The organism is Agrococcus carbonis (assembly GCF_900104705.1).
Classification (GTDB): domain Bacteria; phylum Actinomycetota; class Actinomycetes; order Actinomycetales; family Microbacteriaceae; genus Agrococcus; species Agrococcus carbonis.
This window is the reverse complement of sequence record NZ_LT629734.1, coordinates 1,174,182-1,230,129: the sequence shown is the minus strand read 5'-3', so window position 1 is coordinate 1,230,129 and position 55,948 is coordinate 1,174,182. Positions and strand designations below refer to the sequence as shown.

Annotated in this window: 53 protein-coding genes (2 of these 53 only partly in view); 24 read left to right on the top strand and 29 right to left on the bottom strand. The window is 73.7% G+C overall.

Features of this window, described 5'->3' with window-relative positions; genetic code table 11:
- From BLT67_RS05930 to BLT67_RS05920, 3 genes are all read left to right on the top strand, one after another.
- Positions 1–1,326, top strand: the 3' portion of a protein-coding gene (locus BLT67_RS05930) for a SpaH/EbpB family LPXTG-anchored major pilin (RefSeq protein WP_092666158.1). The gene continues 132 nt to the left of window position 1, outside the view; the window shows 1,326 of its 1,458 coding nt (coding positions 133–1,458); its start codon lies off the left edge, out of view; the stop codon is at positions 1,324–1,326.
- Positions 1,327–1,433: 107 nt separating this feature from the next.
- Positions 1,434–2,399, top strand: a complete 966-nt coding sequence (locus tag BLT67_RS05925; RefSeq protein WP_092666157.1) for a class C sortase — start codon at positions 1,434–1,436, stop codon at positions 2,397–2,399.
- A 9-nt stretch (positions 2,400–2,408) separates the two neighbouring features.
- Positions 2,409–3,026, top strand: coding sequence for a TrmH family RNA methyltransferase (locus BLT67_RS05920; protein WP_092666156.1), 618 nt, complete (start codon positions 2,409–2,411; stop codon positions 3,024–3,026).
- 65 nt (positions 3,027–3,091) lie between these two features.
- Here BLT67_RS05920 and BLT67_RS05915 read toward each other — a convergent pair whose 3' ends face one another.
- Both BLT67_RS05915 and BLT67_RS05910 read right to left on the bottom strand, forming a co-directional pair.
- Complete coding sequence (locus BLT67_RS05915; protein WP_092666155.1) at positions 3,092–5,101, bottom strand: YhgE/Pip domain-containing protein; 2,010 nt, start codon at positions 5,099–5,101, stop codon at positions 3,092–3,094.
- The gene (locus BLT67_RS05910; RefSeq protein WP_092666154.1) at positions 5,098–5,703 is read right to left on the bottom strand and encodes a hypothetical protein; all 606 of its coding nucleotides are present in this window, start codon (positions 5,701–5,703) and stop codon (positions 5,098–5,100) included. Before BLT67_RS05910 ends, BLT67_RS05915 begins: the two co-directional genes overlap by 4 nt.
- A 131-nt stretch (positions 5,704–5,834) precedes the next feature.
- On the opposite strand from BLT67_RS05910, the gene BLT67_RS05905 reads away from it, so the two are divergent.
- Entirely contained in the window at positions 5,835–6,377 is a 543-nt protein-coding gene (locus tag BLT67_RS05905; protein WP_157674210.1) for a TetR/AcrR family transcriptional regulator, read from the top strand.
- A gap of 34 nt (positions 6,378–6,411) precedes the next feature.
- Here the strand turns inward: BLT67_RS05905 and BLT67_RS05900 are convergent, their stop codons facing one another.
- Both BLT67_RS05900 and BLT67_RS05895 read right to left on the bottom strand, forming a co-directional pair.
- Complete coding sequence (locus tag BLT67_RS05900; protein WP_092666152.1) at positions 6,412–7,224, bottom strand: DNA-formamidopyrimidine glycosylase family protein; 813 nt, start codon at positions 7,222–7,224, stop codon at positions 6,412–6,414.
- 70 nt (positions 7,225–7,294) lie between these two features.
- The gene (locus BLT67_RS05895) at positions 7,295–12,010 is read right to left on the bottom strand and encodes a DEAD/DEAH box helicase (RefSeq protein WP_092666151.1); all 4,716 of its coding nucleotides are present in this window, start codon (positions 12,008–12,010) and stop codon (positions 7,295–7,297) included.
- A gap of 51 nt (positions 12,011–12,061) precedes the next feature.
- On the opposite strand from BLT67_RS05895, the gene BLT67_RS05890 reads away from it, so the two are divergent.
- The 3 genes from BLT67_RS05890 to BLT67_RS05880 are packed head-to-tail and all read left to right on the top strand — an operon-like array spanning position 12,062 to position 15,086.
- Positions 12,062–13,090, top strand: coding sequence for an acyl-CoA/acyl-ACP dehydrogenase (locus BLT67_RS05890; RefSeq protein ID WP_092666150.1), 1,029 nt, complete (start codon positions 12,062–12,064; stop codon positions 13,088–13,090).
- Positions 13,087–14,385, top strand: coding sequence for a bifunctional PIG-L family deacetylase/class I SAM-dependent methyltransferase (locus BLT67_RS05885; protein ID WP_172801987.1), 1,299 nt, complete (start codon positions 13,087–13,089; stop codon positions 14,383–14,385). The genes BLT67_RS05890 and BLT67_RS05885 overlap by 4 nt, the downstream gene beginning before the upstream one ends.
- Entirely contained in the window at positions 14,382–15,086 is a 705-nt protein-coding gene (locus BLT67_RS05880) for a glycosyltransferase (protein WP_092666148.1), read from the top strand. The genes BLT67_RS05885 and BLT67_RS05880 overlap by 4 nt, the downstream gene beginning before the upstream one ends.
- Here the strand turns inward: BLT67_RS05880 and argG are convergent.
- Positions 15,083–16,504, bottom strand: coding sequence for an argininosuccinate synthase (argG, locus tag BLT67_RS05875; protein ID WP_092666147.1), 1,422 nt, complete (start codon positions 16,502–16,504; stop codon positions 15,083–15,085). The genes BLT67_RS05880 and argG overlap by 4 nt on opposite strands.
- A 190-nt stretch (positions 16,505–16,694) precedes the next feature.
- On the opposite strand from argG, the gene BLT67_RS05870 reads away from it, so the two are divergent.
- The 4 genes from BLT67_RS05870 to BLT67_RS05855 all read left to right on the top strand — a co-directional run bounded on the left by BLT67_RS05870 (position 16,695) and on the right by BLT67_RS05855 (position 20,494).
- Positions 16,695–17,123 carry an SRPBCC family protein gene (locus tag BLT67_RS05870; protein ID WP_092666146.1) on the top strand — a complete coding sequence of 143 codons (429 nt, stop codon included), beginning with the start codon at positions 16,695–16,697 and terminating at the stop codon, positions 17,121–17,123.
- 67 nt (positions 17,124–17,190) lie between these two features.
- Complete coding sequence (locus BLT67_RS05865) at positions 17,191–17,673, top strand: SRPBCC family protein (protein WP_092666145.1); 483 nt, start codon at positions 17,191–17,193, stop codon at positions 17,671–17,673.
- A gap of 62 nt (positions 17,674–17,735) precedes the next feature.
- Entirely contained in the window at positions 17,736–19,091 is a 1,356-nt protein-coding gene (locus BLT67_RS05860; protein WP_092666144.1) for a TIGR01777 family oxidoreductase, read from the top strand.
- A gap of 116 nt (positions 19,092–19,207) precedes the next feature.
- Entirely contained in the window at positions 19,208–20,494 is a 1,287-nt protein-coding gene (locus BLT67_RS05855) for an adenylosuccinate synthase (RefSeq protein WP_092666143.1), read from the top strand.
- 21 nt (positions 20,495–20,515) lie between these two features.
- Here BLT67_RS05855 and BLT67_RS05850 read toward each other — a convergent pair whose 3' ends face one another.
- The 4 genes from BLT67_RS05850 to BLT67_RS13380 form a co-directional block, all read right to left on the bottom strand.
- Positions 20,516–20,920, bottom strand: a complete 405-nt coding sequence (locus BLT67_RS05850) for a VOC family protein (RefSeq protein WP_092666142.1) — start codon at positions 20,918–20,920, stop codon at positions 20,516–20,518.
- Positions 20,921–20,950: 30 nt separating this feature from the next.
- Positions 20,951–21,679 (bottom strand): DUF899 family protein, encoded by a 729-nt coding sequence (locus BLT67_RS05845; protein WP_092666141.1) that lies wholly within the window; start codon positions 21,677–21,679, stop codon positions 20,951–20,953.
- Between the two features lie 203 nt (positions 21,680–21,882).
- Positions 21,883–23,235, bottom strand: a complete 1,353-nt coding sequence (gdhA, locus tag BLT67_RS05840) for an NADP-specific glutamate dehydrogenase (RefSeq protein ID WP_197674438.1) — start codon at positions 23,233–23,235, stop codon at positions 21,883–21,885.
- A gap of 68 nt (positions 23,236–23,303) precedes the next feature.
- Complete coding sequence (locus tag BLT67_RS13380; RefSeq protein ID WP_157674208.1) at positions 23,304–23,930, bottom strand: maleylpyruvate isomerase N-terminal domain-containing protein; 627 nt, start codon at positions 23,928–23,930, stop codon at positions 23,304–23,306.
- A gap of 70 nt (positions 23,931–24,000) precedes the next feature.
- Here BLT67_RS13380 and BLT67_RS05830 point away from each other — a divergent pair, with 70 nt between their 5' ends.
- The gene (locus BLT67_RS05830) at positions 24,001–24,606 is read left to right on the top strand and encodes a GNAT family N-acetyltransferase (protein WP_231945605.1); all 606 of its coding nucleotides are present in this window, start codon (positions 24,001–24,003) and stop codon (positions 24,604–24,606) included.
- A 9-nt stretch (positions 24,607–24,615) separates the two neighbouring features.
- A complete protein-coding gene (locus BLT67_RS05825; protein ID WP_092666139.1) occupies positions 24,616–24,912 on the top strand; it encodes a chorismate mutase in 297 nt (98 codons plus the stop codon).
- A 38-nt stretch (positions 24,913–24,950) separates the two neighbouring features.
- Here the strand turns inward: BLT67_RS05825 and BLT67_RS05820 are convergent, their stop codons facing one another.
- The 8 genes from BLT67_RS05820 to purS all read right to left on the bottom strand — a co-directional run bounded on the left by BLT67_RS05820 (position 24,951) and on the right by purS (position 31,865).
- The gene (locus tag BLT67_RS05820) at positions 24,951–25,517 is read right to left on the bottom strand and encodes an NINE protein (protein WP_092666138.1); all 567 of its coding nucleotides are present in this window, start codon (positions 25,515–25,517) and stop codon (positions 24,951–24,953) included.
- A gap of 9 nt (positions 25,518–25,526) precedes the next feature.
- A complete protein-coding gene (locus tag BLT67_RS05815; RefSeq protein WP_092666137.1) occupies positions 25,527–25,997 on the bottom strand; it encodes an SRPBCC family protein in 471 nt (156 codons plus the stop codon).
- Positions 25,994–26,431, bottom strand: a complete 438-nt coding sequence (locus BLT67_RS05810; RefSeq protein ID WP_092666136.1) for a DUF1761 domain-containing protein — start codon at positions 26,429–26,431, stop codon at positions 25,994–25,996. Before BLT67_RS05810 ends, BLT67_RS05815 begins: the two co-directional genes overlap by 4 nt.
- 176 nt (positions 26,432–26,607) lie before the next feature.
- Complete coding sequence (gene purL, locus BLT67_RS05805; protein WP_092666135.1) at positions 26,608–28,893, bottom strand: phosphoribosylformylglycinamidine synthase subunit PurL; 2,286 nt, start codon at positions 28,891–28,893, stop codon at positions 26,608–26,610.
- 7 nt (positions 28,894–28,900) lie between these two features.
- Positions 28,901–30,361, bottom strand: a complete 1,461-nt coding sequence (locus BLT67_RS05800; RefSeq protein ID WP_092666134.1) for a serine hydrolase domain-containing protein — start codon at positions 30,359–30,361, stop codon at positions 28,901–28,903.
- A 43-nt stretch (positions 30,362–30,404) separates the two neighbouring features.
- The gene (locus tag BLT67_RS05795; protein WP_092666133.1) at positions 30,405–30,902 is read right to left on the bottom strand and encodes a DUF3817 domain-containing protein; all 498 of its coding nucleotides are present in this window, start codon (positions 30,900–30,902) and stop codon (positions 30,405–30,407) included.
- A gap of 16 nt (positions 30,903–30,918) precedes the next feature.
- A complete protein-coding gene (gene purQ, locus BLT67_RS05790; protein ID WP_092666132.1) occupies positions 30,919–31,608 on the bottom strand; it encodes a phosphoribosylformylglycinamidine synthase subunit PurQ in 690 nt (229 codons plus the stop codon).
- Positions 31,605–31,865 carry a phosphoribosylformylglycinamidine synthase subunit PurS gene (gene purS / locus BLT67_RS05785; protein ID WP_092666131.1) on the bottom strand — a complete coding sequence of 87 codons (261 nt, stop codon included), beginning with the start codon at positions 31,863–31,865 and terminating at the stop codon, positions 31,605–31,607. The genes purQ and purS overlap by 4 nt, the downstream gene beginning before the upstream one ends.
- A 135-nt stretch (positions 31,866–32,000) precedes the next feature.
- On the opposite strand from purS, the gene ypfJ reads away from it, so the two are divergent.
- Positions 32,001–32,900, top strand: a complete 900-nt coding sequence (gene ypfJ, locus BLT67_RS05780) for a KPN_02809 family neutral zinc metallopeptidase (RefSeq protein ID WP_092666130.1) — start codon at positions 32,001–32,003, stop codon at positions 32,898–32,900.
- A 316-nt stretch (positions 32,901–33,216) separates the two neighbouring features.
- Here the strand turns inward: ypfJ and BLT67_RS05775 are convergent, their stop codons facing one another.
- Together BLT67_RS05775 and purD are read right to left on the bottom strand one after the other, a co-directional pair.
- Positions 33,217–34,095 carry a phosphoribosylaminoimidazolesuccinocarboxamide synthase gene (locus BLT67_RS05775; protein ID WP_092666129.1) on the bottom strand — a complete coding sequence of 293 codons (879 nt, stop codon included), beginning with the start codon at positions 34,093–34,095 and terminating at the stop codon, positions 33,217–33,219.
- A complete protein-coding gene (gene purD, locus BLT67_RS05770; RefSeq protein ID WP_092666128.1) occupies positions 34,092–35,351 on the bottom strand; it encodes a phosphoribosylamine--glycine ligase in 1,260 nt (419 codons plus the stop codon). Before purD ends, BLT67_RS05775 begins: the two co-directional genes overlap by 4 nt.
- Positions 35,352–35,479: 128 nt before the next feature.
- On the opposite strand from purD, the gene BLT67_RS05765 reads away from it, so the two are divergent.
- Both BLT67_RS05765 and BLT67_RS05760 read left to right on the top strand, forming a co-directional pair.
- Complete coding sequence (locus tag BLT67_RS05765; protein ID WP_092666127.1) at positions 35,480–35,836, top strand: sterol carrier family protein; 357 nt, start codon at positions 35,480–35,482, stop codon at positions 35,834–35,836.
- A 258-nt stretch (positions 35,837–36,094) separates the two neighbouring features.
- Complete coding sequence (locus BLT67_RS05760) at positions 36,095–37,063, top strand: hypothetical protein (RefSeq protein WP_092666126.1); 969 nt, start codon at positions 36,095–36,097, stop codon at positions 37,061–37,063.
- 98 nt (positions 37,064–37,161) lie between these two features.
- Here BLT67_RS05760 and BLT67_RS05755 read toward each other — a convergent pair whose 3' ends face one another.
- A complete protein-coding gene (locus BLT67_RS05755) occupies positions 37,162–38,541 on the bottom strand; it encodes a short-chain fatty acid transporter (RefSeq protein WP_231945604.1) in 1,380 nt (459 codons plus the stop codon).
- 134 nt (positions 38,542–38,675) lie between these two features.
- On the opposite strand from BLT67_RS05755, the gene BLT67_RS05750 reads away from it, so the two are divergent.
- Positions 38,676–39,185 carry a YtxH domain-containing protein gene (locus BLT67_RS05750; RefSeq protein ID WP_092666125.1) on the top strand — a complete coding sequence of 170 codons (510 nt, stop codon included), beginning with the start codon at positions 38,676–38,678 and terminating at the stop codon, positions 39,183–39,185.
- Position 39,186: 1 nt separating this feature from the next.
- Entirely contained in the window at positions 39,187–40,416 is a 1,230-nt protein-coding gene (locus BLT67_RS05745; RefSeq protein WP_092666124.1) for a hypothetical protein, read from the top strand.
- 51 nt (positions 40,417–40,467) lie between these two features.
- Here the strand turns inward: BLT67_RS05745 and purF are convergent, their stop codons facing one another.
- Both purF and BLT67_RS05735 read right to left on the bottom strand, forming a co-directional pair.
- Positions 40,468–41,925 carry an amidophosphoribosyltransferase gene (gene purF / locus BLT67_RS05740; RefSeq protein WP_092666123.1) on the bottom strand — a complete coding sequence of 486 codons (1,458 nt, stop codon included), beginning with the start codon at positions 41,923–41,925 and terminating at the stop codon, positions 40,468–40,470.
- Between the two features lie 99 nt (positions 41,926–42,024).
- On the bottom strand, positions 42,025–42,774 hold the full coding sequence (locus BLT67_RS05735) for a hypothetical protein (protein WP_092666122.1): 750 nt from the start codon (positions 42,772–42,774) through the stop codon (positions 42,025–42,027).
- A 130-nt stretch (positions 42,775–42,904) separates the two neighbouring features.
- Between BLT67_RS05735 and BLT67_RS05730 the strand changes: the two genes are divergently transcribed.
- The gene (locus tag BLT67_RS05730; RefSeq protein WP_092666121.1) at positions 42,905–43,765 is read left to right on the top strand and encodes an SDR family oxidoreductase; all 861 of its coding nucleotides are present in this window, start codon (positions 42,905–42,907) and stop codon (positions 43,763–43,765) included.
- 298 nt (positions 43,766–44,063) lie between these two features.
- On the opposite strand, the gene BLT67_RS05725 is transcribed toward BLT67_RS05730, so the two are convergent.
- A complete protein-coding gene (locus BLT67_RS05725; RefSeq protein WP_092666120.1) occupies positions 44,064–45,242 on the bottom strand; it encodes a glycine C-acetyltransferase in 1,179 nt (392 codons plus the stop codon).
- Position 45,243: 1 nt separating this feature from the next.
- The gene (gene tdh / locus BLT67_RS05720; protein ID WP_092666119.1) at positions 45,244–46,293 is read right to left on the bottom strand and encodes an L-threonine 3-dehydrogenase; all 1,050 of its coding nucleotides are present in this window, start codon (positions 46,291–46,293) and stop codon (positions 45,244–45,246) included.
- Positions 46,294–46,442: 149 nt separating this feature from the next.
- On the opposite strand from tdh, the gene purM reads away from it, so the two are divergent.
- The 3 genes from purM (at position 46,443) to BLT67_RS05705 (ending at position 48,774) form a co-directional block, all read left to right on the top strand.
- Positions 46,443–47,531, top strand: coding sequence for a phosphoribosylformylglycinamidine cyclo-ligase (gene purM / locus BLT67_RS05715; protein WP_092666118.1), 1,089 nt, complete (start codon positions 46,443–46,445; stop codon positions 47,529–47,531).
- Positions 47,532–47,696: 165 nt separating this feature from the next.
- The gene (locus BLT67_RS05710) at positions 47,697–48,284 is read left to right on the top strand and encodes a DUF4190 domain-containing protein (protein WP_092666117.1); all 588 of its coding nucleotides are present in this window, start codon (positions 47,697–47,699) and stop codon (positions 48,282–48,284) included.
- 94 nt (positions 48,285–48,378) lie between these two features.
- Complete coding sequence (locus BLT67_RS05705; protein ID WP_092666116.1) at positions 48,379–48,774, top strand: hypothetical protein; 396 nt, start codon at positions 48,379–48,381, stop codon at positions 48,772–48,774.
- Positions 48,775–48,835: 61 nt separating this feature from the next.
- Here the strand turns inward: BLT67_RS05705 and BLT67_RS05700 are convergent, their stop codons facing one another.
- The 5 genes from BLT67_RS05700 to BLT67_RS05680 form a co-directional block, all read right to left on the bottom strand.
- Positions 48,836–50,230: an L-serine ammonia-lyase gene (locus BLT67_RS05700; RefSeq protein ID WP_269456982.1), complete on the bottom strand. Its 1,395-nt coding sequence runs from the start codon at positions 50,228–50,230 to the stop codon at positions 48,836–48,838.
- A gap of 162 nt (positions 50,231–50,392) precedes the next feature.
- Positions 50,393–50,599 (bottom strand): DUF3073 domain-containing protein, encoded by a 207-nt coding sequence (locus BLT67_RS05695; protein ID WP_092666115.1) that lies wholly within the window; start codon positions 50,597–50,599, stop codon positions 50,393–50,395.
- A gap of 145 nt (positions 50,600–50,744) precedes the next feature.
- A complete protein-coding gene (locus BLT67_RS05690; RefSeq protein WP_092666114.1) occupies positions 50,745–51,119 on the bottom strand; it encodes a fluoride efflux transporter FluC in 375 nt (124 codons plus the stop codon).
- A complete protein-coding gene (locus BLT67_RS05685; RefSeq protein ID WP_092666113.1) occupies positions 51,116–51,511 on the bottom strand; it encodes a CrcB family protein in 396 nt (131 codons plus the stop codon). Before BLT67_RS05685 ends, BLT67_RS05690 begins: the two co-directional genes overlap by 4 nt.
- A 9-nt stretch (positions 51,512–51,520) precedes the next feature.
- Positions 51,521–53,527 (bottom strand): APC family permease, encoded by a 2,007-nt coding sequence (locus tag BLT67_RS05680; protein ID WP_231945603.1) that lies wholly within the window; start codon positions 53,525–53,527, stop codon positions 51,521–51,523.
- A gap of 69 nt (positions 53,528–53,596) precedes the next feature.
- On the opposite strand from BLT67_RS05680, the gene BLT67_RS05675 reads away from it, so the two are divergent.
- A complete protein-coding gene (locus BLT67_RS05675; RefSeq protein ID WP_092666112.1) occupies positions 53,597–54,343 on the top strand; it encodes a MerR family transcriptional regulator in 747 nt (248 codons plus the stop codon).
- Positions 54,344–54,523: 180 nt separating this feature from the next.
- Positions 54,524–55,948: the 5' end (the start) of an efflux RND transporter permease subunit gene (locus BLT67_RS05670; RefSeq protein ID WP_092666111.1), read on the top strand. 1,866 nt of this gene lie beyond the right edge of the window; 1,425 of the gene's 3,291 nt are visible here — the first part of the coding sequence; the start codon lies at positions 54,524–54,526; its stop codon lies beyond the right edge, outside the window.

Below are 55,948 nucleotides of genomic sequence, written 5' to 3'. Positions count from 1 at the left end.
GGGTCGATCATCATCCACAAGTTCGAGCAGCCCGTCGAGCGCGGCGATGTGGGCACGGGCCTCGAGCTCGGCGAGGACGCGCTCGCGGGTCTCGAGCCCGTCGCCGGGGTCGAGTTCACCGTCACGCGGGTGACGAGCCTCGACGTGCTCGACAACGACACGTGGGCCAAGCTCGGCGTTGGCCTCACCGGCGCGGATGTCGTGAACGGCGTCGGCGGCCCGTACGAGTTCGGCACGCCGGTCGTGGGCTCCACCGACGGCGACGGCCTGCTCGAGGTCGACGGGCTCCCGGTGGGCGTCTACCTCGTGCAGGAGTCGGCCGTCCCGGCGCCGAGTGTCGGCGGCCCCAACGTCGTCATCCAGCCGGCGCCGTTCCTCGTCGTGCTGCCGCAGGTCGACGAGAGCACGGGCGACTGGTTCTACGACGTGCACGTCTACCCCAAGAACACGACGGCGCTCGCGAGCAAGTCGGTCTCCGCGCCCGACCACCAGGTGCTCGGCACCACGATCGAGTGGGCGATCACCTCGCACGCGCCGGTGCCCTCGCAGGGCACCGCGCTCACGAGCTACGTCGTGCGCGACGACCTCGCCGCGCAGCTCGACTACGTCGAGGGCTCGATCGTCGTCACCGTCGCGGGCACCGCGCTCGAGCTCGGCGACGACTACACGCTGAGCGCGCCGGGCGGCGCGGGCGGCACCCTGTCGGTGACGTTCACGGGAGCCGGCCGTCAGGCGCTCCTCGACAACCCCGGCGCTGAGGTCTCCGTCACGTTCGACACCGCCGTCGTCGCGGTCAGCGCGACCGGCGCGATCGCCAACACGGGCGCCGTCGTGATCAACGGCACCACGGTGCCGACGAACACGGTCACCGACCACTGGGGCGCGGTCGAGCTCTTCAAGCACGACGCGAGCGAGCGCGGCCTCTCGGGCGCGGTCTTCGAGCTGCGCGACAGCTCGGGCGTCGCGCTCCTCGACGGCTCGGGCGACCCGATCCGCTACACGAGCGGCGCGAACGGCGTCATCGCGATCGACGGCCTCCGCACGGCCAGCCCCACGGGCCTGGCGTACCAGCTCGTCGAGATCACGGCGCCCTCGGGCTACGTGCTGCCGGCGAACCCGGCCGACCGCGTCCACAGCTTCACGGTCGCCCCGGGCACCCCGGCCGGCTACGAGGTGACGGTCGAGAACGAGCAGGTCCCGCCGTACCAGCTGCCGGTCACCGGTGGCACCGGGCAGGTCGCCTTCATGATCGGCGGCTTCGGCCTCGTGGCGCTCGCGCTGGGCTTCGCCCTCGCGCGTCGCCGCAAGGAGCAGGCGCAGGCCTGATGCCGTCCCGGGTCGGCCGGAGCTCCGGCCGGCCCGGGCGAACCGGCCCCGCGGCGCGACCCCCAGTCGCCGCCGCGGGGCCGACCCCCATCCCTCGAGGAGGCAGCATGAGCGCCGTCATCGCCGACCAGCCCGCAACGACGACCCGGCAGAGCGCGCGCGCGAGCCGCCGCCGGCGAGGCAGCGCGTCCACGCTCGTGATCGCCCTCCTCGCCATGGCTGGCTCCACCGTGCTCGCCTACCCATCCGCCGCCGGCTGGTTCGCGCAGCTCGAGCAGTCCGACCGGGTCGACGACTACGCGGAGGTGATGACCGCGCTCGGTCCCGAGGGCCGCGAGCAGGAGCTGGCCGAGGCGCGCGACTACAACGCCACGCTCGCCGGCGGCGCCCTCATCGACCCCTACGGCGGCACGCCGCTCAGCGACCAGCGCGCAATCGTCGCCGCGTACGAGCGGCAGCTCGACCTCGGCCCCGCCGACGTCATGGCCCGCATCCGCATCCCCTCGATCGCGGTCGACCTGCCGATCTACCACGGCACCGACGAGGCCACCCTGCGCCGCGGCATCGGGCACCTGCTCGGATCCTCCCTCCCCGTCGGCGGCGACGGCACCCACAGCGTGCTCACCGGCCACCGCGGCCTGCCCGAGGCGGTGCTCTTCAGCGACCTCGACGAGGTGGAGCCCGGCGACCTCTTCGAGGTCGACGTCTACGGCGAGGTGCTCACCTATCAGGTGCGCGACGTCGAGGTCATCGACCCCGGCAACACCGACGTGCTGCTCCCCGAGTCCGGTCGCGACCTCGTGAGCCTCGTCACGTGCACGCCGCTCGGCGTCAACAGCCACCGCATCATCGTCACCGGCGAGCGCATCGCGAACCCCGCATCCGACGACCCCGCCACCGCGATGCCCGAGATCCCCGGCCCCGCGTGGTGGGCCGTGGCGCTCGCGGGCGGGTGGGCGCTCGCGGCCGGCTACCGAAGCCTCACGGCCCGCCCGCGCGAGCCGGGCGCCGAGCCGCCGCTCGAGCCCGAGCGCGCGGTCGAGCCCGACATCATCGCGCGGCGCCGCCCGTAGCCTGGAGGCGTGCACGACGAGGAACCCCGGCTCGAGGTCGGCGTCGGCCCGTGGCGCGGACCCCTGCCCGACGACGAGCGCTACGACCCCGAGCTGCTCGCCCACGGCGACCGCCGCAACGTCGTCGACCGCTACCGCTACTGGCGCCTCGAGGCGATCGTGGCCGACCTCGACACCCGCCGCCACCCGTTCCACGTCGCGATCGAGAACTGGCAGCACGACCTCAACATCGGCTCGATCGTGCGCACCGCGAACGCCTTCGCCGCCGCCGAGGTGCACATCATCGGCAAGCGCCGGTGGAACCGCCGCGGCGCCATGGTCACCGACCGCTACCAGCGCATCCGCCACCACGAGACGACGGATGCGTTCACCGCGTGGGCGCACGAGGCGGGCCTCACGATCGTGGCCGTCGACAACACCGCCGGCAGCGTGCCCGTCGACGCGGCGCCGCTGCCCGAGCGCTGCGTGCTGCTGTTCGGGCAGGAGGGGCCGGGGCTGACCGACGAGGCGATCGTGGCGGCGGATGCGCACGTCGCGATCCGCCAGTTCGGCTCGACCCGCTCGATCAACGCGGCCGCGGCTGCCGCGATCGTGATGCACGAGTGGGTGCGCGAGTGGGCGCTCTGATCGGAGCTCCCCCCGGGCCTCCACGCGCCCAGCTCGCCGACGCCCGTGCAGGGTCGAGATCGATCTCAGCCGATGAGGCTCGGCTGCAGGTCGCGCAGCGTGCGGTGATCCATCATGCGCGCCACCCCCGCGATCACCGCCAGCACGGCGATGCCCAAGAAGCCTGCGAGCACGAGCGCGTCGTTCGCCGCGATCGACGCCTGCCCGCCGTACATGGCCTGGCGGATGCCGTCCACGGCGTAGCTCATCGGCAGCAGGTGGTGGAGGGCCGCGAGCGGCGCCGGCAGCGTCTGCCACGGGAAGGTGCCGCCAGCGGTCACCAGCTGCAGCACCATCAGCACCAGCCCCAGGAACTGCCCGACCGAACCCAACCAGACGTTGAGCGCGACGATGATGGCGGCGAAGGTCACCACCGTGAGCATCATCAGCCCGACGGTCGCCCATGGCCAGGCGATGTCGAACCGCAGCCACAGTGCGATGAGCGCGAACAGCGCCGCCATCTGCGCGACGCCCATCAGCGCGGGCGTGAGCCAGGCGGCGAGGCCGACCCGCACGGGCGAGCGGAGCGCCGTGATCGCGCGCCGTGACAGCGGCTTGGTGATGAGCATCAGCGCGTACATGCCGATCCACGCCGCGAGGCTCAAGAAGAATGGGGCGAGTCCGGCGCCGTAGGTGCCGGCGGAGGTCACCGCATCGGCGTCCGTCGTGACCGGGTCGGCGATCGTCGAAGCCTGGTCGGCGCGCAGCGCCGGTGTCGAGGCGGGCACCTGCGCGACACCATCGGCCAGGCCGTCGCGCAGCTGCACAGCCCCGGAACGCAGCTCGTCGACGCCGTCCCGCAGCGCTGCGGCCCCGTCGTCCAGCTGGTCGAGACCCGCGACCAGACGGGTCGCGCCGTCGTCCAGCGCGAGCGCGCCATCGTGCGCGGCGGCGGTGCCGTCCGCCAGCCGAGCTGCGCCGGAGGAAGCCTGCGCGATCCCGTCGGTGAGTGCCGGTGCCGACGCGGCGATCTGCGCGGCTCCGTCGGCCAGCTGCGAGCTGCCGCTCGCCAGCTGCTGCAGCTGCGCGTTCGCCTCCTGCACGCGCGCATCGCCGGCGACGATGTCGGCGCCGAGCGCATCGAGCGGCTCGAGCGCGGCCGCGAGCTGCGCCTCGTCGAGGCCGGCGGCGGTGAGCTGCGCGACGATCTGTGCTCGGGCATCGGGGACATCGCCCGCCAGACCGCCGGTGACGCCCGCGACCCGGTCGCCGAGGGTCGCCACCTGCGCGTTGCCGTCGGCCACACGGCGCGCCCCATCCGCGAGCTGCTGCGACTGGGCGGGGAGGTTCGCGGTGCGTTGCTGCAGCGTGCCCAGGCCGTCGGCGAGCTGCGCGGCACCGCTCTGCAGCTGCGCCGTGCCATCCACGAGCGATGCTGTGCCCGACTGCAGCTGCGTCGCGCCGTCCGACGCGTCGGACGTGCCGTTCGTGAGCTGCGTCGCCCCGTCGAGCGCGCTCGTCAGACCACCGGCGAGCTGCCCGGCACCGCCCTCGGCGTCGAGCATGCCATCGCGCAGATCGCTGATGGCCAGCAGCATGCGCCCGGCCGCCTCCTCGCCCACGGCCGCCACCACGCTCTGGCGGATCCTCGCGGTCGCCTGCGTGCCGATCGTCGATGCCAGATAGCTGTTCGCGTCGTTCGTCGTGAGCGTGACCGTGGCCTGATGCGGGTCGTCACCCGAGACGCTCTGCAGGTCTGCCGAGAAGGTCTCGGGCAGCGTCAGCGAGAAGTCGAAGGTGCCGTCGGCGACGCCGGCCGCGGCCTCGGCAGCGCTCACCCGATGCCAGTCGAAGGTGGCGTCCGCGATCACGCGGTCGGCCACCTCGTCGCCCTGGTTCTCGCCGTTGAACCCGGCATCCTCGACCACCAGGGCGGCCGGCAGCTCATCGAGGTACGCGTAGGGGTCCTGGTTGGCCCACAGGTAGACGCCGCCGTAGAGCAACGGCACGACGGCGAGGGCGAGCAGTGCGAGCCTGGCCATCGGCGTCGACACCAGGCGCCGCAGCTCCGCCGTGACGAGCTGGGGGATCTTCACGCGTTGGACTCCTCGTCGTTCGTGAGCGCCGCATCCGCCGCGCTGCCCGCGATCACCAGCACGGCGTAGCCGCGCTCGGCCAGCCGCTGGGCGATCGCCCACCACTGACCGGGCTGCCCGCCGTGCCGGTCTGGGCTGACGATCACGATCGCCTCGATGTCGTCGCGTAGGGTGGCGAGCTCGGCCAGCACCCGCACGCGCACGGTGGGGGAGACGTCGGCGATGGGGGTCGCCAGGTGCTCGCCGACGCCGAGCTGCTCGGCCCAGCGCCGCACCTGCAGCGGCGTGCCGGGTATGCCCGCGTAGAGCAGCTCCTCGGCGATCGCACCGCCCAGCGAGACGTTCGGCTCGGGGTCGGATGCGCCCGGCGCATCGACGAGTGCGGTGCGGCGGCGGATCTCGCGCCGTGCGCGGTCGTCGCCGTCTAGCAGCACCCGGCCGGTGTCCGGCTTCATGCGACCGGCGGCGATCAGCCCCAGCACGGTAGGGCGCTGCTCGGTCTCGCAGACGGCGCGCGTGACCTCGCCCGAGGTGAAGGCGCAGCTGGTCGTCGGCAGGGCGATGCCCTTGCCCTTGCTGACGCTCTGGAGCTCGATGCGCATGACGGGGTCCCTCCCTTGCGGAGCGGCGGTGCGGATGGTGTGGTCGCGAACAGGACGGAGTCGATGCTAACCTGAACTGACTGGTCAGTACAACTAAGCGTGCTGTCGGTCGCGGATCCTGGAGGTGTGCAGTGGCAAGGCCCAACCTGAGTCGCGCCAAGGTGCTCGACGCGGCAGCGGAGCTCGCCGCCAGCGGTGGGGTCAGCGCCACCACGGTCGACGACATCGCGGCCGCCGCGGGCGTCGCCAAGGGCAGCGTCTACTACTCCTTCGCCTCCAAGGAGCAGCTGTTCGAGACGCTCATCGAGGAGTCGGTCACGCGCCTGGCCGAACGGCTCGGTGAGTCGGTGGCGGAGGCGCTGCCCGGCGAGGGCCGCCCGGCCGCCCGAGCGCTGGCCCGGGCGTTCCTGCACGCGGTCGAGGAGCGGCCGCTGCGCACGAAGGTGGTCTTCGCCGAGCTGCTGCGCACCGACCGTCCCTGGAGCGAGACGCTCGGGGGCCATCGCACGACGGTGCTCAGCCGCATCTCGGATGCGCTGCGGCGCGACGGCTCACCGGCGTCGCCGCTGCACGCCTCCGCGTTCTTCGGCGCCCTGGTGATGGTCGCATTCGAACGGCTCGTGTTCGAACCCGGCCTGACGGTCGAGGCAGCGGTCGACGCGGTGGTCGGGTAGCAGCGGCGCGCGCCGCCGCCCTGGCGCGCCGCCGCTAAGCCGGCAGCGGCTCGGCGCGCTGCGGCTCCGGCTGGCAGCGCGGGCACCATTGCACCTGCCGCAGCATGCCGTCCTCCATGCCGAGCTGCGCGTCGCGGATGCGGGTGCCGCACCGCAGGCACGGCTGACCGCCGCGCCCGTACACCCACGTGCGCCGCCCCCGCCGCGCATCGCCCGTGAACGTGCGCTCCACCCGGTCGCGGTTCGCGACCATGAGCCGCCGCGCGAGCGCGACGAGCGGCTCGAGCTCGACCTGCTCGACGGGCGTCACGGGGTGCAGCCCACGCAGGAAGCACAGCTCGCCCCGGTAGACGTTCCCGAGCCCCGCGACCGCCGTCTGGTCGAGCAGCGCGACGCCCACGGGCACCCCGGTCGCGCGCAGCCGGCGCACCGCCTCCGCCGCATCCGCCTCGCTCCACTCGGGCGAGAGCAGGTCGGGGCCGAGGTGCGCGACCGCCTCGCCGTCGCGCTCGCGCGGCAGCAGCTCGAGCACGGGCAGCGACGAGCCGACGATCTCGTGCGCGTCGGTCGCGAGCACGGCGCGGATGGTGTGGGCCGCCACCGGCGCGCGCTGCCCGGGCGCGAGCACGTGCCAGAGCCCGTCCATGCCGGCGTGCGAGTGGATCGTCCAGTGCTCGCCCCGCATGAGCAGGTGCTTGCCGACACTCACGACCTCGTCGATGCGCTCGCCCGCGAGGTCGGCGGTCGCGAGCCGCGGCACGCGGAAGTCGCTGCGCACGAGCGTGCGCCCGGCCATCGCCTGCCCGAGCCGCACGGCCGCGCGGTGGATCGTGTCGCCCTCGGGCATCAGCGACGCACCGCCGACATCGCCCTCGCGGCCGCACCGCGATCGGCCGCACCGCTCGGGACCGACCCGCTCACGGCCCGATCCTGAATCCGCGCGGCGTGCGCCGCAGCCCGCCCGCCTCGAGCAGCGCCGCGACCTCCCCGTCGAGCGACGAGCGTCCGTCGACCTCCTCGATCACGCGTCGCCGCCCGCCGAGCCGAGCCACCGCATCCGCGAGGCTCTCGAGCGCCCGCACGAGCGTCGGCTCGTCGTCGGTGAAGGTCAGCAGCGCCTTGCCACCGCGCTCGAGGTGCAGCACGGCGCGGCCGCTCGCGATGGTCGTGAGCGCGCCGACGCGCCGCGTGGGCCGCCGCTCGGCGCGCGCTTCGGGCCACGGCAGCGACGCGCCGAACGGGTTCGCCGGATCGACCGCCGCGACCGTCGCCACCGCATCCGAGGGCCCGCTCGACTGCCGTGCCCGCAGCGCGTCGACGACGGGCGCGTCGGCGAACTGCGCGGCGCCGAGCCCGTCGACGAAGTAGCCGCGGCGCGTGTGGCCGGCCTCCTCGAACGCCTTGAGCACCTGGTAGACGCCGTGGAAGCCGCCCGGCACGTCCTCCGCGACTACGCTCCCGCGGGTGACCACGCCGTAGCGCGCGAGCAGCGCATCCGCCGTCTGCGCCGCCCGTTCGGTCGGCGAGCCCGTCGGCGCCGACGCCAGCAGCCACCGGCCCGCGAGCGTCGGCAGCGCATCCGACCGGAACGGCTTCGCGCCCGCGAGCCGGCGCCTGCTGACGGGCGCCGCGCGGCGGCTCGGCGCGGGCGCCGACCGCGCCCGAACGCCCAGCAGGTGCGCGCGCAGCGGCGCGATCGTGTCGTTCGTCACGCGCCCCGCCCACACGAGCGGCCACAGCACCTCGCCGAGCTTCGTGAGGTCGAAGGCCAGGATGTCGCTCAGCTGCTTCGCGAACAGGGCGCCGCCGCCCGAGAGCGCCTCGAGCAGCGCCTGCGCGTCGGGATCCTCGTGCTCGGTGTCGCGCCGCTGCTCGACGGTGTCGGCCGGCCGCAGCACCACGCGGCCGTCGCGGCCGCCGAGGGCGCCGGCGCCGACCCACGTGATGACGCCGGATGCGGTGAGCTCGTCGAGCATGGACGGCCGGTAGTCGCGCACGCGCGACGGCAGGATGAGCGTCTCGAGCGCCGAGAGCGGCAGCGGCACGCCGTCGAGCCGGTCGAGCGCCTCGAGCACGCCGTCGGTGCCCGACAGGGGCCGGGTGATGCGCTGGTGCGCGAGCAGGTGGTCGGCGAACACGGCGTGGTCGACGGGCTCGACGTCGCTGCGCAGCGCTTGCAGGCTGCGGCGCTTGAGGCGCGAGAGCACCTGCGCGTCGATCCATTCCTCGCCGGTGCCGTGCTGGCGGTACTCGCCCGGCACGACGCGCCCCTGCCGCTCGAGGGCGCGCAGCGCCGAGTGCGCGACGGCGCGCGGCAGGCCGAGCTGCGCGGCCGCCTCTTCGAGGGTGAACGGCCCGTGCGTGCGGGCGTGCCGGGCGACGACGTCGCCGATCGGGTCGGCGACCGCCTCGAGGAAGGCCGACGGCACCCCCTGCGGCGGCGGCACGCCGAGCGCGTCGCGGAGCCGCGCGACGTCCTCGATCGCTGCGACGCGCTCCTCGTCGCCGATCCGCACGCGCACCGCGCGCCGCGCATCCACGAGCGTCGCAGCGATCGCCGCGGCGCCGGACTCGTCGAGGTGCCCGTCGGCGTCGCCCTCGAGGCGCAGCGCGAGCTCGCCCACCGTGAGCGGCCCGAGCAGCCGCAGCAGGTCGGCCGCGCCCTCGACGCCCTTCGCGCGGCGGTCGGGCGCGAGCCGCTGCAGCTCGAGCTCGGTGCGCTCGACGACCGCCGGGTCGAGCAGCTCGCGCAGCGCCGCCTGCCCGAGCACGTCGGCGAGCAGCGCCGGGTCGAGCGTGAGCGCCGCCGCCCGGCGCTCGGCGAGCGGGGCGTCGCCCTCGTAGAGGAACGCGCCGACGTAGCCGAAGAGCAGGTGGTGGGCGAAGGGGGAGGGCGAGGGCGTCTCGACCTCGACGACGCGGATGTCGCCGTGCTGCAGCCGCTCGGCGATCGAGCGCAGCGCCGGCAGGTCGTAGGCGTCCTGCAGCACCTCGCGCAGCGCCTCGAGCACGATCGGGAAGTCGGGGTAGCGCTTGGCGACGTCGAGCAGCTGCGCCGCCCGCTGGCGCTGCTGCCACAGCGGTGCGCGGCGCGCGGGGTCGCGCTTGGGCAGCAGCAGCGCGCGCGCCGCGCACTCGCGGAACCGGCTCGCGAAGAGCGCCGTGCCGCCCGCCTCGGTCTCGACGATCGAGACGAGCTCGTCGGGCTCGAAGCGGATGAGCTCGGCCCCCGGCGGCTCGGCGTCGGAATCGGGGATGCGGATCACGATGCCGTCGTCCGAGGCCATCGCGGCGGCCCCCAGGTCGCGATCCTCGCGCAGCCGCCGGTCGATCGCGAGCGCCCACGGCGCGTGCACGCGGCGGCCCCAGGGGGAGTGGACGATGAGCCGCCAGTCGCCGAGCTCGTCGCGCGAGCGCTCGACGACGAGCTGCGCGTCGGTCGGCACGGCGCCGGTCGCGGCGAGCTGGTCGCGCACGTAGGCGTCGAGGTTGCGGATCGCGCGCTCGTCGGAGTGCGGCAGGTCGATGCCGGTGCCGGCCGCGAGCGCAGCGGTCGCCTGCCCGATCGAGCGGCCGAGGTCGGCGGGCCGCCCCTCGGCGTCGCCGTGCCAGAAGGGCAGCTTGCCGGGCTCGCCGAACGCGGGCACGACGAGCACGCGGTCGTGCGTGATGTCGACGACGCGCCAGCTCGTCGCGCCGAGCGCGAACACGTCGCCCGCGCGCGACTCGTAGACCATCTCCTCGTCGAGCTCGCCGACGCGCGCGCCCGGCTTGCCCTCCTGGCCGGCGAGGAAGACGCCGAAGAGCCCGCGGTCGGGGATCGTGCCGCCGGAGGAGACTGCGACGCGCTGCGCGCTCGGGCGCCCTTCGATCGTGCCGGCCTCGCGATCCCACACGACCCGCGGCCGCAGCTCAGCGAACTCGTCGCTCGGGTACACGCCCGAGACGAGGTCGAGCGTCGCGTCGTAGGCGCTGCGCGGCAGCGTCGCGAAGCCGGCCGCGCGCCGCACGCACTGGAACCACTCGTCGACGTCGAGCACATCCATCGCGGCAGCCGCGACGGTGTGCTGGGCGAGCACGTCGAGCGGATGCCGCGGCATGCGGATCGGCTCGAGCTGCCCGCGCGCCATCCGATCGGCGACGACCGTCGCGTGCAGCAGGTCGGCGCGGTGCTTGGGGATGAGCACGCCCCGCGAGGCGTCGCCGACGTTGTGGCCGGCGCGGCCGACGCGCTGGAGGCCGCTCGCCGTCGACGGCGGCGACTCGACCTGCACGACGAGGTCGACCTCGCCCATGTCGATGCCGAGCTCGAGGCTCGAGGTCGCCACGACGCAGCGCAGCCGCCCCGACTTCAGCTGATCCTCGATCTCGGCGCGCTGCTCCTTCGAGACCGACCCGTGGTGGGCGCGCGCGAGCGGCGGCGCCTCCGCGTCGTCGCCGCCTGTCTCGCGGGCGGCGGCGCGCTCGGCGAGGCGCAGGCGGATGTGCTCGCTCACGTCGCGCAGCACGACCCCGTCCCGCGCCCCGCCGTTGCCGCCTCCGCTGGTGGAGGAACGCGTGCCGCTACTCCCGCCGGTCGAGGAGCGTGTGCCGCTACTCCCGCCGGTCGAGGAGCGCGCGCCGGAGGCGCTCGCGTCACGAGACCCCCCGTCACCCTCGGCGTCAGCGGCCTCCAGCGCATCCAGCCGCTCCGCATCCAGCTCGTTGAGCCGCGCCGTCAGTCGCTCGGCCGCGCGCCGCGCGTTGACGAACACGATCGTCGAGCGGTGCCGATCGACGAGCTCGAGCACCTCGCGCTCGATGTGCGGCCAGATCGACGGCGTCTCGGGCTGCGTCGAGCCGAAGGCGCTGCCGGTCGGCGCCGACTCCTCCCTCGCAGGCCCGCGGAGGTCGGTCATGTCGTCGACGGGCACGGTGATCGTGAGCTCGATGCGCTTGTCGCTCGGCGGCGCGACGGTCGTCACGGGGGCCGGCCCGCCCAGGAACGCCGCGACCTCCTCGATCGGGTTGACGGTCGCCGACAGGCCGATGCGCTGCGCAGGCTCGGGCAGCAGCGCGTCGAGCCGCTCGAGGCTCACCGCGAGGTGCGCGCCCCGCTTGGTCGGCACGACCGCGTGCACCTCGTCGACGATCACCGTCTCGACGGTGCGCAGCGTCTCGCGCGCGCGGCTCGTCAGCAGGAGGAAGAGCGATTCGGGTGTGGTGATGAGGATGTCGGGCGGATGCTTCGCCTGCTGCCGGCGCTCCTCCTGCGGGGTGTCGCCCGTGCGCAGCCCGATGCGGATCGGCGGCGGCTCGGCGCCCTCGGCGCGCGCCCGGGCGGCGATGCCCGCGAGCGGTGCGCGCAGGTTGCGGTCGACGTCGACGGCGAGCGCCTTGAGCGGCGAGACGTAGAGCACGCGGACGCCCGGCTCGCGCTCCTCGTGCGGCTCGGCGTCCTCGCGGTGCAGCCGGTCGATCGCCCACAGGAACGCCGCGAGGGTCTTGCCCGAGCCCGTCGGCGCGACGACGAGCGTGTGGTCGCCGCGCGCGATCGACGCCCACGCCTGCTCCTGCGCCGGCGTCGGCGCGTCGAAGGCGCCCGCGAACCATGCGCGGGTCGCGGGGGAGAACAGCTCGAGGGCGTCGCCCATCCGGTCAGTACAGCACAGCAGGCTTGGGGGACGCCCCGGCCACAATGGAGCGTGCCTCCTGCCCAGACGACCCTCCCGCACGCCGTGACGATCGCCGACGGCCGCGGCGCCCAGCTGCTCGCGCGCGCGCTGCCCGAGCAGCCCGCCGGCGTCGCGCGTGCGCTCGCCGCCGCGCCCGCCCTCGCCGGCGTCGTGCCGCTGCCCGCGGCGGGCGAGACCGCCACGCGATTCGAGGTGCTCGCGACGCTCGCGGCCGCGGATCTCGAGGTCGCGCGCGCGATCGAGCCGCACCTCGACGCGGTCGCGATCCTCGCCGAAGCGGATGCGAGCCCGAAGGCGGGCGCGTACGGCGTCTTCGCGGCCGAGGCCCCCATGGCGAGGCTCGAGGCCCGGGAAGGGCGGCTCGAGGGCGAGAAGCCGTGGTGCTCGCTCGCCGACCGGCTCGACCGGGCGCTCGTCTCGGCCTGGCAGGGGGACGAGCGCGTGCTCGTCGACGTCGACCTGCGCCAGCCCGGCGTGGTCGCCGTCGAGGGAGCGTGGCATGCCCGCGGCCTCATCGGCATCCCCTCCGGGCCGGTGCGCTTCGCCGGCGCCGCGGCCGAGCCGGTCGGCGAGCCCGGCTGGTACCTGCGGCGCGCGGGGTTCGCGTGGGGCGGCATCGGCGTCGCGGCGTGCTGGCACGGCGGTGCCGTGGGCGTCGCGCGGCGGCTGCTCGACGCGGTCGCCGGTGCGCCGGAGGCAGCGCCGCTGCGGCTCGCGCACCTCGGCGCGATCGACGAGGTGCTCACCGCGAGCCGGCTCGCCCTCACCGACGCGGCGCGCCGCATGGACGCCGGCGACGTCGACGAGCCTGCCGTGCTGGCGCTCTGCACGCGCGGGATCGTCGCGCGCGCGGTCGAGGAGGTGCTCGCCCGGGTCGGGCGCGCGCTCGGCGCTGCGCCGCTCGCGCTCGAGCCGGAGCACGCCGCGCGCGTCGCCGACCTGCAGCTCTACGTGCGGCAGCACCACGCGGAGCGCGACCAGGCGGCCCTCGGCGCGGCGCTCGGCGTACGCGCGGCAGCAGGGGAGCGGATGTGGTGACGTCGGCACCCCGCTTCCGGGGCGAGGACGAGGGCACCCCGCAGGACGTCTGGCTCAGCAGCCGCGCGCTGCGCGACGCGCCCACGCTCGCCGCGGCGCCGAGCGCCGTGCTCGCCGTCGCCGCGCATCCCGACGACGACGTGCTCGGCGCCTACGGGCTGCTGCACGAGGCGGCGCGGGCCGGCGCCGACGTGACGGTCGTCGTGGCGACCGACGGCGAGGGCTCGCACCCCGGCTCGCCCACGCTCGCGCCCGAGGCCCTCGCGGCGACCCGCGTCGCCGAGCACGAGGCGTCGCTCGCCGGCGTCGCGGGCCGCATCGTGCGGCTCGGCCTGCCCGACGGCGGCCTCGCCGCGCGCCGCCGCGAGCTCGTCGCCGCACTCGAGCCGATCGTCGCCGCGCTCCCGGCCGATGCGCTCGTGGTCGCGCCCTGGGCCCGCGACGGCCATCCCGATCACGAGGTCGTCGGCGATGTGGCCGCGGCGGTCGCCCGCGAGCGCGGCACCGCGTGCGCGTGGACGCCGGTCTGGGCCTGGCTGTGGGGCGAGCCGCCGCTGCTCGACGGGCTCGACGTGCGGCGCGTGCCCCTCGACGGCGAGGCGCGAGCCGCCAAGGCCGCCGCGATCGCGGCGCACCGCTCCCAGGTGGCGCCGCTCTCCGCGCACCCCGCCGATCGCGCGGTGCTCACGCCGCGCATGCTCGAGCGCTTCGCGGGCGATGAGTGGCTCGTGCTCGCACCAGCGGCTGCGCCGACGCGGTTCGACGAGCGCTACGAGCGGGCCGGCGACCCGTGGGCCACCCGGTCCGCCTGGTACGAGCGGCGGAAGCGCGCGGTCGTGCTCGCGTCGCTCCCGCAGGAGCGCTACCGCTTCGCCGTCGAGGTCGGCTGCGGCACGGCGACGCTCGCAGCCGAGCTCGCCTCCCGCTGCGATGCGGTGCTCGGCGTCGACGCGTCGGTGCCCGCGCTCGCCGAGGCCAGGTCGACGCTCGACCAGGCGCCGAACGCCTGGATCGAGCACCGCGACGCGGCGCTCGGCCTGCCGGCGGGTGACATCGACCTCGTCGTGCTGAGCGAGATCGGCTACTACCTGCCCGAGCGCGCGTTCGCGGCGCTGCTGCACGAGGCGCGCGACCGGGGCGCTCACGTCGTGCTCTGCCACTGGCTCGGCGACGGCGACGACCTGCGAGCGCCCGCCAAGGACGTGCACGCCCAGGCCGCCGCCACCCCGGGCATGCGGCGCGTCGCCGAGCACCGCGACGCCGCGTTCATCGTCGACGTGCTCGTGCCCGCATGAGCGCTCCGCGCATCCGCCGCATCCTCGTCGTCGTGCCCGCGCGCGACGAGGTCGACACGATCGCCGCGTGCCTCGCGAGCGTCGACGCGGCCGCGGCCCTGCTCGCGCGCCGAGCGCCGCGCGTCGCGGTGCGCGTCGTGGTGGCGGCGGATGCGTGCACGGACGGGACCGCGGAGGCGGCGGCTGCCGCCGGTGCGGAAGTCGTCGAAGTGGCCGCGGCATCGGTGGGCGCGGCCCGCGCGGCCGGCGTCGCACGAGGTCTCGCGCGGTGGCACGACGACCTCGCGGCGACGTGGGTCGCGAGCACGGATGCGGACAGCGCGGTGCCGGCGACCTGGCTGCTCGATCACCTCGCGGCGGCCGCGACCGGCGCCGAGCTGCTGATCGGCCGCGTCATCCCCTATCCCGACCACCTGCCCGCTGCGGCGCTCGAGGCGTGGCACGAGGCGCACGCGAGCCGCCCGGTCGGCGGCTCGGTCCACGGCGCGAACCTCGGTGTCCGAGCCGATGCGCTCGAGGCCGTCGGCGGCTTCGGGCACCTGCCCCTGCACGAGGACGTCGACCTCGTCGCGCGGCTGCGCGCGGCCGGCGCGCGCGTCGACGACCTGCCGAGACCCCCGGTCGTCACCTCCGGGCGCACCCGCAGCCGCGTCGAAGGCGGCTTCGCGAGCTACCTCGCCGCGCTGCCGGGCGCTCGCTAGTCCGTGCCGAGGTCCATCGCCGCGCGGTCGTTCCACTGCTCGATCGCCTCGGGGTCGGCCTCGGGGGAGACCATGATCTCCTCGGCGCGGCCCGCCTCGAGCGCGCCGAGCAGCTTCGCGGTCTCGCCCTGCACGAGCCCTGCGGCGGCGTAGCCCTCGAGGCGCGCGCGCGAGTCGGCGATGTCGAGGTTGCGCATCGTGAGCTGTCCGATGCGGTCCTCGGGGCCGAAGGCCGCGTCGCCGACGCGCTCCATCGAGAGCTTGTCGGGGTGGTACGAGAAGCCCTCGCCGCGGGTGTCGAGCACCGTGTAGTCCTCGCCGCGGCGCAGGCGCAGCACGACCTCGCCCGTCACCGACGAGCCGACCCAGCGCTGGATCGACTCGCGCAGCATGAGCGACTGCGGGTCGAGCCAGCGGCCCTCGTACATGAGGCGCCCGAGCCGGCGGCCCTGCTCGTGGTAGGTCGCGATCGTGTCCTCGTTGTGGATGGCGTTGAGCAGCCGCTCGTAGGCGATGTGCAGCAGCGCCATCCCCGGCGCCTCGTAGATGCCGCGGCTCTTCGCCTCGATGATGCGGTTCTCGATCTGGTCGCTCATGCCGAGGCCGTGGCGGCCGCCGATGGCGTTCGCCTCCATCACGAGCGCCACCGCATCCGGGAGCTCGACGCCGTTGATCGCCACCGGACGGCCGGCCTCGAAGCGCACCGCGACGTCCTCGGTCGGGATCTCGACCGACTCGTCCCAGAACCTCACGCCCATGATCGGCTCGACGACCTCCATCGACTCGTCGAGGTGCTCGAGCGTCTTCGCCTCGTGCGTCGCGCCCCAGATGTTCGCGTCGGTCGAGTAGGCCTTCTCGGTCGCGTCGCGGTACGGATAGCCGTGCGCGACGAGCCACTCCGACATCTCCTTGCGCCCGCCGAGCTCGGCGACGAAGCGCGCGTCGAGCCACGGCTTGTAGATGCGCAGCGCCGGGTTGGCCATCAGGCCGTAGCGGTAGAAGCGCTCGATGTCGTTGCCCTTGTAGGTCGAGCCGTCGCCCCAGATCTCGACGTCGTCCTCCTTCATCGCGCGCACGAGCAGCATGCCCGTCACGGCGCGGCCGAGCGGCGTCGTGTTGAAGTAGGTGCGGCCGCCCGAGCGGATGTGGAACGCGCCGGTGGCGAGCGCGACGAGGCCCTCCTCGACGAGCGCGGCCTTCGCATCCACGAGCCTGGCCCCCTCGGCGCCGTACTCGCTCGCGCGCCCGGGCACCGCGTCGATGTCGGGCTCGTCGTACTGCCCGATGTCGGCCGTGTAGGTGAAGGGCACGGCGCCGTTGTGGCGCATCCAGGCCACCGCGCAGGAGGTGTCGAGGCCTCCGGAGAAGGCGATGCCGACGCGCTCGCCGACGGGCAGGGAGGAGAGGACCTTGGACATGCCCTCAATCCTACGAGTCGGGCGGATGCGCGAGGCCGCCCCGGGTGCCGACGGCACCGTTCCGGGTGCCCGCGCACGACTCCGTGCCGCCGATGCGCTGAGCGAACTCCCAGGTGCTCATGTCACGATTCCATAACGGGGTACAAAACATCGTCCCCGTGCGAGCACGGACACGACGGTTGGGGATGCGATGCTGCAGGTCGACGATCACTTCGAGGTCGCGGCGCCGCGTGACGAGGTGTGGCGCGCCTGGACCGACTTCGAGCGGTTCCCGAGCTTCATGACGGGCGTGGACTCCGTCTACGCCGAGACGAGCGAGCGCCTGCGCTGGCGCCTGTCGATCGCGGGCGTGCAGCCCTCGCTCTACGCGATCGTGATCGAGCGCGTCGAGGGTCGACGCATCGCGTGGGTCAGCGTCGACCAGTCGACGATGGGCTGGTGGATCGACCTCGACGACGCCGACGGCGGCGGCACCCGCGTCACGGTGCGCATCATCTGGTCCCCGCGCGGCGATGCGCCCGCGGCGCCCGGCGCGCGAGAGCTCGACGAGCTGACCATCCGCTGCGACCTCCAGAGATTCCGAGCCTCCTTGGAGGGTGCGCTCCAGCGAGCCGCCTAGGCTGACCCACCCCGGTGCCGTCGGCGCCGGTCGCACGACCCGAGCATGACGAGAGTGAGGAACACCCATGCCGCAGATCACCGACAGCATCGACGTCGAGGCCCCGATCAGCGCGGTCTACGGACTGTGGACCCAGTTCGAGCGCTTCCCGGAGTTCATGGGAGGCGTCGAGTCGATCACGCAGCAGAGCGATGACCGCCTGCACTGGGTCGTCTCGGTCGCCGGGGTCGAGCGCGAGTTCGACGCCGAGATCACCGAGCAGCACCCCGACGAGCGCGTCGCGTGGCGCAGCGTCGACGGCGAGACGCACGCCGGTGTCGTGACCTTCCACCGGCTCGATGACGCCACCACGCGCGTCAACGTGCAGATCGACTGGAAGCCGCAGGGCGTCGTCGAGGCCGCTGGCGCGCTGCTGCAGATCGACGACGCGCAGGTCGGCAAGGACCTCAAGCGCTTCAAGGAGCTTGCCGAGGGCGTCTCGCCCACCCAGGCCGCCGACGCCGGCTGGGACGGCGACATCGAGCGCCCGGCCGACGCGACCGGCCGCTGAGCCGACGCGCCCTGCGCTGCGTCAGGGCGCGCGCCCAGGCTCCGGGCATATCGTCCGGATCCATGGGCATCGAGCACTGGAGCACCGTTCCGGCGGCGACCGACGAGGTCTTCGCCTGGCATGAGCGACCGGGGGCGCTGCAGCGGCTGATGCCGCCGTGGCTCCCCGGTCGCGTGCTGCGCGAGGCCGATTCGCTCGCCGACGGCCGTGCGGAGCTCGCCCTGCCGGGCGGCCAGGTGTGGATCGGGCAGCACGACCCCGCGGGCTTCGTGCCCGGTCGCGCCTTCGTCGACGAGCGCGTCGACGCGGGAGCGCGGTCGGCCGCGCTCGCCCCCATCCGCTGGCGCCACGAGCACCGGTTCGACCCGGTCGAGACACCGACCGGGCAGGGCACGCGCGTGCACGACCGCGTCGAGGCGCCGGTCGGCTCGCGCGCGCTGCGGCCGATGTTCGTCTACCGCCACCGGCAGCTCGCCGACGACCTGCGTCGGCACGCCGAGCTCGCAGCAGAGCCGATGCGCGTCGCCGTCACGGGCGGCGGCGGCCTCATCGGCACGGCGCTGCGCGCCTTCCTCACCACCGGCGGGCACGAGGTCGTGCGGCTCGTGCGCCGCGACCCCGGCGAGCACGAGCGCCGCTGGGATCCCGACTGGCCTGCCGACGACCTGCTCGAGGGCATCGACGCGGTCGTGCACCTCGCGGGCGCGAGCATCTTCGGGCGCTTCGACGAGGGCCACCGCCACCGCATCCGTGCGAGCCGCATCGGCCCCACCCGGCTGCTCGCCGAGCGGGCGGCCGCAGCGGGCGTGCGCACGTTCGTGAGCGCCTCGGGCATCGGCGGCTACGGCGCCGACCGCGGCGACGAGGTGCTCAGCGAGGAGAGCGCCCAGGGCGACGGCTTCCTCGCCGAGGTCGTCGCCGACTGGGAGGCCGAGGCGGCGCTGGCCGGCGCCGGCGGCGCGCGGGTCGTGCAGGTGCGCACGGGGCTCGTGCAGTCGCCGCGCGGCGGCATGCTGCAGGTGCTGCGCCCGATCTACGCCGCCGGGCTCGGCGGGCCGCTCGCGGGCGGCGAGCACTGGCAGGCGTGGATCGGGCTCGACGACCTCGTCGACGTCTACGCGCGGGCGCTCGTCGACGATCGGCTGCAGGGCCCCGTCAACGCGGTCGTGCCCGATCCGGTGCGGCAGGCCGAGTATGCGGACGTGCTCGCGGGCGTGCTGCACCGCCCGGCGGTGCTGCCCACGCCGTCGCTCGGGCCGCGCGTGCTGCTCGGCCACCAGGGCATGCAGGAGCTCGCGCTCGCCGACCAGCGGGTCGTGCCGGCGAAGCTGCTCGCCGCCGGGCACCGCTTCCGCCATCCGGGGCTCGAGGATGCGCTGCGGCACATGCTCGGCAAGCAGCGCGAGGCGGGCCGATAGGCGCCGCACCCGCGCATCCGACCCGCGCACCCGGCCCGCACGACCGCGGCCCGTCATGGGCGGAAGGCCGCGCTCGATAGGCTGGGGTGTACGCGAACCGGTCGAAGGGATGCCCCATGCCAGGAATCGTCATCGTCGGAGCCCAGTGGGGCGACGAGGGCAAGGGCAAGGCCACCGACCTGCTCGGCGGCCGCACCGACTACGTCGTGAAGTTCAACGGCGGCAACAACGCCGGCCACACGGTCGTCGTCGGCGACCAGAAGTACGCGCTGCACCTGCTGCCGTCGGGCATCCTCACCGAGGGAGTCACGCCCGTGATCGGCAACGGCGTCGTGATCGACCTCGAGGTGCTCTTCGACGAGCTCGAGGCGCTCTCGGCGCGCGGCGTCGACGTCTCGAAGCTGCGCATCTCGGCCAACGCGCACATCATCACCGACTACCACCGCACGCTCGACAAGGTCACCGAGCGCTTCCTCGGCAAGCGCTCGATCGGCACGACGGGCCGCGGCATCGGCCCGACGTACGCCGACAAGATCAACCGCGTCGGCATCCGCGTGCAGGACCTCTTCGACGAGTCGATCCTGCGCCAGAAGATCGAGGGCGCGCTCGACGTCAAGAACCACATGCTCACGAAGGTCTACAACCGGCGCGCGGTGACCGTCGACGAGATCTTCGACGACCTCACCTCCTATGTCGAGCGGCTGCGCCCGATGGTGGGCGACACCGGGCTCGAGCTGTCGCAGGCGATGGATGCGGGCAAGACCGTCGTGTTCGAGGCCGGCCAGGCGACGATGCTCGACATCGACCACGGCACCTACCCGTTCGTGACCTCATCGACGGCGACCGCCGCGGGCGCCGCGCTCGGCTCGGGCGTCGCGCCCGCGCGCCTCGACCGCGTCATCGGCATCGTGAAGGCCTACACGACCCGCGTCGGCGCGGGCCCGTTCCCCACCGAGCTCTTCGACGAGTGGGGCGAGCTGCTGCGCAAGAACGGCTTCGAGTTCGGCACCACGACGGGCCGCCCCCGCCGCTGCGGCTGGAACGACACCGTCATCACCCGCTACGCCTCGCGCATCAACGGGCTCACCGACATCGTGCTGACGAAGCTCGACGTGCTGACCGGCATCGAGCAGATCCCCGTGTGCGTCGCCTACGAGGTCGACGGGCAGCGCTTCGACGAGATGCCCGTCTCGCAGTCCGACTTCCACCACGCGACGCCCGTCTACGAGAGCCTCCCCGGCTGGACCGAGGACATCTCCGGCGCGCGCGAGCTCTCCGACCTGCCCGCGAACGCGCAGGCCTACGTGCGCTTCCTCGAGGAGCGCTCGGGCTCGCGCATCTCGGCGATCGGCGTCGGCCCCGACCGCGAGGAGATCGTGCAGCTGCACGACCTCGTCGACTGACCCTCCGGGTGGGGATCGGGTTCAGGCCTGGTCGTGCTCGAAGCCGATGAGCCAGCGCAGGCCGAACCGGTCGACGACCTGGCCGTCGCTCGCGCCCCACGCGCGCGGCTGCAGCGGGTCGATGACGGTGCCGCCGTCGGCGAGCGCGTCGAACCAGCGCGTGAGCGTGTCGGGGTCGGCCGCGCCGAGCGCCGCCACGCTGATGCCCTGCATGTCGACCGGTCGATCCTCGGGCCCGGCGTCGGTGCCGTACAGGCTCACCGGCCCCGCGAGGATGCCGTGCGCGATCGCGTCGGCCGGTCCGTCGGTGCGGCCGAACTCCTCGTAGGTGTGCAGCTCGAGCTCGCCGCCGAACACCTCCTGGTAGAAGGGCAGCGCTTCGCCGGCGGTCCCGGGGAACCAGGCGTACAGGGTCATCGCGGTCATCGGTCGAGCCTCTCGTCGGTCCTGGTTCCTTCAGTGGTGGTGCGCGGCGGCGTCGACCGGCGTCGCGCCCGGCCGGCTCCACTGGGGCGTCGGCCGCCCTGCCGTGCGCCAGGCTGAGAACGTCGGTGACTGCGGCCAGCCTGCCGGAGAGTCCTCCCACGCCTCCTGCCGGCCGTAGGCGGTCATGTCGGCGATCGCCATCGAGCTCATCATCGCCTCGACGCCGCGGCCGGTGATCCAGTTGGTCGCGAAGACGCGGTCGCCGCGGCGCAGCAGCGAGACGTAGGCGCCCTCCGTCGCGGGCCCGAGCAGCGGGTCGTCGACCGCGCGGTTCGAGAACCACGGATGCGTGTACCCCATGAAGGCCCGGAAGGGCTCCAGCTCCTCCCACGGGCCCTTGCTCAGCACGGCGAACGAGATGCCGCGGGCGTTGGGGTACGAGGCGTCGTGGAAGTCCCAGATCGTGGCGGTGCAGCCTTCGCACTGCGCCTCGATCGTCTGCCCGTCGTGCCACATGTGCTTGTAGAGCACGAGCTGCGGGCGTCCGTCGAACAGGCCGAGCAGCGGCGTCTCGCCCTGCTCGCCCACGAGCGCGACGTTCGGCACCTCGGTCATCGGCAGCCGGCGCCGGGCGGCGGCGATCGCGTCGCCCTCGCGGGTGTGGGCCTTCTCGCGATCGAGGAGCGCGAGCCGTGCCGCCCTCCAGGCCTCGCGGTCGACGACGTCGGGAGCGGGTGCGGTCTCATCGATGAGCGTCATGCGCCCGATGTTAACGCCGTTCACATCGCAGGGGAACCCCTCGCTCCAAGCTGCTTCGCGCACCGCCCGCCCTACGACCTACGTGCTGATGGAGCGGGCGAGATGGACCAGCTCGGCGGGGTCTCGGTACGCGCCCTGCGGGCGCTACTCGACCTTGAGCGCTCCGGGCGCGACGCCGCTGCGCGGCATCGCGCCCTCCGCGCTCAAATCACGCCGAGGGCGAGCATCGCATCCGCCACCCGGTTGAAGCCGGCGATGTTGGCGCCCGCGACGTAGTCGCCGGGGCGGCCGTACTCCTCGGCCGTCTCGGCGCACAGGTCGTGCACGCCGCGCATGATCTCGGCGAGGCGCTCGTCGGTGTGCTCGAACGTCCACGAGTCGCGCGAGGCGTTCTGCTGCATCTCGAGCGCGCTCGTCGCGACGCCGCCGGCGTTCACCGCCTTGCCGGGCGCGAACGTGACGCCCGCCTGCGCGAAGACGCGCGCCGCGGCCTGCGTCGCGGGCATGTTCGCGCCCTCGCCGACGAGCGTGCAGCCGTTGCGCGCGAGCGTCGTGGCGTCGTCCTCGTCGAGCTCGTTCTGCGTCGCGCACGGCACCGCGATGTCGCACGGCACCGACCAGATGGTGCTGCCATTGGACGAGAAGGATGCGTGCGGCCGCGCGTCGACGTACTCCGAGATGCGGGCGCGCCGCACCTCCTTGATGTCCTTGAGCAGCGCGAGGTCGATGCCCTGCTCGTCGACGATGTAGCCCGAGGAGTCGGAGGCGGCGATGACCGTGCCGCCGAGCTGGTGCACCTTCTCGATGGCGTAGATCGCGACGTTGCCCGAGCCCGACACGACGACGCGCTTGCCCTCGAACGACTCGCCGCGGGCGCGCAGCACCTCGTCGAGGAAGTAGATGGTGCCGTAGCCCGTGGCCTCCTTGCGCACCTGCGAGCCGCCCCACGTGAGGCCCTTGCCCGTCAGCACGCCCGACTCGTACGCGTTCGTGAGGCGCTTGTACTGGCCGAACATGTAGCCGAGCTCGCGGCCGCCGACGCCGATGTCGCCGGCGGGCACGTCGGTGTACTGGCCGATGTGGCTCGAGAGCTCGGTCATGAACGACTGGCAGAAGCGCATGATCTCGCGGTCGGACTTCCCCTTCGGGTCGAAGTCGCTGCCGCCCTTGCCGCCGCCGATCGGCAGGCCCGTGAGCGAGTTCTTGAAGATCTGCTCGAAGCCGAGGAACTTGATGATGCCGAGGTAGACGCTCGGGTGGAACCGCAGCCCGCCCTTGTACGGCCCGAGCGCCGAGTTGAACTGCACGCGGAAGCCGCGGTTGATCTGCACGACCCCCTGGTCGTCGATCCACGGCACGCGGAAGATGATCTGCCGCTCGGGCTCGACGATGCGGTTGAGGATCTGCGCGTCGACGTAGTCGGGGCGCTTCGCGACGACCGGCCCCAGGCTCTCGAGCACCTCGAACACCGCCTGGTGGAACTCGGCTTCGCCGGGGTTGCGGTGCAGCACGTCATCGAAGACGGGCGCGAGCTGGGGGTGGAGTTGCGTCACCATCGGCCTCCTGCGGGTGTCAGACAGCGTTCGATCCTACCGCGCACGCCGTTCGCGAACCGGTGGGGGAGTCAGCGACCGGCCGCGAGCACCCCGTCGAGCCCCGCATCCGGTCGCCTGCCGGTGAGGAACCGCAGCGCCTCGAGGCCGAGGTCGCGGGCGGATGCGTTGGCCGCGGCCAGGTGCAGGGCGTCGAGCACGTGCGCGGGCGCGGGCCGCCACTCGAGGCCTGCGGCGTCGGCGATGTCGAGGCCGTGCACGGTGAGCTCGAACACCCGCGTGCGCAGGTACTCGCCGAGCACCATGCCCACCGGATCGGGCCCGCCGCCGACCGCGATGCGGCGCGCCGGCCCGGCCGCGGCGACGGCGCCGATCGCGGCCGTGACGAGCTCGGTGAGCGCCGGCACGGGATCGTCGCCGAGCGCCGCGGCCGACGCGCGGCCGCGCAGCGCGATCGCCTCGTCGTCGCCCCGTTGGCGCAGCACGACCTCGAGGTACTCGCTCGCGGAGTGCACCGTGACCTCGGCGGGTTCGGGGAGCGCGAGGTAGTCGGTGACCGTCGAGACGGCGCGCGAGGTGTGGCCGATGAGCTCGCGGAGCGTCCACTCGCCGAGACCCGGCGCGTCGAGCCGCTCACGCGGCACGCGCTCGACGAGGTCGAGGAGATCGCCGGCGGCGTCGTCGAAGCGCACGGTCATGACGGCATGGTGGCAGTCGCGGCGGCGAGCCCGCCAGCGCGGTCTTCGCAGCGGGGAGCAGAATGTGGCCGTGACCGACGACCGATCCCGGATCCTCGACATCCCGGTGCTCACGCATCCGCTCGCCACGCTCGAGCCGCTCTCGCACGAGCACGCCGCCGACCTCGCGGCCGCGGCCGCCGAGGGCGACCTGTGGCGGCGCGCCTGGTACACCTCCGTGCCGGAGCCCGACGCCGTCGCCGCAGAGATCGACCGGCGCCTCGCGCTCCACGCCGCGGGTTCGATGGTGCCCTGGACGATCGTGGTCGACGGCCGCGCGGTCGGCCAGACGACGTACATGCACATCGACGCCGAGACGCCGCGGCTCGAGATCGGCTCGACGTGGATGGCGGTGTCGCAGCAGGGCACGGGCGTGAACCCTGCGATCAAGCTGCTCATGCTCGAGCGGGCGTTCGAGGTGCTCGGATGCGTCGCGGTCGAGTTCCGCACGTCGTGGCACAACCGGCAGTCGCGCGACGCGATCGAGCGCCTCGGCGCGAAGCAGGACGGCGTGCTGCGCAGCCATCAGGTCGTCAAGGGCACGCTGCGCGACGTCGTGGTCTCCTCGATCATCGCGGTCGAGTGGCCCGCGGTGCGGCGCGGGCTCGAGGCGCGGCTCGACCAGCGCGCGACCTAGGCTGGAGGCATGACGAGCCCGAGCCCCGAGGACCAGCTGCTGCGACTGCGTCGCTCGATCGACAACGTCGACGCCGTGCTGATCCACACGCTCGCCGAGCGCTTCAAGCTCACGCAGGCGGTGGGCGAGCTGAAGGCCGAGCACGCGATGCCGCCGTCGGACCCCGCGCGCGAGGCGACGCAGATCGCCCGCTTGCGGCGCCTCGCCGAGGAGGCGGAGCTCGACCCGGAGTTCGCCGAGAAGTTCATCACCTTCGTGATCGCCGAGGTCATCCACCACCACGAGCGGATCGCGGGCGCCGAGTAGCGCCGCGACGACCGCCAGCTCGTGGGGCCCGCGGCTGCTCAGGCGGGGCTGCGCCGCACGATGCTGCGGATGCGGATGAGGTCCACGACCCACCAGCCGAGCGCGGCGACCGGCACTGCCGCGAGCAGCAGGCGCGAGCTGCCCTCGTCCTGCAGCACCACGAGCGCGGCGGCGGCGCCGAACGACAGCATCATCTGCGCGATGCCGGAGCCGATGCGGCCGAGGTAGTAGCGGTGGCCGCCGAGCAGGCCGAGCGTCAGCAGCAGCACGGTCGCGGTGACGAGCCGACGGCTGCGGCCCGCGGCCGCTGCCTCGCGGTCGGGGCGGATCGGAGCGGGCGACGAGCCGCCTGCCGCGGGCCTCGGCAGCGGACCCGTCGGGCGCTCGGGCTGCTCGCCGAGCGCCCGGCTCGCGCGGCCGCCGGCGGTCGGATCGAACGTGAGGGAGCGGTCGAGCGTCGGGCGCTGCTGCGGCGGCCGCTGCGAGCCCTCGGGCTCGTCGGCGTCGGCCCACGGCGCGTAGGCGCCCCAGTGCGTGCCCGTCCACCAGCGCCGTCGACCCTCGGGGTCGTCGTGCCAGCCGGGCTCGGTCGGCGTCGCGGGCATGGCTCCAGCCTACGAGCGCGCGAGGCCCTCGGCAGCCGCCGCGATGTCGTCGAGGTCCTGCTGCATCATCGTCCGCATCGTCGACGCGCCGAGCTTCGCGGTGAGCCTCGCAGCGACGCGCTGCACCCACGAGACCGCGAGGAACGTGCCGGCGAAGCGCATCCGCAGCACCGTGCCGCCGCCCGCCGGCTCGAGCGTGAGCTCCGTGCGCTGCGCGAGGCCGTGCGACTCGGCCGCGAGCATCGTCGAGCGGCCCTCGTCGATGCCGACGACCTCGAGCTCCTGGCTCTCGTCACGGCCTCGCGCGCGCCGCGTCTCGCGCCAGCGCGTGCCGATCGTGTAGCCGGCGCCGGCGAGCCGCTCGACGCGGGTCACGCCCGACAGCACCGCCTCGAAGCCCTCGACGTCGGTGATGACGCGCCACACCGCATCCGCGGGGGCGTCGATCGTGCGCTCGACCGTCAGCGCGATGTCGCTCATGCGGCGGGCGGCCAGACGCCGATGATCAGGCCCATCGCGGTGATGATGAGCAGCTCGTTGAGCGCGGTGTGACCCGTCACGCGGAAGCCGCGCGGGTCGAAGGCGTCGTGCACGACGACGCGCGCGAGCGTGAACCCGACGAAGAGGATCCAGCCGGTGACGAGCGCGTTGAGTAGGAAGCTGCCGCCGTAGAACTCCTGCGAGATCCAGGCGGCGCCCGCGAGCACCCACGCCGTGACGAACGCGCACACGACGATCAGCGGGTACACCCAGGGCTTCGGGCCGCGCGCGACCGAGTCGGTGGTGTGGCCGATGGCCTTCATCCACGACGTGCCGAGCACCTTCGGGTGGTAGTAGACGAAGCCGATCACGATCGCGGCGACGGTCGCGAGCAGCACGGCCCAGATGTTGACGGCCGGCACGGTCAGTTCCATGGCGTCAGCATAGGCTCGCGGCGAGCAGACTCAACGGCCATGCGCGACGGATGTGCACGCACAGCGCACATCCGTCGCGCATGGCCGTTGAGATGACGGATGCGACGGGTCGCGCCGTGCGCGCGGCTCGCGCGACGGGTCGCGCCGCGCGCGCCCGTCGCCCCGCGGTCCCCGCGTCAGGCGAAGCGCGCGAGCGGTGCCCGGTTCGCCGAGCGCAGCTCGTCGAGCGACAGCGTCGCGACGTCCTGGATCTCGATCGTGCCGCTCGTGGCGTCGGTCACGCCGATCCGCAGCACGGGCACGCCGCGCGCCTCGCACATGCCGGTGAACTTCACCTCGTCCTCGCGGGCGACGGCGACGAGCGCGCGGGCGCCCGACTCCGAGAAGAGCGCCGCGGTCGCGTCGATCCCGTCGCGCTCCATGAGCGAGTCGAGCCAGATTCGGGCGCCGATGCCGAAGCGCAGCGCGCCCTCGACGACGGCCATGCCGAGCCCGCCCTCCGAGAGGTCGTGCGCGGCGGTCGCGAGTCCGTCGAACGCGATGCCCTGCATGAGGCCCGCGAGCTGCTTCTCGGCCGCGAGGTCGACGCGCGGGGGCACACCGCCGAGGTGGTCGTGGATCGTGCCGGCCCACGCCGAGCCGTCGAGCTCGTCGCGCGTCGTGCCGAGCAGGAAGAGCGCCTGCCCGTCGTCCTGCCAGCCCGAGGGGATGCGGCGGTCGACGTCGTCGATGATGCCGAGCACGCCCACGACGGGCGTCGGGTGGATCTGCGTCTCGCCGGTCTGGTTGTAGAACGACACGTTGCCGCCGGTGACGGGGATGCCGAGCTCGACGCACGCGTCGGCGAGGCCGTCGACCGCCTCGGCGAACTGCCACATGACCGCCGGGATCTCGGGGTTGCCGAAGTTGAGGCAATCGCTCACGCCGACGGGCGTCGCGCCCGTGACGGCGACGTTGCGGTACGACTCGGCGAGCGCGGCCTTCGCGCCCTCGCGCGGGTCGAGCTGGCAATAGCGGCCGTTCGCGTCGACCGAGACGGCGAAGCCGAGCCCCGACTCCTCGTCGATGCGCACCATGCCGGCGTCGTCGGGCGTCGAGAGCGCCGTGTTGCCGAGCACGTAGTCGTCGTACTGGTCGGTGATCCACGAGGTGTCGGCGAGGTTGGCGCTGCCCGCGAGCGCGAGCAGCTGCTGCCCGAGCTCGGCGTCGGCGACGCGCGGCAGCGCCGAGGCGCTGTCGGCCTGCAGGGCGTCCTGCCACACGGGGCGCTCGTAGGGGCGCTCGTAGACGGGGGAGTCGACCGCGACGGTCTTCGGGTCGACGTCGACGATCGTCTCGCCGGAGTGGGTGATGACGAGGCGGCCGTCGCCGGTGACCTCGCCGAGCACGCTCGTCTCGACATCCCACTTGCCGGTGATCGCGAGGAACGCGTCGAGCTGCTCGGGCGCGACGATCGCCATCATGCGCTCCTGCGACTCCGACATGAGGATCTCCTCGGCCGTGAGCGTCGGATCGCGCAGCAGCACGTGGTCGAGCTCGACCCGCATGCCCGAGTCGCCGTTCGCGGCGAGCTCACTGGTGGCGCACGAGATGCCGGCGGCGCCGAGATCCTGGATGCCCTCGACGACGCCCGCGGCGTAGAGCTCGAGGCAGCACTCGATGAGCACCTTCTCGGCGAACGGGTCGCCGACCTGCACGGCGGGGCGCTTCGCGGGGCCCTCGTCGTCGAACGACTCCGAGGCGAGGATCGACGCGCCGCCGATGCCGTCGCCGCCGGTGCGGGCGCCGAACAGCACGACCTTGTTGCCGGCGCCGGTCGCGTTCGCGAGGTGCAGGTCCTCGTGCCGCAGCACGCCCACGGCGAGCGCGTTCACGAGCGGGTTGCCCTGGTAGACCGCGTCGAAGACCGTCTCGCCGCCGATGTTCGGCAGCCCGAGGCAGTTGCCGTAGAACGAGATGCCGCTCGTCACGCCGTGCACGACCCGAGCGGTGTCGGGGTGGTCGATCGCGCCGAACCGCAGCGCATCCATCACCGCGACCGGGCGGGCGCCCATCGAGATGATGTCGCGCACGATGCCGCCGACGCCGGTCGCGGCGCCCTGGAAGGGCTCGACGAACGACGGATGGTTGTGCGACTCGACCTTGAACGTCACGGCCCAGCCCTCGCCCGCGTCGATGACGCCCGCGTTCTGGCCCATGCCGACCATGAGGCGCTCCTGCATCTCGGGCGTGACCTTCTGCCCGAAGGTGCGCAGGTGCACCTTCGACGACTTGTAGGAGCAGTGCTCGCTCCACATCACCGAGTACATCGCGAGCTCGGCGCTCGTGGGGCGGCGGCCGAGGATCTCGCGGATCCGCTCGTACTCGTCGGTCTTGAGGCCGAGGGCCTCGTAGGGCTGCTCGCGCTCGGGGGTGGCGGCGGCCACCTCGACGGTGTCACGGGGCGTGCGGGATGCGGTCACGACTCTCCTAGAGCTCAGCGCGGCGGTCCTTCGATCCTACCGAGGTGGCGGATGCGGGGGCCGCCCGCAACCGCCGCAGCCGCGCGGCGGCGTCCTCGTGCTCCGGGTCGAGCTCGAGCGCCCGGCGGAGGTGCTCGACAGCCTCGGCCGCACGCCCCTCCACCTCGTGGGACCACGCGGCCGTCGCCCACGCATCCGCCGACTCGGGCTGCGCGCGCAGCCACAGCTCGAGCAGCGGCCGCACGAGCTCGGGGCGGTGCAGCTCGACCGCGGGCCACGTCGCATCGTCGAAGCCGGGTTCGTCGAGGTCGGCGCGCGGCGGCCGCTCAGCGGCAAGCAGCCGGAACAGCGCCTCGGCGGCTTCGGGCCCGGCCACCTCCAGCTCGCGCCCGACCGGCACGACCGCGGGCGGCAGCGGGGGCTCACCCGGGTCCTCGCCGAGCAGCACGGCGAGCGTCGCCTCGGAGAGCTCGACCGGCACGAGGTTGCTGTTGCCGAGCACGGCGAAGCCCACGCGCTCGTCGGGCACGAGCCCGTGGTTGGTCGCGAAGCCCGGATCCTCGCCCGAGTGGCTCACGACCGTGCGGCCGCGGATCGTGCCGAGGAACCAGCCGAGCGCGATCTGCGCGTGCCAGACTCCGCCCGCCTCCGCCTGCGGGGCCCACATCTCGCGGTGCAGCTCCGGCGAGAGCCCCGCGCGGCCGTCGAGGTGCGCGACGAGCCAGCGGCCGAGCTCGGCGGCGCTCGAGTGCAGCGACGAGCTCGGCGCGTGCTGTCGCGTGTAGGGATAGGCGCCCTCGGGCACGGCTGCGGGCTGGCCGATGTGCGGCGCGGCCTCGAGCGCCGGGGGCACGTCGTGCCGCAGGAACGTGCTCGTCGCCATGCCGAGCGGCCGCAGCACGCGCTCGGCGAGCAGCGCCTCGAAGCTGCTGCCGGTCACCGTCGCCAGCAGGTGGCCGAGCAGCTCGTAGGCGGCGTTCGAGTAGGCGAACGCATTGCCCGGGTCGCGCTCGAGCCGCCAGCCGGCCACCTCGGCGGCGAAGCGCGCGAGCGCGTCGTCGTCGAATTCCGGGTCGTCCCAGCCGTAGTCGTGCACGTCGCCGAGCCCCGAGCGATGCGAGAGCAGGTGCCGCAGCGTGATGCCGCGCGCCCGCTCATCGGCCCAGCGCAGCTCCGGCAGCAAGGGAGCGATCGGCGCGTCGAGCTCGAGCGCGCCGTCGTCGACGAGCTGCAGCGCCGCGGTCGCGACGAACGGCTTCGAGATCGATGCGAGGTGGAAGAGCGTGTCGCCGGTCACGGGCTCGCCGGTGCGCACGTCGCGCGTGCCGAAGCCGCGCGCGACCACGGCCTCGCCGCGCACGGCGCAGATCGCGACGCCCGGCAGCGCCCAGGCATCCATCACCTGCTCGACCCAGGGCCACAGGCGCTCGGCCAGGAGGCGGTCGAGGGCGGCGTCCTCGGGGCTCATGGCCCGACGCTACGCCCGCGGCACGCGCGGCGCACGCCCCCGATCAGTCGAACCAGGCGGTGGGCGGGCCCGCGTTCAGCAGCACGACGAAGACGATGGCGACGACCGCGAGCACCGCGATCGTCAGCAGCAGCGCGTGGTTGATGCCCCAGCGGAAGAGCCGGTCGATCCACCGCCGGTCGCGCGGGTCGTCGCTCGGCTCGGTGCGCCAGGCGCCCTCGAGCAGCCCGCGCCGCTCGATCCGCCGCTCCCAGGGGATGGTCGCGTAGGGGATGACCGCAGTCACGATGCCGAGCAGCACCGTGCCGGCGCGCCAGCGCTGGTTGTGCCCGACGACGAGCTGCATCGCCCCGTAGGAGAGGAAGACGAAGCCGTGCAGCGAGCCGGCGATCGGCATCGGCCACTCGATCTCGAAGCCGTACTTGGCGATCATCGCCGCGATCAGCAGCGTCCAGGTGATCGCCTCGGCGATCGCGAGGATGCGGTAGAGCCGCTTCGGCGAGAGTCCGGTCGAGGTCGTGGTGGTCGCGGCCGCAGTCATGTAGCCAGTCTACATGTCAGGCCGCGACGGCCTCGAGCGCGCTCTTGAAGATGTCGAGCCCGTCGAGCCCCGCCTTCATGCGGGTGGTCGTGGGGCCGAAGCCCAGCTCGACCGCGTGCTCGGGGTGCGGCATGAGGCCCACGACGTTGCCCGCCTCGTTCGTGAGGCCGGCGATGTCGTCGATCGAGCCGTTCGGGTTCTCGCCCACGTAGCGGAAGGCGACGAGCCCCTCGCCCTCGATGCGCTTGACCTCCTCGGGCGTCGCGACGAAGCGGCCCTCGCCGTTCTTCAGCGGGATGACGATCTCCTGGCCTTCGTCGAAGCGGTTCGTCCACGCGGTCGTCGTGCGCTCGACCCGCAGCCGCTGATCGCGCCGCACGAACAGGCCCGTCTCGTTCCGCACGAGGCCGCCCGCGAGCAGGTGCGCCTCGGCGAGCATCTGGAACCCGTTGCAGATGCCCAGCACCGGCATGCCCTTGGTCGCCGCCTCAACCACCTCGGTCATGATCGGCGACAGCGCGGCGATCGCGCCGCAGCGCAGGTAGTCGCCGTACGAGAAGCCGCCGGGCAGCACGAGCGCGTCGACGCCGTGGAGGTCGTGCTCGCCGTGCCACAGCGCCACCGGCTCGTGGCCCGCGAGCCGAACGGCGCGCTGCGCGTCCCGGTCGTCGAGCGTGCCGGGGAAGGTGATGACGCCGACCTTCATCGCGACTGCTCCTCGACCACGCTCACGCCCACGACGTCCTCGATCACGGTGTTGGCGAGCACCTCGTTCGCGACGCCGCGCACCCGCTCGAGCAGCGCATCCGTCACCTCGCCCTCGACCCGCAGCTCGAAGCGCTTGCCGACGCGCACGTCGCCCACCGCCTCGTGGCCGAGGCGGGCGAGCGCGCGGGTGACCGCCTTGCCCTGGGGGTCGAGGATCTCTGCCTTCGGCATCACGTCGACGACGATGAGGGCCATGGGTCGCTCCCTGGGGGTCGGTGGGGGTGGGTGCCTCCAGTCTATTGAAGGGCGTGCGCCGCGGATGCGTCGGGTCGCGCGGGCGCTCAGCGGGCTCCCGGGCTGGCGCGCAACGGCGAGGGCTATTGTTCGTCCATGACGTTCAGGGGCGACGCGGGCTTCGACACCTCGGCTGTGAGCAAGGGCGGCGGCGGAGGCGGCATCGGCGGCGGCACGATCGCGGTCGGCGGCGGCGGCATCATCACGGTCATCCTGGTGATCGTCTCGATGATCTTCGGCGTCGACCTCACGGGCCTCGCGCCCGGCGATCCCATCCAGCCGCAGTCGCAGCAGCAGGGCGAGGAGGTCACCGGCTGCACCGGCGCCGACGCGAACGACCCCGCGAACGTCGTCTGCCGCATGGAGGGCGGCGCCGACTCGATGTCGGCGTTCTGGGCCGCGACGATGCAGCAGAACGACCTCGAGTACGCCGACCCGACCGTGCAGCTGTTCGATCGCCAGGTGCAGACCGGATGCGGTGCCGCGACGAGCGCGGTCGGCCCGTTCTACTGCCCGCCCGACCAGCGCATCTACATCGACACCACGTTCTTCCAGCAGATGCGCGACCAGTTCGGCGCCGAGGGCGGCAACCTCGCCGAGCTCTACGTGCTCGCGCACGAGTGGGGCCACCACATCCAGGGCGTGACGGGGCAGCTCGACCGCGTGCAGCAGGGCGACACCGGGCCGCAGTCGTCGGCGGTGCGCAGCGAGCTCCAGGCCGACTGCTACGCCGGCGCGTGGATCGCGGGGGCGTCGCAGACCGCCGACCAGGGCGGCGGCGCGCCGGTGATCGAATCGGTCTCGGAGGAGCAGATGCGCCAGGCCGTCGACGCCGCGAAGACGATCGGCGACGACCGGCTGCAGGAGATGAGCGGTGGCGGCGTGAACCCTGAGGGCTGGACGCACGGCTCGAGCGAGCAGCGCCAGACCTGGCTGCTGAACGGCTACAACGGCGGCGTCGGCGCCTGCGACACCTGGAACGCTCCGCAGGTCTGACCCGGTCGCTGGTCGAGGAGCGCGCCGGCGCAGTCGGCTCGTCCCCTCGCTGGTCGAGTAGCCGGCGCAGCCGGCGCAGCCGGCTCGTTCCCTCGCTGGTCGAGTAGCCGGCGCAGCCGGCGTATCGAGACCTGCACGGCCGCGTCTCGATGCGGCCCTGCGGGCCTACTCGACGACCGAGGGGGCCACCTCCGCCGGTCGAGGAGCGCGCCGGCGCAGCCGGCTCGCGTCACGAGACCTGGACAGTCCCGTCTCGATACGGCCCTTCGGGCCTACTCGACGACCGAGGGGAACAGCCGAATCGATCCTTCCGGGCCTACTCGCCGATCGAGGGAGCCCCGGTCAGCCGCTCGATGAGCTCGCGGTAGCGCGCCGCCGTGCGCTCGACGATCTCGGCGGGCAGCTCGGGCGCCGCGCCCTCGCCGTCCCAGTTGGCGGCGAGCCAGTCGCGCACGATCTGCTTGTCGAACGACTCGACCCGGCCCGCCTCGAGCGCCGCGGCATCCCAGTACCGCGACGAGTCCGAGGTGAGCACCTCATCCGCCAGCAGCAGCTCGCCCGTCACCCGGTCGCGCCCGAACTCGAACTTCGTGTCGGCGAGCACGAGCCCCGCCGCGGCGGCGACCTCCGCCGCGCGCGCGTAGACCGAGAGGCTGAGCTCGCGGATCGCCGCCGCGTCGGCCTCGCCCACGAGCTCGACCGTGCGCTCGTACGACACGTTCTCGTCGTGCTCGCCCTGCGGGGCCTTCCACGCGGGCGTATAGATCGGCTCGGGCAGCGCGTCGCCGTCGACGAGGCCGTCGGGCAGCGACACGCCCGAGATCGACCCGAGCCGCTGGTACTCCTTGAGGCCCGAGCCGGTCACCCGTCCGCGCACGACGCACTCCACCGGCAGCATGTCGAGGGTGCGCACGAGCATCGCGCGGCCTCGCACCGGCTCGGGCGTGCGCGCGTCGGCGTCGGGAGCGAGCTGCGACGGCAGGCCGAGCCGCTCGGTCCACCAGCGGGTGAGCTCGGTGAGCAGCTCACCCTTGCCCGGGATGGCCGGCTCGAGCACCTGGTCGAACGCCGACACGCGATCCGACGCGACCATGAGCATCTCGGGCGCCGTCTCGAGCGACTGGCCCGCGGCGACGTAGAGGTCGCGCACCTTGCCGCTGTACGCCAGGCTCCAGCCCGGCAGCGCCTCGGTCATGCGCCGGCCGCGATGTCGGTGCGCGCCTGCCCGCCCTCGAGGCTGATGCGCCCGAGCGCCGCGTAGGCGCGCTCGCGCGCCTCGGCGAGCGTCGCACCGGTGCCGACGACGTTGAGCACGCGGCCGCCGGTCGCCGTCAGGCCTTGCTCGCCCTCGCCCGTCGCGGCGTGCAGCACGTGCACGCCCTCGACCTTCGCCGCCTCGTCGACGCCCGTGATGACGCGGCCCGTCACGGGCTCTGCGGGGTAGCCCTCGCTCGCGAGCACGACCGTGACCGCGGCCGAGTCGCGCCACGTCAGTGGCGCGGCGGAGCCGAGGGTGCCGTTCGCGGCCGCCAGGAGCGCATCCGCGAAGCCCGACTCGATGCGCGGCAGCACGACCTGCGTCTCGGGGTCGCCGAAGCGCGCGTTGAACTCGATGACCTTCACCCCGGATGCGGTGACGATGAGGCCGCAGTACAGCAGGCCTGAGAAGGGGGTGCCGGCGTCGGCCATCGCGCGGATCGTGGGCATCGCGACCGTCTCGACGACCTCGTCGACGAACGCCTGCTCGCTGCCGAAGCGCTGCGCGAGCCACGGCAGCGGCGAGTACGCGCCCATGCCGCCGGTGTTCGGGCCGGCGTCGCCGTCGCCGAGCCGCTTGTAGTCCTGGGCGGGCGCGAGCGGCATGACCGCCTCGCCGTCGGTGAGCACGAACAGGCTCACCTCCGGGCCGTCGAGGTATTCCTCGATGAGCAGCGGGCCGTCGGGCAGGAACGCCTCGGCGTGCGCCTCGGCCGCGGCGCGGTCGTCGGTGACGATGACGCCCTTGCCGGCGGCGAGGCCGTCGGCCTTCAGCACGTAGGGGGGCTTCGTGGCGTCGAGCGCCGCGCGCACCTCGTCCATCGAGGTGGCGGTCTGGTCGATGCCTGTGGGCACGCCGGCGCGCGCCATCACGTCCTTCGCGAACGACTTCGAGCCCTCGATGCGGGCGGCGGCCTTCGTGGGGCCGAACGCGGGGACCCCGACCTCCCGCAGCGCATCCGCCACGCCCGCCACGAGCGGCGCCTCGGGGCCGATCACGACGAGGTCGTAGCCGCCCTCGACGGCGAGCTCGGCGACGAGCTTCGGCGACTTGATGTCGACGCGCACCGCCTCGACGTCGCGCTTGATGCCGGCGTTGCCGGGCGCGGCCGTGATCTCGTGGCCGCCCTCCGCCAGGAGTGCCGCGATGATGGCGTGCTCGCGCGCGCCGCTGCCGAGTACCAGGATCCGCACCAGGCCATTCTACGAACGAAGCGGCGCGGTCGCTCCGCCCGGGTGGATGGATCTGCGGGCGAGCGGCCGCAGCGCCCGGCAGTCGGGCGCAGGCGGCCCGCGTCTGCGGCCGTGACTAGCCTGGATGCGTGGCCAAGCGCATCCCCGACCTCGACGGCGTGGCGGCAGTGCGCGCGGCCCTCGAACGGGGTGCCGAGCGCGCGCAGACGGCGCTCGCGGTGCGCTACACGCTGCAGTGCCTCGCCGAGCGGGCGCCCGGCAAGAGCGTCGAGGTGCGGGTGCCGCCCTTCGGTGCGGTGCAGGCGGTCGAGGGGCCCGGGCACACGCGCGGCACGCCGCCCAACGTCATCGAGACCGACGTCGCGACGTGGCTCGCGCTCGCGACCGGAGCAGAGGCGTGGGCGGATGCGGTCGGTCGCGGCGCCGTGCGGGCGTCGGGCGTGCGCGCCGACGTGTCGCCCTGGCTGCCGGTCGTGCGCACCTAGCGCTCCCCGCTGCGACACCCGCGGGTCGAGGAGCGCCCGGCACACCCGCTGGTCGAGGAGCGCCCGGCCGCAGGCCGGACGCGTCACGAGACCGAGCCCGCGAGCAGCTCCGCCCACCGCCGCCCCCGGCGCGCCCGGTCGCGGGTCGCGGGGACCCGCTGGTCGAGGAGCGCCCGGCCGCAGGCCGGACGCGTCACGAGACCGAGTCCGCGCGCACCCTTCCGCCCACCGCAGGCCCCGGCGCGCCATACTGAATCCATGGCGCAGGTCGTGCAGTCGAAGGGGTGGGTCGCTCCGCTCGTCACGATGGTGATCGGCGGCATCCTGCTGCTCAACGGCGTGCCCGCGCTGCTGCAATGGCTGCCGTGGATCGCGCAGACCGCTGCGCTCGTCGACCTCGACTACGCGCTCGAGACCGCGCTCGTGCCGCTGCTCATGGCCGGCGCCGCGACCTTCATCGGCTTCCTCATGGCGCGCGGAGGGTTCAGCGCGCTCGTGCGTCAGGGACGCGGCGCTGCGCAGCGGGCGCGCGGACAGGTGCGCGACGGGGTGCAGCAGGTGCGCCGTCAGGCCGAGCAGCGCTACGGCGACGTGAGCTCGCAGGCGCAGCAGCTCGTCAACAAGGTGCCCGACGGCTGGCGCGAGCGCATCCAGGCCGCTGCGCAGGCCGTCGAGCAGGAGCGCGCCGCCCGAGCGGTCTCCGCGGCCCACCCCGAGTGGGAGGGCCAGGGCGCGCGGCAGCAGGCTCAGGGCCAGCGGCCGCAGCAATCGCAGGGGCAGCCGACCGCTCGCCCGCAGCGCGCCGCGCAGGAGTGGGAGCAGCTGCAGCAGGGCCGCCCGCCGCAGGGCTGGCAGCAGCCGCAGCAGCAGCGCCCGCAGCAGCAGCGCCCGCAGCAGGCGCCCGGCGCCGACCGCCTCTCGCGCATCGAGGAGCTGCGCTCGCGCGTCGATTCGCGCGTGCAGCAGGTCGCGCACGGCCAGCAGGATGCTGCGCGCCAGGCCGCCGAGCAGGCGCGCCGCGCAGCGCAGGCAGCGGCAGCCCGCGCGCAGCAGGGCCTGCCGGTGCGCCTCGACGAGGCGACCGAGGCGCTCGTCGGCCGACTCGACCTCGCCGACGCCGAGCGGGTGCGCCGCCGCGGCTCGTCGCTCACGCGGTCGTCGCTCTCGACGAGCGCGCTGTCGAAGACCTCGCTGCGCCTCAACTCCCTGCTGCAGCACCGCCGCTGACGGCGTCCACTGCCCTCGCGAGCGCCGACTCCCCACGGAACGCGCAACGGCCCCCGCCCACGAGGGGCGGGGGCCGCAGACCGCCGAGCGCTCCGGCGTCAGAGGAGCGACCAGACGAAGAGGGTGCCGGCGAACACGAGCCCGGATGCGATGAGCGTCACGGTCGTGAAGCCGAGGATGTCGCGCATCTTCAGTCCCGCGATCGCGAGCAGCGGCAGCGCCCAGAACGGCTGGATCATGTTCGTCCACTGGTCGCCGTAGGCCACCGCCATGATCGGGATCGCCGGGTCGACGCCGAGCCGCTCGGCGGCGTCGAGCATGATCGGCGCCTGCACCGCGAACTGCCCGCCGCCCGAGGGCACGAAGAAGTTCACGAGCCCCGCCGACAGCAGCGCGAGCACCCCGAACGTCGTCGGGTTCGAGATCTCGACGAACCAGTCGGAGAACACCTGCACGAGCCCCGACACGGTCATCATGCCGAGGATGCCCGCGTAGAGCGGGAACTGCAGCAGGATCTCACCGACGTTCGATGCGGCCTCCTTCGTCAGCCGGATGATCTCGAAGGGGCTGCGGACGAGCAGGAAGATGAGCGCGAGGAAGGACCAGTTGACGATGTCGAGCGTGATGGTGCCGCCCTGCACGAAGTGCACGATGAGGTAGCACACGAGCGCCGCGCCGACGATGAGCGTGATGACGCGGCTCGCGTCGATGCGGTCGGCCGGCGTGACGACCTCCTCCTCCTGCTCGACGATCTGCTCGCGCGCGTCGATCTCGAGCTCGACGACGCGGTCGGCGCCGCGCGGCGCGACGAGCGCGAGGGCGATGGCGACGACGACGATGGTCGCGACGGCACCGATGATGTTCGGCAGCGCGAAGGTCGTCTCGCTCACCGGGATCACCTGGCCGCCCAGGTGCTCGGCGATGAACGAGTCGGGCGTCGCGGCGGTCAGCGGCCCGGAGCCCGAGTAGCCCATGTGCCACACGACGAAGCCCGAGAACCCGGCCGCGACGAGCATGGGGAAGTGCAGGCGCAGGCCGCGCTCCTTGCCCGAGGCCGCGACCTCGCGGGCGAGCAGGCCGCCCACGACGAGGCCGAGGCCCCACGTGATGAGGGACGCGACGGCGGCGACGACGAAGACGAACAGGTAGGCCTGCACGGGCGTCTGCGGCAGCGCCGACAGCCACCGCAGCAGCTTGCGCACGGGGCGCGTGTTGGCGAGCATGTGCCCGAGCAGCAGGATGAGCGCCATCTGCGTCATGAACGCCAGCAGGCCCGAGAGCCCGTCGCCCCAGCCCTTGACGAGCTCGACCGGGCTCGTGGGCGTGATCGCGAGCGCGAGCACCGCGATCACGAGGGTCAGGATGATGCCGAAGACGAGCGCGGAGGGTATCCACCGCTCGACCACGTTGTTGATGGGCCGCATCGCGCGTGCGAGCGGCGCGCCGGACTGCTTCGTCTCCACCGGAGCGTTCGCCATGGTTCACCTCGTTGTGCATAGGGATGGGTGCGGGCGCCCGAGGGCGCACCGCCGCCGACCCTAGCGGTGTCAGATGACGAGCGGATGCGGTGGGCCGCCCCGGCCGGGCACGGCGAGATGGGATGCTTGAGGGCATGGACCACACGCCGGATCCCGCAGCGAACGACGGCGCGGGCTCGCCTCGCGAGCACCACCACGACGTCGAGGTGCAGGTGCGCCGCTCGCCCAAGTACGGGCGCTTCATGGCGCTCGGCGCCGCGCTCGGCGCTGTCGTCGCCTGGATCGTCGCCTGGGTCATGCCGCCGGCGGTCAACGCGGCGGGAGAGCGGGTCGACACCTCACCGATCATCGGCCTGTCGATCGTCGTCGGCTTCGTGCTCGGCGGCGCGCTCGGCGCGGTCGTCGCGCTGCTCATCGATCGCTCGCTCGCGAAGCGGGCCGGCACCGCGACGGCCGAGCAGATCGACGTGTCCGAGGCGGATGCGCCGGCCGACGCGGCCCCGCCCGCCCCGCACGCCCCGCACGCCCCGGTCGTCGAGGCGGAGTTCGAGCACCACCGCTCGCTCGACGAGCCGGCGGCGCCCCCGGCCCCCGGCGAGACGGACGAGGCCGACGACGAGCGCGACGGCCCCCGCGGAGCCTGACGTGGGGGCGCGCCGCGCGCGGCTGGGCATCGGGCACGCGCTCGCCTGCCTCGCGCACGGCGTCGCCGTCGCGGCGCTCGTGACGGATGCGGCGAGCCGGCCCGGAGCCGCGGTCGCTCTCGCGCTCGGCGCAGCCTGCGCCGTCGCCGCGGCGGCCGTCGGCCTGCTGGCGCCGCCCCGCGTCCCGACGCGCGCGCTGCTGGTCGCCGCCGCGGCGCTCGCGGTCGTCGCCGCAGCCGCGGGCGGCGCGCTCGCGCTGCTCGACCTGCCGCCGCACGCCGGCGTGGCCGCCGCGCTCGGGCTCGCCGCGGGCCTCCACACGGCCGCGATCGTCGCGGCGGCCGAGAGCGACCCGCCGCTCGCGCCGCGCGTGCGCCCCGCTCCCACGCTGCTCGCCGCGGGCACGGGCGCTGCGCTCGTCGCGGTCGCCGAGCTCGTGCCGCAGCTCGCCGAGGGCTGGCCGCTCGTCGTCGCCGCGGTGCTGCAGCTCGCGGCGCTCGCGGTCGGCGCGTCCTCGGGAGCATCGGCCTCCGATGCCGAGCCCGATGCCCTCGCGAGCGCCGCTGCAGAGCACGCGCACCCCGCTCCCGCGCTCGGCGGCACCCTCGCCACCACGGGCTCCGAGCGCGCGGCGACCGCCGCGGCGGCGCCGCCGCGCGGGGCAAGCGATACCTCCGACGAGCTCGGCGCGAGCGGCCGCAGCACCGCCGGCCGCGCCCCGCTCGGCGCCCCCGCACCGCTCCTCGCCCTGCTCGCGCTCGCGGTCGCCGGCGCCACCGCGCTCGCTGCCCTCCGCCCCGCGCTCTCGGCGATCGGCGTCGAGCAGCCGCAGCCCGCGGGACCGCTCGCCCTCACGCTCATGCTCGGCGCGCTGCTCGGGCCGCCGCTCGCACGCCTCGCCGAGCAGCTGCCGACTCGCGCCGGGGCGACCCTCGCGACCGCAGGCGGCGCGGCGGCGCTCGTGGCCCCCATCGCGCGGCCCGGGACCCTCGACGTCGTGGCCGCGACCCTCCTCGGCGTCGCGCTCGCCGCATCCGTCGCCCTCGTCGAGCTGGCCCGTCGCCGCGGTGCGCGCGTGCGCCGGCCGGCGCCGACGCTCCTCGCGCTCGCGGGTGCGGCGGGCGCGGTGCTCGCGGCGCTGCTGCTGGCCGCGGTGCCGCTGCCCGACGTCGTGCTGGGCGCGGCGCTCGCGTGCCTCGTCGCCGGCGTCGGCGCGTGGGTGCCGCGCTGACCCGTCCGCACGCCGCAGCGCGGCAGGGGCCCGCGCGGCTCGAGGCCCCGCTCAGCTGAGCTGGGTGCGCTCCACCCACTCGAGGTACTCGTCGGTGACGTCGCCGGTGATGTACTCGCCGGTGAAGCACGACATGTCGAGGCCCTGCACGTCGCTGCCGTCGAGAATCGCGCGCTGCAGGTCGTCGACCTCCTGGTAGACGAGGAAGTCGCTGCCGAGCGCGGCGTTGACCTCGGGGATCGTGCGGCCGGATGCGATGAGCTCGGCGCGGGAGGGCATGTTGATGCCGTACACGTGCGGGTAACGCACGGGCGGCGCGGCCGACGTGAAGGTGACGTTGGCGGTGCCGACCGAGCGCATCATCTCGACGATCTCGCGGCTCGTCGTGCCGCGCACGATCGAGTCGTCGACGACGAGCACGTTCTTGCCGCGGAACTCGCTCTCGAGCGCGTTGAGCTTCTGCCGCACCGACTTCTTGCGGGTCGCCTGCCCGGGCATGATGAACGTGCGGCCGACGTAGCGGTTCTTGTAGAAGCCCTCGCGGTACTCGATGCCGAGGCGCCGCGCGACCTCCATCGCGGCGGGTCGCGACGAGTCGGGGATGGGCATCACGACGTCGATCGCGCCCGACGGCGTGTACTTCGCGATCGTGTCGGCGAGGCGCTCGCCCATCCGCAGCCGCGACTCGTAGACGTTGATGCCGTTCATCACCGAGTCGGGGCGCGCGAGGTAGACGTACTCGAACGAGCAGGGCATGAGCACCGGGCTGTCGTGCGTCATCGCGCTCGTGATGGCGCCGTCGGGAGCGATGAAGATGGCCTCGCCCGGCGCGACGTCGCGCTCGAGGGTGAAGCCGGAGCCGGTGAGCGCGACTGACTCGCTCGCGACCATCCACTCGGTGCGGCCCGACTCGGCGGTGCGTGAGCCGAGCACGAGGGGGCGGATGCCGAACGGGTCGCGGAAGGCGAGCATCCCGTGCCCCGCGATGAGCGCGATCACGCCGTACGAGCCGCGGATGCGCTCGTGCACGCGCCGCACCGCCTGGAAGACGCGATCGGCGTCGAGGTCGCCCGCGGCGACGAGCGTCTGCAGCTCGGAGCCGAGCACGTTGACGAGCATCTCGGTGTCGCTGCCCGTGTTGACGTGGCGGTGGTCGACGGTCGCGAGCTCGCGCTCGAGCTCGCGGGAGTTCGTCAGGTTGCCGTTGTGCACGAGCACGATGCCGTAGGGCGCGTTCACGTAGAACGGCTGCGCCTCGAGCTCGTTCTCGGCCTCGCCCTTGGTCGCGTAGCGCACGTGGCCGAGGCCGATGTCGCCGAGCAGCGAGCGCATGTCGCGGGTGCGGAACGCCTCGCGCACCTGGCCCTTGGCCTTCCGCACGTGGATGGAGCGGCCCTCCGCGGTGGCGATGCCCGTGGAGTCCTGGCCGCGGTGCTGGAGGAGGGCGAGTGCGTCGTAGACCTGCTGGTTGACGCTCGAGTCGGAGACGATGCCGACGATGCCGCACACAGGCGAGCTCCTTCTGTCGCGGGGCTGACGATCCAGCCTACCGGCCGCGACGTGCCGCGGCGGGGTCTGCGCGGCGCTGACGGGGCCGAGGCGCTCGCGTCACTCGGCGCGCCGCCGCCGCGCCCGCCGCACGATCGCGATGATCGCGAGCGCGCCGATCACCGCCGCGATGATGCCCGCGCCGAGCATCCACGGCTGCGCTCCGAGCGGCGCGTCGCGGCCTCCGCCATCGACGGATGCGTCGCCGCCCGCCGCCCGCGCGGCCGCGGTGCGCTCCACGACGCTCGGCTGCAGCTCGGCGAGCGTCGCGCGCCCCTGGGGCAGCTCGGCCGCCGCGTGCTCGTCGAGCGGCGTGAGGGTCTCGCCGACGAGCGCGTACCAGGCGTCGATCGGGGGATCGCTCACGAGCGTCGCGCCGGCGGGCACCGCGAGCAGCGCGGCCGCGAGCCCGGCGTCGTCGCTCGTCGCCGCGAACTCGGCGGGCGCGCCGGGCGAGGGGCGCCAGGCGGTGAGCGTGCCGATCGGTTCGCCCTCGCGCTCGACGGCAGCGATCCACTCGTCGAGCGACGCGGTAGGCGCGCCGCCCTCGCCGACGAGGTAGGCCTCGCTCCACGTGAAGACCTCGTGGATGCCGCGCGGCTCGCCCGGCAGTCCCGAGCCCTGCAGCACGCCGGACGCCTGCTCGGCGAAGAAGGCGGCGACGTCGTCGGGGATCGCCGCGGCGCTGGCGGCAGGCGGCCCGGCGACGCTCGCGGCAGGCACCGTGGCCGCCCCCGCGGCCGGCGCTCCGACGATCAGCAGCAGCGCCACCGCGACGGCGAGCCCCGAGCCCGTGCGCACGCTCGCCATCGCGGTCTCCCTCGTCCGTTGCGCCGACCCTAGGCGGCCCTGATCGCGCGGTCAACGACGCTCGCCCGGCCGGGCCGACGCAGGGCCGGCGTCCACCCCGCTCCCAGCCGCAGCATCCACAGTGGGGGACATGAACGTCGACACCGAATCCATCAAGCATCTGCCCGAGCAGCAGCAGGAGTGGCCCGGTCGCACCGACGACCTGCAGCCCGTGCCCGACCACGGCGAGACGAGCTACACCGGCCGCGGCCGCCTCGAGGGCAAGCGCGCGCTCGTCACCGGCGGCGACTCCGGCATCGGCCGCGCGACCGCCATCGCCTTCGCGAAGGAGGGCGCCGACGTCGCGATCGCCTACCTCCCGCAGGAGCAGGACGACGCCGAGGAGACGCGGCGCCACATCGAGGCCGCGGGCCGCCGCGCGGTGCTCGTGCCGTGCGACCAGCGCACCGACGAGGCGAACGCCGAGCTCGCGCGGACGGTCGTCGAGCAGCTCGGCGGCGTCGACGTGCTCGTCAACAACTCCGGCTTCCAGATGGCGCAGGAGTCGCTCGCCGACATCGACGACGCGCAGCTGCGCCAGACCTTCGAGACCAACATCTTCGCGATGTTCAACCTCACGCGTGCGCTGCTGCCGCACCTCGGCGAGGGGGCGAGCATCATCAACTGCTCGTCGATCCAGGCCTTCGACCCCTCAGAGACGCTGCTCGACTACGCCTCGACGAAGGCGGCGATCAACAACTTCACCGTCAACCTCGCCGCCCAGCTCGGCGAGCGCGGCATCCGTGTGAACGCCGTCGCCCCCGGCCCCATCTGGACGCCGCTGCAGCCCGCGACGAAGCCCTCGGTGAAGGACTTCGGCATGGATGCGCCGCTCGGCCGCCCCGGCCAGCCGATCGAGGTCGCGACCGCGTTCGTCTACCTCGCGAGCGACGAGGCGAGCTACGTCTCGGGCACCGTGCTCGGCGTCACCGGCGGCAAGCCCGTCTTCTAGCGCGGTGGAGCTGAGGGCGACGACCCTCTCGGGTCGACGCCGCGACCCCAGCGCCGACGCCCGTCCCGGGCGTCGGGCGTCGAGATGCGCCTCCTCGCGCGTCGAAGTCCCACGCGTCGCGAGATCTCCCGCCTCCGCCGGGGACCCAGGGTGGTCACGACACGCCGGGCCGCACGGCGGGGGTGGTCACGACACGCCGCCGGTCGACTCGCGCGACGGCGTGTCGTGACCACCCTCGTGGCCCGAGCGGCGCAGGCGCGCCGCCGAGGCTCAGCCGCCGAGGCTCAGCCGCCGAGGCTCAGCCGCCGACGCGCTCGCGCGCCGCGGCGAACGCCGCCACCGCGCGGTCGACGTCCGCGTCCGAGTGGGCGGCCGAGAGCTGCACCCGGATGCGGGCCTCGCCGCGGGGCACGACGGGGAACGAGAAGGCGGTGACGTAGACGCCCTCGGCGAGCATCGCATCCGCCATCTGCGCCGCGAGGCGCGCGTCGTGGAACATGACCGCCGTGATCGGGTGCTCGCCCGGCAGCAGCTCGAAGCCCGCCGCCTCCATGCCCTCGCGGAAGCGCGCGGTGTTGCGCTGCAGCTGCTCGCGCAGCTCGCCCGCACCCTCGACGAGGTCGAGCGCGGCGAGCGAGCCCGCGACGACCGACGGCGCGAGCGCGTTCGAGAAGAGGTAGGGCCGCGAGCGCTGGCGCAGCAGGTCGACGATCTCGGCGCGCGCGGCGATGTAGCCGCCCGAGGCTCCGCCGAGCGCCTTGCCGAGCGTGCCCGAGATGATGTCGACGCGGTCCTGCACGCCCGCGAGCTCTGGCGTGCCGGCTCCCGTCGCGCCGGTGAAGCCCACCGCGTGCGAGTCGTCGACCATCACCATCGCGTCGTAGCGGTCGGCGAGGTCGCAGATCTCGCGCAGCGGCGCGAGATAGCCGTCCATCGAGAAGACGCCGTCGGTCACGATCAGCCGGCGGCGCGCGCCCGAGGCCTCGACCAGCCGCGCCTCGAGCTCGGCCATGTCGCGGTTCGCGTAGCGGTACCGGGCCGCCTTCGACAGCCGGATGCCGTCGATGATCGAGGCGTGGTTTAGGGCGTCCGAGATCACCGCGTCGTCAGCGCCGAGCAGCGTCTCGAAGAGCCCGCCGTTCGCGTCGAAGCACGACGAGTAGAGGATGCACGCCTCCTGGCCGAGGAAGGCCGCGAGGCGCGACTCGAGCTCGAGGTGCTGCGTCTGCGTGCCGCAGATGAAGCGCACCGACGCCATCCCGAAGCCCCAGTCGTCGAGCGCGGCCTTCGCGGCGTCGACGATGCGCGGGTCGTCGGCGAGGCCGAGGTAGTTGTTGGCGCAGAAGTTGAGCACCTCCTGCCCGTCGGTGACGACGGATGCGGCCTGCGGGGAGGCGATGGCCCGCTCGTGCTTCGTGAGGCCGGCGGCCTCGATCTCGGCGAGCTCGTCGGCGATCGCGTCGCGGATGGAGAACATCTCAGGCTCCTTCGGTGAAGTCGAGGATCACCTTGCCGGCGGCACCGGAGCGCGCGCGCTCGAAGGCCGCCTGCCAGTCGGCGAAGGCGAATCGGTCGGTGATGACGGGGGAGACGTCGAGCCCGGTCTGGGCCATCGCGGCCATCGCGTACCAGGTCTCGTACATCTCGCGGCCGTAGATGCCCTGGATCGTCAGCATGTGCGAGACGACCTTGGCGAAGTCGAGCTCGATCGGGGTCGAGGGCAGCCCGAGCATCGCCATGCGGCCGCCGAAGTTGAGGTTCTCGATGATGCCGACGAGCGCCGCCGGCGAGCCCGACATCTCGAGCGCGACGTCGAAGCCCTCGGTCATGCCGAGCTCGCGCTGCACCTCGCGGATCTCCTGCTCGCGCGGGTCGAGCGCCCGGAAGCCGAGCGAGCGGGCGAGCTCGAGCCGCGGCTCCGAGATGTCGGTGACGACGATGTGGCGGGCGCCCGCGTGCCGCGCGACCATCGCCGCCATGAGGCCGATGGGGCCAGCGCCGGTGACGAGCACGTCCTCGCCGACCACTGGGAACTTGAGCGCGGTGTGCACGGCATTGCCGAAGGGGTCGTAGATGCCGAAGACGTCGAGCTGCTGCGCGGTGGCGGATGCGGCGGTGACGCCGGGGTGCACCCAGACGTTGGTCGCGGGCAGCACGACGTACTCGGCGAAGCACCCGTCGCGCTGCACGCCGAGGTTGGAGGTGCGGATGCACAGGTGCCGGCGCCCGGCGCGGCAGTTGCGGCAGTGCCCGCACACGACGTGCCCCTCGCCGCTCATGAGCTGTCCGACGGCGTAGTCGGTGACGCCGTCGCCGACCTCGACGATCTCGCCGCAGAACTCGTGCCCGACGGTGAGGCCGGGCGTCACGGCCGACTGGGCCCAGGCATCCCACCCGTCGATGTGCAGGTCGGTGCCGCAGATGCCGGCGCGCAGCACGCGCACCTTGACATGGCCCGGCGGGGTCTCGGGCTCCGGGATCTCGACCAGCTCGAGTCCCGGGGCGCCTCGGGTCACGAGTGCGTGCATGGGTGTCTCCGTCGACGTGGTGGGCGTGCCGCGCCCCATCCTGCCATCCCGATCCGAACGGCCATTCGCGACGGATGTGCCGCCAAGCGGCACATCCGCCCGGGATGGCCGTTGAGTCCGACGCACCCGCGGCTCGGTAGCCTGGGAGCATGACCGATCCGTATGCCTCCGCCGGCGTCGACACCGAGGCGGGCGACCGCGCGGTCGAGCTCATGAAGGCGGCCGTCGGCCGCACCCACGGCCCGGGCGTGCTCGGCGGCTTCGGCGGCTTCGCGGGGCTGTTCGACCTCTCGGCCGCGGGCGCCTACGCCAAGCCGCTGCTCGCGACCTCGACCGACGGCGTGGGCACCAAGATCGCGCTCGCGCAGGCGATCGACAAGCACGACACGATCGGCCAGGACCTCGTGGGCATGGTCGTCGACGACATCGTCGTCGTGGGCGCGAAGCCGCTGTTCATGACCGACTACATCGCGTGCGGGCGCGTCGTGCCCGAGCGCATCGCCGACATCGTGCGCGGCATCGCCGAGGCGTGCGAGGCGACTGGCACCGCGCTCGTCGGCGGCGAGACCGCCGAGCACCCGGGCCTCATGCAGCCCGACGACTACGACGTCGCGGGCGCCGCCGTCGGCATCGTCGAGGCGGATGCGGTGCTGGGCGCCGAGCGGGTTCGCGCGGGCGACGTCGTGGTCGCCATGGCCTCGTCGGGGCTCCACTCCAACGGCTTCTCGCTCGTGCGCCACATCCTCGCGCAGCGCTCGATCGCGCTCACCGACCGGGTCGACGAGCTCGGCGGCGTCGCGGCCGAGGCGCTGCTCGAGCCGACGCGCCTCTACACGCTCCCGCTGCTCGGCATGCTCGAGGCCGGCCACGGCATCCGCTCGATCTCGCACGTCACCGGCGGCGGCATCGCCGCGAACCTCGCGCGCGTGCTGCCGCAGCACCTCGCGGTCGAGATCGACCGCGCCGGATGGCAGGTGCCCGAGGTGTTCGACGTGCTCGCGCAGCTCGGCGGCTTCCCGCTCATCGAGGCCGAGGGCACCTGGAACCTCGGGCTCGGCATGCTCGTGGTCGTGGATGCGGCCGACGCCGACCGCGTGATCGCGGCGAGCGAGCAGGCGGGCATCCCCGCGTGGACCGTCGGCGAGGTGCGCGACGCGCCCACCGACCCCGCCGGCTGGGTGCGGGGCGCGAAGGGCGTCGACGGCGGCGCGGTGCGCCTCTCCGGCAGCTACCGCTGACCCGACCGCTCGCCCCGCGAGCGCTCTTGGACGGCCGACCGCGACGTCCAGGTGATCCGGAGCCTCCGGGCGTACGGTGACTTGCGGTCTGACACCGCAGCGGTCGCAAGAGCGCCGCGCGGTGCGAGCGGATGCTTGGAACCAGCACGACAGAGGAGGTGCACGATGGACCCGAACGCCGACCGCTTCGGCCCCTGGGAATCCGGCGGCACCGCGGAGCAGTCGCCGCCGGCGCCCCACGCGGCGCCGCACGCCTCTCCGCACGCAGCGCCGCCGACCGCCACGCACGCCTCTGCCTTCGGCGCCGTCCACCACCCCCGCTTCGGGTCGCCTGCGACGCAGTTCGGCCTTCCGCCGCGGGTGCAGCCGCACTTCTCCGCTGGCTTCGACGGCCGCGACGCCCCGCTCATCCACCCGGCGGCCGCGCAGGCCTCGAGCCTCACCCCCTACGGCGTGCCCGTCTACCGCGCGCCGGCGCCGGCACCCGTGCCGCAGGTGCAGCGCGGCCTCTCGACCACCGCGCTCGTGCTCGGGATCTGCTCGTTCGTCTTCGCCTGGATCTTCGTCGTCGTGCCCATCATCGGCATCGTCTTCGGCATCCTCGCGCTGCGGCGCGAGCCCGCCGGGCGCGTGATGGCGATCGTCGGGCTCGTGGGCTCGGGCCTCGGGCTGCTGCTCGTGCTGCTCATCTACGTGCTGCCGCTGATCGTGCTGCTCGGGGCGATGCTCTTCGCGGTCCCGGCCGGCCCCTGACCGGCGGGTTCGCTCGTAGCGGTCCCGCATCCCTGCGCCGTAGGCTCATCCCGGCGCACCGCGCCCCCTGCCCGCACCACCAGCAAGGACCGTCATGACCTACACCCCTCCGGAGCAGCCCGACCCGACGGGCGGCTACCAGCCCGCCCAGCCCGGCTACCAGCCGGCGCAGCCCGGCTACCAGGCCGCCCAGCCCGGCTACCAGCCGGCCGGCCAGCAGTACGGCTACGCCGCGCCCTCGACCAAGCGCACCCTGTCGCTGTGGGGCCTCATCCTCGGCATCTCGAGCATCCTCATCCCCATCTGGATCAACGCGATCGCCGGCGGCGTGCTTTCCGGCATCGGTCTCGCCAAGGAGCCGGCCGGCAAGACGATGGCCATCTGGGGCCTCGTCACGTCCATCCTCGGCTTCATCTGGGCGTTCATCTTCTGGCCGCTGATCATCACCGTGATCTTCGCCGCGGCCTTCCAGTCGCAGTACGGCTACTGACCCGCTCGCACGGAGGGCCCGCCGATCGGCGGGCCCTCCGTCATGTGCGGGATCGTGCCGGTCAGCACTCGATGTACGCGACCGCGAGCCCGCCGAGCGCGGTCTCCTTGTACTTGTCGCTCATGTCGGCACCGGTCTGCCGCATCGTCTCGACGGCGGTGTCGAGCGAGACGTAGTGGGTGCCGTCGCCCTGCTTCGCCATCCGCGCGGCGTTGATCGCCTTGACGCTCGCCATGGCGTTCCGCTCGATGCACGGGATCTGCACGAGCCCCTTGATCGGGTCGCACGTGAGGCCGAGGTTGTGCTCGATGCCGATCTCGGCCGCGTTCTCGATCTGCGCCGGCGTCGCGCCGAGCACGGCGGCGAAGCCGCCCGCGGCCATCGCGCACGCCGAGCCCACCTCGCCCTGGCAGCCGACCTCGGCGCCCGAGATCGACGCGTTCGACTTGATGATGATGCCGATCGCGCCCGCGACGAGCAGGAAGCGCACCTGCCACGGCAGCTCGTCCTCGACGCAGTCGGCGAAGCGGTCGGCGTAGTGCATGACCGCGGGGATGATGCCGGCGGCGCCGTTGGTCGGCGCGGTGACGACCCGCGAGCCCGCGGCGTTCTCCTCGTTGACCGCGAGCGCGTAGAGGTTCACCCACTCCATGCCCTCGAGCAGGTCGGGGCGCCCGGTCTTCGGTGCCGCGTCGCGCTCGAGCAGCTTCGCGTGCCACTCCTTCGAGCGGCGCTTGACGTCGAGGCCGCCGGGCAGGATGCCGCCGGTCGCGATGCCGTGCGCGACGCACTCCTGCATGACCTCCCAGATGCGCTCGAGCTGCGCGACGGTCTGCTCGCGCGGCCGCCACGCGGCCTCGTTGCGCAGCATGAGCTCGGCGACCGAGAGGCCCGTCTCCTCGCACAGCGCGACGAGCTCGTCGCCGGTCGTGAACGGATGCGGCACGGGGTGCAGCTGCTCGGCCGGCGCGGGCACGGGGGAGAGCACGTCGCCCTCGTCGTGGCGCATCACGAAGCCGCCTCCGATCGAGTAGTAGCCGGCGGTCGCGATCGTCTCGTCGGCCGCGTCGTAGGCGGTGATGCGCAGGGCGTTCGGGTGCTCGCTGCGCACGGTGAGCGGCCGGAAGACGAACGCCTTCGCCTCGTCGAACGCCACCGCGCGCCGGCCGCCGAGCGGGAGCTCGCCGGTGGCGCGGATGCGCTCGAGCGTCTCGGCGATCTGCGGGGTCTCGACGGTGTCGGGCGCGAGCCCGGAGAGACCGAGCATGATCGCGGTGTCGGTGCCGTGGCCGGAACCGGTCGCGCCGAGCGAGCCGAGGAGGTCGATGCGCAGCCGCACGATCTCGTCGAAGCGGCCCGACGCATCCGCCTGCCCGAGGAAGTCGAGCGCGGCCCGCATGGGGCCGACGGTGTGCGACGACGACGGGCCGATGCCGATCTTGAACAGATCGAGCACCGACAGCGACTCGAAGACCGGTGCGGCGGCGGTCGCGTGCGATCCGACGACCGTCGGCTCGAGGCCGCGCCCGTTGGTGATCGGCGGCGTCTTGCTCGTGGTGGCGTGCGAGGTCACGATCGGCTCCTTCGCGTCAAGGCGCCCGGAACCGGAGGTGGTGGCTCAGGCGGTGCGGCCCGTCTGGTACTCGTCAGCGTAGTCGTCGCCCTCGGGCTGGTACTCGGCGTAGTCGGCCCACTTGTCGACCTCGGGGTCGCCGGAGCGGCTGCCGAGCTCTGCCTGCAGCGCGTTGTAGTTGATGTCGGGGCTGAACGACTTCAGCTCCCGAGCCAACTTCGTGTGCTTTGCCTTCTGGCGGCCACGACCCATGCTGGACCCCCTTGCTACTGGCGTCGGCTCGCATGCCGACGGACGATTGGGAGAACTTCTGCTATCAAGTCCAACCTGCATCGTATCATCGCGGCTGTCGATCCGCTGTGCCCTGGCCCGGGATGTGGACAGCGTTCCGAATCGCTCAGGCCGCGGCCGCAGGAGCGAGCATCGCGGCGATGAGCAGGCCGGCGGATGCGGCGAGCGCGCCCCCGACGAGGGTCACGGCGACCGTCGCGAGCGCGTGGCCGCCGCGCCGGCGCTCGAGCTGCTCGACGGCCTGCACCGCGAAGGCGGAGTAGGTCGACATGCCGCCGCAGAAGCCGGTGACGAGCACGGCGCGCCAGGCGTCGTCGAGGGGCATGAGCCCTGCCGCGAGCCCCGCGAGCAGGCTCGCGACGAGGTTCACGGCCATCGTCGCTCGCGCCGGCCGCCGTGGCGCGAGCGCGCCCGCGAGGAAGCGCACCGTCGCGCCGACGCCGCCCGCCGCTGCGATCGCGAGCAGCTCGAGCGGGCTCATGCCGCCCGGCTCCGGGCGATGCGCCGCCCGAGCGCGAGCCCGGCGCCGGCCGCCGCGAGGCACGCGAGCAGCATCCCGACGGCGAGCGCGATCCCGGGGAGCGCGGGCGCGAGCGCCGACCAGCCGCCGCGGCCCGCGGACGCGGCGACGCTCGCGACGGCCACGGCGCTGAAGGTCGTGAAGCCGCCGAGCACGCCGGCGCCGATCCCGTGGCGCAGCCACGCCGGCGCGTCGGCGAGCGCCGCGACGGCGACGCCGAGCAGCAGCGAGCCCAGCGCGTTGACCGCGAGCAGCAGCCACCACTCGGGCAGCGCAGCCTGCAGCAGCGCGCGCGCCGCGGTGCCGAGCGCGCCGCCCACCAGCACGGCGGCGATCGACGGCAGCAGGGGCATGCGTCGAGGCTAGCGGCGCTCCCGGGCCGGCCGGTGCTGCTGGCGGACGACGGGCCGGGCGGGCTGGCCGCGCCGGGCGTCGCCGGGCAGGGGCCGCGGGTCCGGGCCGACCGGCAGGTCGGGGTGCAGCCGCCAGGGCACGAGCGCGAGCGTCACGCCGTGCTCGAGCGTGAGGCGCTGGCGGATGCGCGTCGAGCGACGGTTGTGCAGCAGATGCTCCCACCAGCGCAGCCCGACGAGCTTCGGCGTGTAGACCGTCACGACCTCGGGGCCGTGCTCGGCGCGGTGCCGACGGATGTGCTCGACGACCGGTTCGGCGACGTCGCGGTAGGGGCTCGGCACGATGCGCAGCGGCACGCGCACCCCCTCGGCCTTCCACTGGCGCTCGAGGCGCATGGTCGCCTCGGGGTCGACGTCGGCGTGGACGCCCTCGAGCGTTGCGTGCCGGGCGGCGATCGCGTAGTCGAGCGCCTTGAGCGTGGGCTTCGTGAGCTCCTCGACGAGCACGATCGCGTGGTCGCCCTTCGCGCCGAACACGGTCGTGCGGTCGGCGGCGATCTCGGCGCGCACTCGCGCGTAGTAGCGGTGGATGCCGAGCATGAGCCACCACAGGATCGGCCCGAGCACGAACACGGCCCACGCACCGTGCGTGAACTTCGTCACCGTGACGATGAGCAGCACCGCGCCGGTGCACAGGGCCGACGTCACGCTGATCGCGAGCGGCAGCATCCGGAACTCCCGGCGGCGCGTGCGCCGCAGCCGCAGCCAGTGCACCGTCATGCCGATCTGCCCGAACGAGAAGGAGACGAAGACGCCGATGACGTACAGCTGGATGAGCGCGTTGACGTCGGCCCGCAGCACGAGCACCAGCAGCGCTGCCGCGAGCGCGAGCAGGATCACGCCGTTGGAGTGCACGAGCCGGTCGCCGCGGTTCGCGAGGCTGCGCGGCGCGAACCCGTTGGCCGCGAGCACGCTCCCGAGCAGCGGGAAGCCGTTGAAGGCGGTGTTGGCGGCGAGCAGCAGCACGAGGGCGGTGGATGCGGTGACGAGGTAGACGAGCGGTGCGCCCTCGCCGAAGACCGCGGTCGCGAGCTGCGCGATCACCGACGGCTGCGGCCGCGTCGCGCAGTCGGCGTAGCCGATGAGGTCGCAGGGATCCTGCGCGTAGTGGAGGCGCGAGATGACGCCGAGGGCGGTGATGCCCGCGAAGAGCGAGATCGAGACGCCGCCGAGCAGCAGGAGCGTGATGCGCGCGTTGCGCACCTTCGGCCGCCGGAACGCGGGGACTCCGTTCGAGATCGCCTCGATGCCGGTGAGCGCCGAGCACCCAGAGGCGAAGGCGCGCAGCAGCAGGAGCGCGAGGCCGGCCTGCGTGATCGGGTCGGCCTCGACGGCGTAGGCGCTCGAGGCGGCGACCGGCGGGTCGCCGAGCGCCGTGCGCACGAGGCCCGTGCCGACGAGCAGCACGACGGATGCGATGAAGACGTAGGTCGGCAGGGCGAAGGCCGCGCCCGACTCGCGCACGCCCCGCAGGTTGGCGATCGCGAGCAGCGCGATGAGCGCGACCGCGAGCTCGACCCTCCACGGCGCCAGTGCGGGGAGCGCCGAGATCACGTTGTCGACGCCCGCCGCGACCGAGACCGCGACGGTCAGCACGTAGTCGATCAGGAGCGCCGCGCCGACCACGAGGCCGGCGCGCGGCCCGAGGTTGCGGTGCGCGACCTCGTAGTCGCCGCCGCCCGACGGGTAGGCACGCACGAGCTGGAAGCTGCCCGCGACGACGATCGCGATGAGGCAGATGACGCCGAGCGCCACCCATGGCGCGTGGGCGAGCACGGCGAGGCCGCCGATGGTCAGCACGAGGAACATCTCCTGCGGGCCGTAGGCCACCGACGAGAGCGCGTCGCTCGCGAAGACGGGCAGCGCGATGCGCTTGGGCAGCAGCTGCTCGTCGAGGCGGCCGGACTCGAGCGGTTCGCCGATCAGCCAGCGCTTCGGCGAGAACTCCTCCGTCACGGCGAGAACATACACCCGCTGCGTCACGCGCTTGACGTTGACGTTGCGTCAACCTCTACCGTCGTCTGCATGGAGTGGTCGATCCAGCGCATCGCGAAGCTCGCCGGCGTCTCGAGCCGCACGCTGCGGCACTACGACGCCGTCGGCATCCTCGCCCCCGCCCGCACCGACGCGGGCGGGATGCGCTGGTACGACGAGGCATCGCTCACCCGCCTGCAGCGCATCCTGCTGCTGCGCGGGCTGGGCGTGGGGATCCCCGCGATCGCCGAGAGCCTCGAGCGCGCGTCCGACGAGGAGGCGCTCGCGGCGCACCTCGTCGACCTCGAGCGCGAGGCCGACCGCATCCGCAGGCAGATCCGCGCCGTCGAGCAGACGCTGCGGGCACGAGAGGAAGGAGCCGCCATGGCGGCAGAGCAGGCGCTCGACGGGTTCGACCAGGGCCAGTACGAGCAGGAGGTCACCGAGCGCTGGGGCGCGAAGGCGTGGCAGGACGGCCAGGCCTGGTGGAAGGGCATGACGGATCCCGACCGTGCGGCGTTCCAGCAGGAGCACCTCGACATCGCGGCGGGCTACGCGGCCGCGCGCGCGGCCGGGGAGCCGGTGGACTCGGAGGGCGTGCAGGCGCTCGCCGAGCGGCACTACCGCTGGATCGGCGCCGGCTGGCAGACGGCCGAGCCCGACCTCGACGCGTTCGCCGGCCTCGGCGAGATGTACGTCGCCGATGAGCGGTTCGCCGCCAACTACGGCGGAAAGGAGGGGGCCGCCTACGTGCGCGACGCGATGCGGGCCTTCGCCGAGCGCCGCCGAGCCTCATAGGTCGAGGAGCGCGCGCCTCAGGCGCACGCGGCACGAGACCGGAGCCGCGCGGTCCCGCAGGTCGAGGAGCGCGCGCCGGAGGCGCACGCGGCACGAGACCGTGAGCACCGCCCGCGGCACGGGAGCGGATGGGGGGGCGCCCGCATCCGCTCCCCACCCCGGGAGTGGGAGGATCAGCGAGTGCACCTGCTCTCGCTCGCCAGCCTGAAGAACAAGGCGCTCGTCGCCCTCGTGACGATCTGCATCGCGATCTTCGGCGGCGTCGCCCTCGCGAGCCTCAAGACCGAGCTCACGCCCGAGCTCGAGCTGCCCGCTGTCGTCGTCACGACGACCATGCCGGGCGCGAGTCCCGAGATCGTGAGCGAGGACGTCACGGCGCCCATCGAGCGGGCGGTGCAGTCCGTGCCGGGCCTCGAGGGCACGAGCGGCACGTCCTCGACGGGCTCGAGCGTCGTCTTCGCCGAGTTCACCTACGGCATCAACATCCCCACGACCGAGCAGCGCGTGCAGCAGGCCGTCAACCGCATCGCGGCGCAGCTGCCCGACGACGCCGAGACGACCGTGCTCACCGGGTCGATCGCCGACTTCCCGGTGCTGCAGCTCGCGATCGCGGCGCCGGGCGACACCGCGGCGCTCGTCGACCGCATCGAGACGGTCGCGGTGCCGCAGCTCGAGCGCACCGACGGCGTCCGGGCGGTGCAGCTGCAGGGCGCACCCGGCCAGCGCATCACGATCAGCCCCGACGACCAGGCGCTCGCCGCCGACGGCCTGACGCGGCAGGACATCGCCGACTCGATCGACGAGCACGGCGCCCTGCTGCCGGGCGGCACGGTCGACGATGGCGACCAGACCCTCAGCGTGCAGATCGGCGAGCGGCTCGGCTCGGTCGCCGACGTCGCCGGGCTCCCCGTCACCGGCGAGCGCACGATCGGCGACTACGCCGAGGTCGCGCTCGACGAGGACCCGGTCTCGTCGGTCGCGCTCGTCGACGGCGAGCCCTCGATCATCCTCTCGATCACGAAGACGCAGGCGGCCAACACGGTCGACGTCTCGCACGCCGTGCTCGAGCAGCTCGACGGCATCCGCGCCGAGCTCGGCGAGGGCGCGACCATCACGACGATCCTCGACCAGGCGCCCTACATCGAGCACTCGATCGAGGCGCTCGCGGTCGAGGGCGTCCTGGGCCTCGTCTTCGCCGTGCTCGTCATCCTCATCTTCCTGTGGTCGGTGCGCTCGACGCTCGTCACGGCGATCTCGATCCCGATGTCGGTGCTCATGACCTTCATCGGCATGTGGGGGGCGGGCTTCTCCCTCAACGTGCTCACCCTCGGGGCGCTCACGATCTCGATCGGCCGCGTCGTCGACGACTCGATCGTCGTGATCGAGAACATCAAGCGGCACCTGTCCTTCCAGGCGTCGAAGGCGAAGGCGATCCTGGATGCGGTGCGCGAGGTCGCCGGCGCCATCACCGCCTCGACGGTCACGACCGTCATCGTGTTCCTCCCGCTCGCCTTCGTGAGCGACATCACGGGCGAGCTCTTCCGCCCCTTCGCGCTCACGGTGACGATCGCGCTGCTGTCGTCGCTCGTCATCGCGCTCACGATC

Coding starts and splice junctions, on each gene's coding strand:
- BLT67_RS05755 (WP_231945604.1), bottom strand. CDS start 38,541: ATGGCGAACGCTCCGGTGGAGACGAAGCAGTCCGGCGCGCCGCTCGCA.
- BLT67_RS05675 (WP_092666112.1), top strand. CDS start 53,597: ATGGAGTGGTCGATCCAGCGCATCGCGAAGCTCGCCGGCGTCTCGAGC.
- BLT67_RS05925 (WP_092666157.1), top strand. CDS start 1,434: ATGAGCGCCGTCATCGCCGACCAGCCCGCAACGACGACCCGGCAGAGC.
- BLT67_RS05705 (WP_092666116.1), top strand. CDS start 48,379: ATGACCTACACCCCTCCGGAGCAGCCCGACCCGACGGGCGGCTACCAG.
- purQ (WP_092666132.1), bottom strand. CDS start 31,608: ATGAAGGTCGGCGTCATCACCTTCCCCGGCACGCTCGACGACCGGGAC.
- purS (WP_092666131.1), bottom strand. CDS start 31,865: ATGGCCCTCATCGTCGTCGACGTGATGCCGAAGGCAGAGATCCTCGAC.
- BLT67_RS05825 (WP_092666139.1), top strand. CDS start 24,616: ATGACGAGCCCGAGCCCCGAGGACCAGCTGCTGCGACTGCGTCGCTCG.
- BLT67_RS05685 (WP_092666113.1), bottom strand. CDS start 51,511: ATGCCCCTGCTGCCGTCGATCGCCGCCGTGCTGGTGGGCGGCGCGCTC.
- BLT67_RS05895 (WP_092666151.1), bottom strand. CDS start 12,010: ATGGGCGACGCCCTCGAGCTGTTCTCCCCCGCGACCCGCGCATGGTTC.
- argG (WP_092666147.1), bottom strand. CDS start 16,504: ATGTCCAAGGTCCTCTCCTCCCTGCCCGTCGGCGAGCGCGTCGGCATC.
- BLT67_RS05870 (WP_092666146.1), top strand. CDS start 16,695: ATGCTGCAGGTCGACGATCACTTCGAGGTCGCGGCGCCGCGTGACGAG.
- BLT67_RS05910 (WP_092666154.1), bottom strand. CDS start 5,703: ATGCGCATCGAGCTCCAGAGCGTCAGCAAGGGCAAGGGCATCGCCCTG.
- BLT67_RS05710 (WP_092666117.1), top strand. CDS start 47,697: ATGGACCCGAACGCCGACCGCTTCGGCCCCTGGGAATCCGGCGGCACC.
- BLT67_RS05865 (WP_092666145.1), top strand. CDS start 17,191: ATGCCGCAGATCACCGACAGCATCGACGTCGAGGCCCCGATCAGCGCG.
- BLT67_RS05850 (WP_092666142.1), bottom strand. CDS start 20,920: ATGACCGCGATGACCCTGTACGCCTGGTTCCCCGGGACCGCCGGCGAA.
- BLT67_RS05880 (WP_092666148.1), top strand. CDS start 14,382: ATGAGCGCTCCGCGCATCCGCCGCATCCTCGTCGTCGTGCCCGCGCGC.
- BLT67_RS05800 (WP_092666134.1), bottom strand. CDS start 30,361: ATGAGCCCCGAGGACGCCGCCCTCGACCGCCTCCTGGCCGAGCGCCTG.
- BLT67_RS05730 (WP_092666121.1), top strand. CDS start 42,905: ATGAACGTCGACACCGAATCCATCAAGCATCTGCCCGAGCAGCAGCAG.
- BLT67_RS05725 (WP_092666120.1), bottom strand. CDS start 45,242: ATGTTCTCCATCCGCGACGCGATCGCCGACGAGCTCGCCGAGATCGAG.
- BLT67_RS05900 (WP_092666152.1), bottom strand. CDS start 7,224: ATGCCCGAGGGCGACACGATCCACCGCGCGGCCGTGCGGCTCGGGCAG.
- BLT67_RS05820 (WP_092666138.1), bottom strand. CDS start 25,517: ATGCCCGCGACGCCGACCGAGCCCGGCTGGCACGACGACCCCGAGGGT.
- BLT67_RS05760 (WP_092666126.1), top strand. CDS start 36,095: ATGGCGCAGGTCGTGCAGTCGAAGGGGTGGGTCGCTCCGCTCGTCACG.
- gdhA (WP_197674438.1), bottom strand. CDS start 23,235: ATGGTGACGCAACTCCACCCCCAGCTCGCGCCCGTCTTCGATGACGTG.
- ypfJ (WP_092666130.1), top strand. CDS start 32,001: ATGACGTTCAGGGGCGACGCGGGCTTCGACACCTCGGCTGTGAGCAAG.
- BLT67_RS05750 (WP_092666125.1), top strand. CDS start 38,676: ATGGACCACACGCCGGATCCCGCAGCGAACGACGGCGCGGGCTCGCCT.
- BLT67_RS05845 (WP_092666141.1), bottom strand. CDS start 21,679: ATGACGCTCATCGATGAGACCGCACCCGCTCCCGACGTCGTCGACCGC.
- BLT67_RS05695 (WP_092666115.1), bottom strand. CDS start 50,599: ATGGGTCGTGGCCGCCAGAAGGCAAAGCACACGAAGTTGGCTCGGGAG.
- BLT67_RS05810 (WP_092666136.1), bottom strand. CDS start 26,431: ATGGAACTGACCGTGCCGGCCGTCAACATCTGGGCCGTGCTGCTCGCG.
- BLT67_RS05815 (WP_092666137.1), bottom strand. CDS start 25,997: ATGAGCGACATCGCGCTGACGGTCGAGCGCACGATCGACGCCCCCGCG.
- BLT67_RS05690 (WP_092666114.1), bottom strand. CDS start 51,119: ATGAGCCCGCTCGAGCTGCTCGCGATCGCAGCGGCGGGCGGCGTCGGC.
- purM (WP_092666118.1), top strand. CDS start 46,443: ATGACCGATCCGTATGCCTCCGCCGGCGTCGACACCGAGGCGGGCGAC.
- tdh (WP_092666119.1), bottom strand. CDS start 46,293: ATGCACGCACTCGTGACCCGAGGCGCCCCGGGACTCGAGCTGGTCGAG.
- BLT67_RS13380 (WP_157674208.1), bottom strand. CDS start 23,930: ATGACCGTGCGCTTCGACGACGCCGCCGGCGATCTCCTCGACCTCGTC.
- BLT67_RS05795 (WP_092666133.1), bottom strand. CDS start 30,902: ATGACTGCGGCCGCGACCACCACGACCTCGACCGGACTCTCGCCGAAG.
- BLT67_RS05860 (WP_092666144.1), top strand. CDS start 17,736: ATGGGCATCGAGCACTGGAGCACCGTTCCGGCGGCGACCGACGAGGTC.
- BLT67_RS05775 (WP_092666129.1), bottom strand. CDS start 34,095: ATGACCGAGGCGCTGCCGGGCTGGAGCCTGGCGTACAGCGGCAAGGTG.
- BLT67_RS05855 (WP_092666143.1), top strand. CDS start 19,208: ATGCCAGGAATCGTCATCGTCGGAGCCCAGTGGGGCGACGAGGGCAAG.
- BLT67_RS05735 (WP_092666122.1), bottom strand. CDS start 42,774: ATGGCGAGCGTGCGCACGGGCTCGGGGCTCGCCGTCGCGGTGGCGCTG.